This is a genomic window from Wolbachia endosymbiont (group A) of Aleiodes leptofemur, assembly GCF_964028465.1.
In the GTDB taxonomy this organism is placed as follows: Bacteria; Pseudomonadota; Alphaproteobacteria; order Rickettsiales; family Anaplasmataceae; genus Wolbachia; species Wolbachia pipientis.
On the sequence record NZ_OZ034782.1, the window covers coordinates 919,851 to 977,521 of the forward strand.

The 57,671-nt window shown below is 35.1% G+C and carries 52 protein-coding genes, 2 tRNA genes and 9 pseudogenes (2 of these 63 cut by a window edge); 39 read left to right on the top strand and 24 right to left on the bottom strand.

The window, feature by feature from the left end; genetic code table 11:
• The 10 genes from gltX to ABWU67_RS04990 form a co-directional block, all read left to right on the top strand.
• Positions 1-456: the final stretch of a glutamate--tRNA ligase gene (gene gltX / locus ABWU67_RS04945; RefSeq protein ID WP_015589198.1), read on the top strand. It extends 867 nt beyond the left edge of the window; only the last 456 of its 1,323 coding nucleotides appear in the window; its start codon lies off the left edge, out of view; the stop codon is at positions 454-456.
• Between the two features lie 20 nt (positions 457-476).
• On the top strand, positions 477-632 hold the full coding sequence (locus tag ABWU67_RS04950) for a hypothetical protein (protein ID WP_265014298.1): 156 nt from the start codon (positions 477-479) through the stop codon (positions 630-632).
• Between the two features lie 659 nt (positions 633-1,291).
• Complete coding sequence (dnaE, locus tag ABWU67_RS04955) at positions 1,292-4,621, top strand: DNA polymerase III subunit alpha (protein WP_353282235.1); 3,330 nt, start codon at positions 1,292-1,294, stop codon at positions 4,619-4,621.
• A 48-nt stretch (positions 4,622-4,669) separates the two neighbouring features.
• Positions 4,670-5,443, top strand: a complete 774-nt coding sequence (locus tag ABWU67_RS04960; protein ID WP_010082465.1) for a 30S ribosomal protein S6 — start codon at positions 4,670-4,672, stop codon at positions 5,441-5,443.
• Positions 5,443-5,718, top strand: coding sequence for a 30S ribosomal protein S18 (gene rpsR / locus ABWU67_RS04965; RefSeq protein WP_007548890.1), 276 nt, complete (start codon positions 5,443-5,445; stop codon positions 5,716-5,718). The genes ABWU67_RS04960 and rpsR overlap by 1 nt, the downstream gene beginning before the upstream one ends.
• A gap of 7 nt (positions 5,719-5,725) precedes the next feature.
• Positions 5,726-6,280: a 50S ribosomal protein L9 gene (gene rplI, locus ABWU67_RS04970; RefSeq protein WP_353281819.1), complete on the top strand. Its 555-nt coding sequence runs from the start codon at positions 5,726-5,728 to the stop codon at positions 6,278-6,280.
• A gap of 6 nt (positions 6,281-6,286) precedes the next feature.
• Positions 6,287-6,520: a hypothetical protein gene (locus ABWU67_RS04975; RefSeq protein ID WP_182282649.1), complete on the top strand. Its 234-nt coding sequence runs from the start codon at positions 6,287-6,289 to the stop codon at positions 6,518-6,520.
• Positions 6,517-6,750 carry a hypothetical protein gene (locus tag ABWU67_RS04980; RefSeq protein ID WP_138344574.1) on the top strand — a complete coding sequence of 78 codons (234 nt, stop codon included), beginning with the start codon at positions 6,517-6,519 and terminating at the stop codon, positions 6,748-6,750. The genes ABWU67_RS04975 and ABWU67_RS04980 overlap by 4 nt, the downstream gene beginning before the upstream one ends.
• On the top strand, positions 6,747-8,039 hold the full coding sequence (purB, locus tag ABWU67_RS04985) for an adenylosuccinate lyase (RefSeq protein WP_010962833.1): 1,293 nt from the start codon (positions 6,747-6,749) through the stop codon (positions 8,037-8,039). The genes ABWU67_RS04980 and purB overlap by 4 nt, the downstream gene beginning before the upstream one ends.
• Positions 8,039-8,111, top strand: a tRNA-Met gene (locus ABWU67_RS04990). The genes purB and ABWU67_RS04990 overlap by 1 nt, the downstream gene beginning before the upstream one ends.
• A 170-nt stretch (positions 8,112-8,281) precedes the next feature.
• Here ABWU67_RS04990 and ABWU67_RS04995 read toward each other — a convergent pair.
• Complete coding sequence (locus tag ABWU67_RS04995) at positions 8,282-9,538, bottom strand: iron-containing alcohol dehydrogenase (RefSeq protein WP_264329664.1); 1,257 nt, start codon at positions 9,536-9,538, stop codon at positions 8,282-8,284.
• 42 nt (positions 9,539-9,580) lie between these two features.
• On the opposite strand from ABWU67_RS04995, the gene dapE reads away from it, so the two are divergent.
• Positions 9,581-10,777, top strand: a complete 1,197-nt coding sequence (dapE, locus tag ABWU67_RS05000; RefSeq protein WP_010082500.1) for a succinyl-diaminopimelate desuccinylase — start codon at positions 9,581-9,583, stop codon at positions 10,775-10,777.
• A 117-nt stretch (positions 10,778-10,894) separates the two neighbouring features.
• On the opposite strand, the gene nth is transcribed toward dapE, so the two are convergent.
• Entirely contained in the window at positions 10,895-11,533 is a 639-nt protein-coding gene (gene nth, locus ABWU67_RS05005; protein WP_353281822.1) for an endonuclease III, read from the bottom strand.
• A 164-nt stretch (positions 11,534-11,697) separates the two neighbouring features.
• Between nth and ABWU67_RS05010 the strand changes: the two are divergent.
• Positions 11,698-12,556, top strand: a pseudogene (locus ABWU67_RS05010) (IS630 family transposase).
• A gap of 25 nt (positions 12,557-12,581) precedes the next feature.
• Here the strand turns inward: ABWU67_RS05010 and ABWU67_RS05015 are convergent.
• From ABWU67_RS05015 to icd, 3 genes are all read right to left on the bottom strand, one after another.
• Positions 12,582-13,337: a molecular chaperone DnaJ gene (locus ABWU67_RS05015; protein WP_353281824.1), complete on the bottom strand. Its 756-nt coding sequence runs from the start codon at positions 13,335-13,337 to the stop codon at positions 12,582-12,584.
• Between the two features lie 6 nt (positions 13,338-13,343).
• A complete protein-coding gene (locus ABWU67_RS05020) occupies positions 13,344-13,763 on the bottom strand; it encodes a hypothetical protein (RefSeq protein ID WP_353281826.1) in 420 nt (139 codons plus the stop codon).
• Positions 13,764-13,845: 82 nt separating this feature from the next.
• Positions 13,846-15,264: an isocitrate dehydrogenase gene (icd, locus tag ABWU67_RS05025; protein WP_353281828.1), complete on the bottom strand. Its 1,419-nt coding sequence runs from the start codon at positions 15,262-15,264 to the stop codon at positions 13,846-13,848.
• A gap of 145 nt (positions 15,265-15,409) precedes the next feature.
• Here icd and ABWU67_RS05030 point away from each other — a divergent pair, with 145 nt between their 5' ends.
• Together ABWU67_RS05030 and ABWU67_RS05035 are read left to right on the top strand one after the other, a co-directional pair.
• Entirely contained in the window at positions 15,410-15,952 is a 543-nt protein-coding gene (locus tag ABWU67_RS05030) for an RDD family protein (protein WP_353281830.1), read from the top strand.
• Positions 15,953-15,974: 22 nt separating this feature from the next.
• On the top strand, positions 15,975-16,451 hold the full coding sequence (locus ABWU67_RS05035; RefSeq protein ID WP_006279800.1) for an RDD family protein: 477 nt from the start codon (positions 15,975-15,977) through the stop codon (positions 16,449-16,451).
• A gap of 166 nt (positions 16,452-16,617) precedes the next feature.
• On the opposite strand, the gene rho is transcribed toward ABWU67_RS05035, so the two are convergent.
• A complete protein-coding gene (rho, locus tag ABWU67_RS05040) occupies positions 16,618-18,021 on the bottom strand; it encodes a transcription termination factor Rho (RefSeq protein ID WP_007549497.1) in 1,404 nt (467 codons plus the stop codon).
• Between the two features lie 199 nt (positions 18,022-18,220).
• Positions 18,221-18,823, bottom strand: coding sequence for a cell cycle transcriptional regulator TrcR (locus tag ABWU67_RS05045; RefSeq protein ID WP_353281832.1), 603 nt, complete (start codon positions 18,821-18,823; stop codon positions 18,221-18,223).
• 331 nt (positions 18,824-19,154) lie between these two features.
• Between ABWU67_RS05045 and ABWU67_RS05050 the strand changes: the two are divergent.
• From ABWU67_RS05050 to ABWU67_RS05075, 6 genes and pseudogenes are all read left to right on the top strand, one after another.
• Positions 19,155-19,631: pseudogene (locus ABWU67_RS05050) on the top strand (SurA N-terminal domain-containing protein); the annotation flags it as partial.
• A 267-nt stretch (positions 19,632-19,898) separates the two neighbouring features.
• Positions 19,899-21,245, top strand: a complete 1,347-nt coding sequence (locus tag ABWU67_RS05055) for an IS110 family transposase (protein ID WP_341821667.1) — start codon at positions 19,899-19,901, stop codon at positions 21,243-21,245.
• 15 nt (positions 21,246-21,260) lie between these two features.
• A complete protein-coding gene (locus ABWU67_RS05060; protein ID WP_341821748.1) occupies positions 21,261-21,581 on the top strand; it encodes a hypothetical protein in 321 nt (106 codons plus the stop codon).
• Positions 21,582-21,855: 274 nt separating this feature from the next.
• Positions 21,856-24,366 (top strand): DNA mismatch repair protein MutS, encoded by a 2,511-nt coding sequence (gene mutS / locus ABWU67_RS05065; protein ID WP_353282236.1) that lies wholly within the window; start codon positions 21,856-21,858, stop codon positions 24,364-24,366.
• Positions 24,367-24,449: 83 nt separating this feature from the next.
• A protein-coding gene (locus ABWU67_RS05070; RefSeq protein WP_353281801.1) for an IS5-like element ISWpi1 family transposase occupies positions 24,450-25,282 on the top strand; the annotation gives its coding sequence in 2 pieces (ribosomal slippage) (positions 24,450-24,819 and positions 24,819-25,282; 834 coding nt in all).
• A gap of 90 nt (positions 25,283-25,372) precedes the next feature.
• Positions 25,373-26,231: pseudogene (locus ABWU67_RS05075) on the top strand (IS630 family transposase).
• Here the strand turns inward: ABWU67_RS05075 and ABWU67_RS05080 are convergent.
• On the bottom strand, positions 26,226-26,429 hold the full coding sequence (locus ABWU67_RS05080) for a hypothetical protein (RefSeq protein WP_353281835.1): 204 nt from the start codon (positions 26,427-26,429) through the stop codon (positions 26,226-26,228). The pseudogene ABWU67_RS05075 and the gene ABWU67_RS05080 overlap by 6 nt on opposite strands.
• Position 26,430: 1 nt before the next feature.
• Positions 26,431-26,760 carry a transposase gene (locus tag ABWU67_RS05085; protein ID WP_353281837.1) on the bottom strand — a complete coding sequence of 110 codons (330 nt, stop codon included), beginning with the start codon at positions 26,758-26,760 and terminating at the stop codon, positions 26,431-26,433.
• A gap of 303 nt (positions 26,761-27,063) precedes the next feature.
• Between ABWU67_RS05085 and ABWU67_RS05090 the strand changes: the two genes are divergently transcribed.
• The 3 genes from ABWU67_RS05090 (at position 27,064) to ABWU67_RS05100 (ending at position 30,897) form a co-directional block, all read left to right on the top strand.
• Entirely contained in the window at positions 27,064-28,242 is a 1,179-nt protein-coding gene (locus ABWU67_RS05090; protein ID WP_341822188.1) for a ribonuclease D, read from the top strand.
• 312 nt (positions 28,243-28,554) lie between these two features.
• Positions 28,555-29,142 carry a dephospho-CoA kinase gene (coaE, locus tag ABWU67_RS05095; protein WP_006280338.1) on the top strand — a complete coding sequence of 196 codons (588 nt, stop codon included), beginning with the start codon at positions 28,555-28,557 and terminating at the stop codon, positions 29,140-29,142.
• A 351-nt stretch (positions 29,143-29,493) separates the two neighbouring features.
• Entirely contained in the window at positions 29,494-30,897 is a 1,404-nt protein-coding gene (locus ABWU67_RS05100; protein ID WP_353281839.1) for an NAD(P)H-dependent flavin oxidoreductase, read from the top strand.
• 91 nt (positions 30,898-30,988) lie between these two features.
• On the opposite strand, the gene ABWU67_RS05105 is transcribed toward ABWU67_RS05100, so the two are convergent.
• Positions 30,989-31,153, bottom strand: coding sequence for an IS3 family transposase (locus ABWU67_RS05105; protein WP_353281841.1), 165 nt, complete (start codon positions 31,151-31,153; stop codon positions 30,989-30,991).
• A gap of 282 nt (positions 31,154-31,435) precedes the next feature.
• Between ABWU67_RS05105 and ABWU67_RS05110 the strand changes: the two are divergent.
• Positions 31,436-32,778: pseudogene (locus tag ABWU67_RS05110) on the top strand (IS110 family transposase).
• On the opposite strand, the gene ABWU67_RS07270 reads toward ABWU67_RS05110, so the two are convergent.
• The 3 genes and pseudogenes from ABWU67_RS07270 to ABWU67_RS07275 all read right to left on the bottom strand — a co-directional run bounded on the left by ABWU67_RS07270 (position 32,711) and on the right by ABWU67_RS07275 (position 34,349).
• Entirely contained in the window at positions 32,711-32,935 is a 225-nt protein-coding gene (locus tag ABWU67_RS07270; protein ID WP_410541761.1) for a DDE-type integrase/transposase/recombinase, read from the bottom strand. The pseudogene ABWU67_RS05110 and the gene ABWU67_RS07270 sit on opposite strands and share 68 nt — an antisense overlap.
• A gap of 15 nt (positions 32,936-32,950) precedes the next feature.
• Positions 32,951-33,809, bottom strand: a pseudogene (locus ABWU67_RS05120) (IS630 family transposase).
• Between the two features lie 66 nt (positions 33,810-33,875).
• Positions 33,876-34,349 (bottom strand): IS3 family transposase, encoded by a 474-nt coding sequence (locus tag ABWU67_RS07275; RefSeq protein ID WP_410541762.1) that lies wholly within the window; start codon positions 34,347-34,349, stop codon positions 33,876-33,878.
• Here ABWU67_RS07275 and ABWU67_RS05135 point away from each other — a divergent pair.
• A protein-coding gene (locus ABWU67_RS05135; protein ID WP_353281801.1) for an IS5-like element ISWpi1 family transposase occupies positions 34,304-35,136 on the top strand; the annotation gives its coding sequence in 2 pieces (ribosomal slippage) (positions 34,304-34,673 and positions 34,673-35,136; 834 coding nt in all). The genes ABWU67_RS07275 and ABWU67_RS05135 overlap by 46 nt on opposite strands.
• 55 nt (positions 35,137-35,191) lie before the next feature.
• Here ABWU67_RS05135 and ABWU67_RS05140 read toward each other — a convergent pair.
• Positions 35,192-36,051, bottom strand: a protein-coding gene (locus ABWU67_RS05140; protein WP_353281683.1) for an IS630 family transposase whose coding sequence is annotated in 2 segments (ribosomal slippage) — positions 35,192-35,727 and positions 35,727-36,051 — 861 coding nt in all. Because the reading frame shifts where the segments join, the coding sequence is not laid out codon by codon here.
• A gap of 62 nt (positions 36,052-36,113) precedes the next feature.
• Here ABWU67_RS05140 and ABWU67_RS05145 point away from each other — a divergent pair.
• The 3 genes and pseudogenes from ABWU67_RS05145 to gatC all read left to right on the top strand — a co-directional run.
• Positions 36,114-36,695 (top strand): annotated as a pseudogene (locus tag ABWU67_RS05145) (ankyrin repeat domain-containing protein); the annotation flags it as partial.
• A gap of 303 nt (positions 36,696-36,998) precedes the next feature.
• Positions 36,999-37,925, top strand: coding sequence for a ribose-phosphate diphosphokinase (locus ABWU67_RS05150; RefSeq protein WP_209473167.1), 927 nt, complete (start codon positions 36,999-37,001; stop codon positions 37,923-37,925).
• The gene (gatC, locus tag ABWU67_RS05155) at positions 37,915-38,268 is read left to right on the top strand and encodes an Asp-tRNA(Asn)/Glu-tRNA(Gln) amidotransferase subunit GatC (protein WP_010962323.1); all 354 of its coding nucleotides are present in this window, start codon (positions 37,915-37,917) and stop codon (positions 38,266-38,268) included. Before ABWU67_RS05150 ends, gatC begins: the two co-directional genes overlap by 11 nt.
• A 41-nt stretch (positions 38,269-38,309) precedes the next feature.
• Here the strand turns inward: gatC and ABWU67_RS05160 are convergent, their stop codons facing one another.
• The 9 genes and pseudogenes from ABWU67_RS05160 to ispD all read right to left on the bottom strand — a co-directional run bounded on the left by ABWU67_RS05160 (position 38,310) and on the right by ispD (position 47,760).
• Complete coding sequence (locus ABWU67_RS05160) at positions 38,310-39,572, bottom strand: Tol-Pal system protein TolB (RefSeq protein ID WP_006279726.1); 1,263 nt, start codon at positions 39,570-39,572, stop codon at positions 38,310-38,312.
• Between the two features lie 5 nt (positions 39,573-39,577).
• On the bottom strand, positions 39,578-41,212 hold the full coding sequence (locus ABWU67_RS05165) for a ribonuclease J (protein WP_012673044.1): 1,635 nt from the start codon (positions 41,210-41,212) through the stop codon (positions 39,578-39,580).
• Positions 41,213-41,420: 208 nt separating this feature from the next.
• Positions 41,421-42,539, bottom strand: coding sequence for a molecular chaperone DnaJ (dnaJ, locus tag ABWU67_RS05170; protein ID WP_353281844.1), 1,119 nt, complete (start codon positions 42,537-42,539; stop codon positions 41,421-41,423).
• A gap of 82 nt (positions 42,540-42,621) precedes the next feature.
• Positions 42,622-42,699: transfer RNA gene (locus tag ABWU67_RS05175), tRNA-Arg, on the bottom strand.
• A gap of 66 nt (positions 42,700-42,765) precedes the next feature.
• The gene (locus ABWU67_RS05180) at positions 42,766-43,734 is read right to left on the bottom strand and encodes a hypothetical protein (protein WP_353281846.1); all 969 of its coding nucleotides are present in this window, start codon (positions 43,732-43,734) and stop codon (positions 42,766-42,768) included.
• Between the two features lie 214 nt (positions 43,735-43,948).
• Positions 43,949-44,221 (bottom strand): annotated as a pseudogene (locus ABWU67_RS05185) (hypothetical protein); the annotation flags it as partial.
• A gap of 199 nt (positions 44,222-44,420) precedes the next feature.
• A pseudogene (locus ABWU67_RS05190) lies at positions 44,421-44,531 on the bottom strand (IS110 family transposase); the annotation flags it as partial.
• Positions 44,532-44,741: 210 nt separating this feature from the next.
• The gene (locus tag ABWU67_RS05195) at positions 44,742-45,686 is read right to left on the bottom strand and encodes an IS110 family transposase (protein ID WP_265022222.1); all 945 of its coding nucleotides are present in this window, start codon (positions 45,684-45,686) and stop codon (positions 44,742-44,744) included.
• A gap of 880 nt (positions 45,687-46,566) precedes the next feature.
• Positions 46,567-47,760, bottom strand: coding sequence for a 2-C-methyl-D-erythritol 4-phosphate cytidylyltransferase (ispD, locus tag ABWU67_RS05200; RefSeq protein ID WP_341821922.1), 1,194 nt, complete (start codon positions 47,758-47,760; stop codon positions 46,567-46,569).
• A gap of 263 nt (positions 47,761-48,023) precedes the next feature.
• On the opposite strand from ispD, the gene ABWU67_RS05205 reads away from it, so the two are divergent.
• From ABWU67_RS05205 to ABWU67_RS05235, 7 genes are all read left to right on the top strand, one after another.
• Positions 48,024-49,088 (top strand): AI-2E family transporter, encoded by a 1,065-nt coding sequence (locus tag ABWU67_RS05205; protein ID WP_341821923.1) that lies wholly within the window; start codon positions 48,024-48,026, stop codon positions 49,086-49,088.
• Positions 49,089-49,217: 129 nt separating this feature from the next.
• Complete coding sequence (locus ABWU67_RS05210; RefSeq protein WP_213863258.1) at positions 49,218-49,853, top strand: DnaA ATPase domain-containing protein; 636 nt, start codon at positions 49,218-49,220, stop codon at positions 49,851-49,853.
• A gap of 373 nt (positions 49,854-50,226) precedes the next feature.
• Positions 50,227-51,213, top strand: coding sequence for a site-specific tyrosine recombinase (locus ABWU67_RS05215; RefSeq protein ID WP_341821924.1), 987 nt, complete (start codon positions 50,227-50,229; stop codon positions 51,211-51,213).
• Positions 51,214-51,406: 193 nt separating this feature from the next.
• A complete protein-coding gene (locus ABWU67_RS05220) occupies positions 51,407-51,994 on the top strand; it encodes a lysophospholipid acyltransferase family protein (RefSeq protein WP_010081980.1) in 588 nt (195 codons plus the stop codon).
• A 51-nt stretch (positions 51,995-52,045) separates the two neighbouring features.
• Positions 52,046-52,315, top strand: a complete 270-nt coding sequence (rpsT, locus tag ABWU67_RS05225; RefSeq protein WP_012673338.1) for a 30S ribosomal protein S20 — start codon at positions 52,046-52,048, stop codon at positions 52,313-52,315.
• Between the two features lie 80 nt (positions 52,316-52,395).
• On the top strand, positions 52,396-53,646 hold the full coding sequence (locus tag ABWU67_RS05230; RefSeq protein ID WP_353281849.1) for a citrate synthase: 1,251 nt from the start codon (positions 52,396-52,398) through the stop codon (positions 53,644-53,646).
• 497 nt (positions 53,647-54,143) lie between these two features.
• Entirely contained in the window at positions 54,144-54,293 is a 150-nt protein-coding gene (locus ABWU67_RS05235) for a hypothetical protein (protein WP_353281851.1), read from the top strand.
• Positions 54,294-54,362: 69 nt separating this feature from the next.
• Here ABWU67_RS05235 and ABWU67_RS05240 read toward each other — a convergent pair.
• Positions 54,363-55,324 (bottom strand): annotated as a pseudogene (locus ABWU67_RS05240) (transposase); the annotation flags it as partial.
• A 145-nt stretch (positions 55,325-55,469) separates the two neighbouring features.
• Here ABWU67_RS05240 and ABWU67_RS05245 point away from each other — a divergent pair.
• The 4 genes from ABWU67_RS05245 to ABWU67_RS05260 form a co-directional block, all read left to right on the top strand.
• Positions 55,470-55,613: a hypothetical protein gene (locus tag ABWU67_RS05245; RefSeq protein WP_007548727.1), complete on the top strand. Its 144-nt coding sequence runs from the start codon at positions 55,470-55,472 to the stop codon at positions 55,611-55,613.
• Between the two features lie 32 nt (positions 55,614-55,645).
• Positions 55,646-56,002: a hypothetical protein gene (locus tag ABWU67_RS05250; protein WP_223823154.1), complete on the top strand. Its 357-nt coding sequence runs from the start codon at positions 55,646-55,648 to the stop codon at positions 56,000-56,002.
• 24 nt (positions 56,003-56,026) lie between these two features.
• Complete coding sequence (locus ABWU67_RS05255) at positions 56,027-56,329, top strand: hypothetical protein (RefSeq protein WP_231115838.1); 303 nt, start codon at positions 56,027-56,029, stop codon at positions 56,327-56,329.
• A 107-nt stretch (positions 56,330-56,436) separates the two neighbouring features.
• Positions 56,437-57,671 carry the 5' portion of an acyl-CoA carboxylase subunit beta gene (locus ABWU67_RS05260; protein WP_353281854.1) on the top strand. The gene runs 292 nt beyond the window's last position, so 1,235 of the gene's 1,527 nt are visible here — the first part of the coding sequence; the start codon lies at positions 56,437-56,439; its stop codon lies beyond the right edge, outside the window.

Sequence of the window (57,671 nt, forward strand, 5' to 3'; positions counted from 1 at the left end):
AAAAAATTTAGCTCAGCATCTGTACAATTCAGCTTGAGTGAAATATATAAGCTAAATAGCAAAGTTCTGCAACAAATGCCATTTGAAATGGTGCAAGACCGTTTAAATCAAATTGGAGTGGACTCCTCAGAGTTTTGGTATTTTATAAGGAACAATATAGAAAGGTTTTCTGAGGTGGCCAAGTGGTGGAAAATATGCAAATCTGATATAGAGCCTGTGATTCTTGATAAGGAGCTTATAAAAATTGCGTTCAATGCATTGCCCCAAGGTGATTGTAATGAAAACACGTTGTCAGAATGGGTCAAAACTATTCGACAAACAGTGGATATAAAGGCAAAAAACCTATTTACGCAGTTGCGTTCAGCTTTAACAGGAACAGAAACAGGACCAGAGCTCGCTAAACTATTAATTTTTATCGGCAAAGAAAATATCATTGCAAGGTTAAAAGAAAAGTGAAAACTAAAGAATTATAGCTAATGCAATCCCTACGTCATACCGCGATTCATTCGCGGTATCCCTTAGCCGCTAACAAGCAGCGGGATGACGATTGTCAGGGTGTCATCCAAGTAGCCTCTTTCTTGTCATCCCAGTGCCCAGACACTGGGATGACAAAAAAAGGAGCACTGGAATGACAGCAATCTACGTCATACCGCGATTCATTCGCGGTATCTCAGCCGCTAACAAGAGATCCCGCTAACAAGCAGCGGGATGACGGTTGTCGTTTAGCCATAAACATTAAGAAATTTACCAAATAAAAAAAAGGCAAAAGAAGCCCCGTGGTTATTATCCGCTTTAAAATATTGGCGTTTTTTATGTTTTAAACGCTTGACAAGCGAGATTTAGCTGCTTTTAATTGCAACTAACCTATGCTGCAAATGTTTAAGAAATTTACTAAGCAGAAAAAAAGACAAAGAATCCCCGAGTTAGCTAGTCTTTTACTATCTCTGTCGAGTATTGGCATTTTTTGATGTCTTGTAACGCTTTATAAGCGCGTTCAGCTTATTTAGATAAAAATCTAGATGTAGATGAAGTTTTGTAAAGACATACAGTATCTATATACTGCAAAAAATTGAACATAAGACGCCGATACATTAATTAATCCTTACCTTTTAATCTGCAGATTGGCGAAAGCAAATACAATAGCTTCACTATCGTGATAAGGGAGCTGGCGGAGTTTGTCAAGTAAGTTTTTGTATTTTAATTTTAGAATTTTATAGGCTTTTGTTCTCATGAAAATTATGTTCTCATGAGTAAATTAATGTTATCCTTTTTTGTTGATCTAAAGTTTCTTATGTTCATACACTTACGTGTTCATAGTGTTTATTCGCTGCTTGAAAGCTCGGTTAAAATTGAGGAGCTGATCGGCCTTTGTTTGCGAAATAAAATGCCAGCGGTTGCAATTACTGATTCAGGTAACTTGTTTGGCTCACTTGAATTTGCAGAATATGCGGCAAGTAGGGGAATACAGCTAATAATAGGATGCAATATTATAGTTAAACATTCAGAACAAAATTTACCTATATTATTGCTTGCAAAAAATGAGCAAGGGTACACTAATTTAGTCACTTTGGTGAGTGAGTCTTTTAGAAAGCGCAAGAATAACAGCGATATTCCTTACGTTGATTTTGATGAGCTATTGAATTTAAGTACGGGTCTGATCGCTTTAACCGGTGGATGTTTGGCTCAACCATTGTTGGGGCAAGATAAAGAAACGGTTGAAAAACTGCTTTCAGCATTCAATGGTCATTTATATGTTGAATTGCAGCGTCATGGGCTGAATAAAGAGCTAGAGCTTGAAGAAGCTTTGATAGACTTTGCTTATCAGCGCAATATACCACTAGTTGCAACGAACGATGTGTTTTTTCCAAATAGGTCTGACTATGAGGCTTATGATATATTAACGTGTATATCGGAGGGGAGTTATGCCCTGGAGAATAACAGAAAGAAGTTAACTACCGAGCATTACTTCAAGTCTGTGGCAGAAATGGAGGAGCTGTTCAGCGACATTCCCGAAGCAATTCATAACACTTTAGTGATAGCTAAGCGGTGCTCTTACATGCCAAGAAGCAGGCAGCCTATTTTGCCTAAATTTCCTTGTCGAGAAAATAAAACTGAGAATGAAGAACTGAGGGAGCAGGCAGTTGCAGGATTAGAATTCCGTATTGCGAATGAGACAGACATAGACCTTAAACAATACTACGATCGGCTGAATTACGAACTGAGTGTGATAACTTCGATGAACTACGCTGGCTACTTTTTGATAGTTTCTGATTTCATTCGTTGGAGCAAAGCAAATGGCATTCCAGTTGGTCCAGGAAGAGGCTCTGGTGCTGGATCAATTGTTGCTTGGGGCTTGCAGATTACAGACCTTGATCCAATAAAGTTTGGCCTAATATTTGAAAGATTTTTGAATCCTGATCGTGTATCGATGCCTGACTTTGATATCGATTTCTGCCAAGAGAAAAGGGACCTGGTTATTGATTATGTTCAGAAAAAGTACGGTTATGTTGCTCAAATAATCACTTTTGGTAAATTGCAGGCAAGGGCAGTATTGCGTGATGTTGGTAGAGTATTGCAAATGCCTTACTCTCAAGTGGATAAAATATCTAAAATGGTTCCATTTAATCCAGTAAATCCTGTAACTTTATCACAAGCGATAGAGTTTGATCAAAACCTGCAGAAAGAGCGGGATAGTGATGAGGTAATTGCAAAGCTTCTTGATATATCTCTTAAGCTTGAAGGAATATATCGTCACGTTTCAACTCATGCTGCTGGAATTGTAATATGTGATCAAAAGTTGGAAAATTTTGTTCCTGTGTACTACGATCCAAATTCGGCTCTGCCAATCACTCAATACAGCATGAAATATGTGGAGAAAGCTGGGCTAATAAAATTTGATTTTCTTGGACTTGGTACGCTAACGCTAATAGATCATGTGTGTCGTTTAATTAATCGTGATGGAAAAAAGATTGATATTTCTTCAGTTCCTTTGAATGACCAAAAAACCTATGAGATACTCTCAAGCGGTGATTCAATTGGAGTGTTTCAGCTTGAAAGTTCGGGAATGAGAGAAGCTTTAATTAAACTAAAACCGGACTGTATTGAGGATATTATCGCTTTAATTTCCCTTTATCGTCCAGGACCTATGGATAACATTCCAACTTACGTTGCAAGAAAGCATGGACTTGAGAAGCCAGATTATATTCATCCGTTACTTGAAGGAGTGTTAAAAGAAACATTTGGGGTAATAATTTACCAAGAACAAGTGATGGAAATAGCCCGTATTCTTTCCGGGTATAGCTTAGCGGAAGCAGATCTGCTAAGACGTGCCATGGGTAAGAAAATTAAGGAAGAGATGGATAAACAACGTGAACTTTTCATCCAAGGGGCAACGAAGAATGGCGTTGATTATGACAGGGCAAGTTATATCTTTGACCTTGTTGCAAAATTTGCTGGTTATGGGTTCAATAAATCTCATGCTGCAGCATATGCGGTTATATCTTATCAAACGGCTTACCTTAAAGCTAATTATCCATTAGAATTTTTTACAGCACTAATGAATCTGAATATTGATGATAGAGATAAACTGAATTTATTTTATCATGCAGCAAAGTTTAGTGGCGTTACCGTTCTTTCACCTGATATAAACAAGTCTCAAGCTGAATTCTCAATAGAGGATGAACGCATACGTTATGGTATTGCTGCCTTGAGGAATGTTGGTTTTTCTATAGCGGAAGGAATAGTGAACGTACGTTCAAGCGCTTGTAAGGACATATGGGAATTCATTCAAAATTCAGGTCATATAATAAATAAGAGAGCGCTAGAAAGCCTGATTAAATCCGGAGCATTCGATAGCGTGCATAAGAACAGAAAGCAGCTATATGAGTCAATGGACACGCTGATTTACTTTGCAAATAAAAACAAACAGGATAGAGAATCAAGTCAAGCTGCTTTGTTTGGTAGTCTTGATGTCCTCAAACCGAAACTTGAGAATGTGGAAGATTTTGATGAAGAGGAAAAATTAGAACATGAGTTATTTTCACTAGGATTTTATTTAACTAATCATCCGCTTGAAAAATTTAGAACTCTTCTGGAAAAGTTAAATATTGGGTTTATCGGAGAAAATAGAACAGCAAAAACTGCTGGGGTAATATTAAATGCACGTATGAGAACTTCAGAGCGTGGAAGGTTTGTTATCCTCACACTTTCTGATCCCCATAACGTTTCTGAAATAGCATTCTATAATAATGAAATAATAGAAGAAAAAAGAGATTTATTTTCACCAGGAACATTTGTGATAATTGATCTTGAAGCTTCGGAAAATACAACAAGATTAGCAGGCAAGGATATATCTGAGTTTACAAAAAGAGTCACTTCTACAATAAAAGAATTAGTTCTCACCACTGAGTGCACGGATTCGCAAAAAGCCGCTATGGAATTAAACACAATATTGAAAGATGAAGGCAGAACCAAAATAATGCTAAAACTTCTTCTCGAAAAACATAAAGTGAGCATCTTATTACCAGGTGCATACTCAATTGCTCCTCAAGTAATTTATGAAATATCTAATTTAAGCTGGATTAAAAGCGTAGAAATTAATACAAATAACTTGCTTATATAAAAAAGCTTTATATAATGAAGTATTTAATCGGTATTAAAGGAAGATATAGTGAATCTTTATGAATTTACTTTTATAGCACAACAAGGATTGTTACAGCAAGAAGTAGAGGAGATGGTCCAAGAGCTAGCTGTTTCATTGAAAAATATTAAAGCAGATATTATGTTCCAGCAAATCAGGGATATTCTGAAAAAAGGAAATGACAAGCTTACAAAACAAGAGTTAGAAGTGCGTGCTGAGGACATTAAAGAAAGTCTAGTTGCTTACTCTGATTTCTTGGAAGATCTTACAAAAATTTTATGGGTTGAATTAGAAGAAGATCTTTCAAATTTGAAAGAAGTGAAGTCAAAAATCGATAAAGAGTTGAAAGATGACCTAAAAGATTTAGGAATAACGCAAGATTTTACAAAATTTCTAGGAGGCAGTACTAAAAGTGCGTTTATCCATAACGCAGTAAATGCTTTGAAGAGAAATATTTCAGAACATCTAATAAAGATTTTTCAAGATATTTTGAAAGATTTTAGAATAAACGGTCCAACTCAATCGAGCAAAGCGTTGGAAATGCTTTTGAAAAACATTGAAGCATCAGGATTAATCAAGTATGAACATTGGGGTCTTTTGGATTTTGCATATCACAAAAATAAAATGAAGAGCGGTCATTATTGTATAATGTGCATAAGTTCTACTGCAAGCATTCTGGATGAATTTATGCGTAGAATGAAACTTAATGAGAACGTTATTCGCCACTTTCCTGTGCAGGTTGATAAAATTTTTGAAGGTAAATCTCATATGATGAATAAACAAATTGAGGAGCAAAGCGCATAATGATGAAAAGACGAAATAGTTTTAATAATTCTTACGTATCTGTAAATAATAGGACTGGCTTTAGGCGTTCTAAAGTTTGCCCTCTTGCTGCGTCTAAAGATGAAGACATAGATTATAAGAATATAGATTTATTATCCAAGTTTACCTCTGACTATGGTAGGATATTACCTAGAAGATTAACAGGCGTATGTGCAAAAAAACAAAGGAAGTTACGCTTAGCGATCATAAGGGCACGTTTTTTAGCTCTTATTCCTTACTGTACTAAAAAAGTTTAGGTAATTTATGTTGATAATTTTAAAGGAAAATATAAGGACTTTAGGTAAGCTTGGTGAAGTTGTCAAAGTTAAACCAGGTTATGCACGTAATTTTCTTTTTCCACAAAGAAAAGCGGTGAAAGCTACCAAGGAAAATTTAACAAAGCTAGAGGAGCAACGTTTATTACTGGAAGAAGAGAATATAAAAAGATTAAATGTAGCAAAAGAGCTTGCGTTGTCACTACATGATAAGTTTGTGGTATTAATAAAGCAAGCTTCAGAGGATGGTAAAATTTTTGGTTCTGTAACAACACGTGAAATTGCGAAAATTTTACTACAAGAAGGACATGTGATAGATCACCGTAGTTTATCTTTTGGTGGAGTAAGCATCAAAAACTTGGGTGAATACCAAGTAAACGTAGAATTACATAGTGAAGTAGTAGTACCAATTACTATATACGTCGTGAAATCCGAAACAGATGCAAATGAGCTAAGGCAAGTAAAATTGCAAAATCAGAAGTCTGAGCAACAAGAGGCAGAGCAAGATGTGAATAAAGAAGCTACTGATGGTGATGATAGCTGATCAAAGATGATCCCTTGTTATAGTCGTAAAGAAATGTCTGCCATGGCTAAGCTGGTGTCATCCCAGTGCTTCCCTCATGTCATCCCAGTGCGTGACACTGGGATCCAGTTTATTTCATCATGGACATTATTTTATGCTTCTAGAATCCGTTGTCCATTGAATAATTTGCAAATACTTTTATACCTGGATTCCAGTGTCACGCACTGGAATGACACCATTATTGGAGTAAATCAAAAATGATCCCACGCTATAGCCGTAAAGAAATTTCTGCCATGGCTAAGCTGGTGTCATCCCAGTGCTTCCCTCATGTCATCCCAGTGCGTGACACTGGGATCCAGTTTATTTCATCATGGACATTATTTTATGCTTCTAGAATCCGTTGTCCATTGAATAATTTGCAAATACTTTTATATCTGGATTCCAGTGTCACGCACTGGAATGACACCATTATTGGAATAAATCAAAAATGATTCCCCGCTATAGCAGAAAAGAAATGTCTTCCATTTGGGAGGAAAATAATAAATTTAATATATGGCTTAAAATAGAAAAATTAGCGTGTGAAGCTCAAGCAAAGTTAGGAGTGATTCCGAATAATATTGCTGAGAACCTCTCTGGTGCTATTGAATTTGATGTTGAATGTATCAACGAAATTGAATCCATTGTAAAACATGATGTTATAGCTTTTCTGACATATATTGCTAAAAAAGCGGGAGTTGATGTTCGTTATCTTCATTATGGAATGACAAGTTCTGATGTTTTGGATACATGCCTTGCGGTGCAACTGAAAGAGTCCTGTGATATTTTGCTCGAGAATCTAAAAAATTTACTTGCAGCATTGAAAAAAAAAGCTGAGGACTATAAAGATATTGTTTGTGTTGGACGCAGTCACGGAATGCATGCAGAACCAACAACTCTTGGAATAAAATTTGCCAGATTTTATGCTGAATTTAAACGCAATTATCAGAGATTAATTAGCGCGCAAAAAGAGATCTCAATTTGTAAAATATCAGGTGCAGTAGGCAATTTTGCAAATGTTGATCCGTTTGTTGAAGAATATGTAGCGAAAGAAATGGGACTCATACCTGAAACCATATCATCTCAAATCATTCCTCGTGATAGACATGCCATGTTCTTTTCAGTTTTGGGAGTAATTGCAAGTTCAATAGAAAATGTTGCTGTTGAAATTCGTCATTTGCAAAGAACTGAAATCGGCGAAATTTCTGAGCATTTTTCCACTGGGCAGAAGGGAAGCTCTGCTATGCCACACAAATGTAATCCTATTTTAAGTGAAAATCTGACTGGACTCTCACGTTTAATACGCAGTTATGTTTTTCCTGCGTTAGAAAATGTTGCATTGTGGCACGAACGTGATATATCACACTCGTCTGTGGAAAGATGCATTGCTCCTGATGCTTGTATAACAATGGATTTTGCTTTAGTGCGATTAACAGATTTGATAGATAAATTGGTGATCAATAAGGAAAACATTGAAAAGAACTTAAATTCTTCAAAAGGTTTAGTTTTCTCACAGCGTGTATTGCTTGAGTTAGTAAATAGTGGTTTGGCGAGGGAAGAGGCGTATAAAATTGTTCAGAGCAATGCAATGAAAGTGAAACAAAACAACAGTGATTTTCTGGCCGAATTGAAACAAGATAAACCCTTACTTAAGGTTATTAACTCGGAAAAACTTGAATCTTTGTTTGATTTGAAGTATTATACGAAACATATAGATCGTGTGTATAATAAGGTTTTTAATTAGGCTGAGTAGCTCAGTTGGTAGAGCAGGAGGATCATAATCTCTTGGTCGGGGGTTCAAGTCCCTCCTCAGCCACTCGAACTAAACTATGTTTAGCAAAGCAGTGCTATTGGTGAAACCCAGTGTCAGTTACTTGGAATGAGTTGTATATCCACTCAGGTGAGGAGACAATGGATAAGAGATTGTGAAAAGGGTTTAGCTTTTGGCCTATGATCTCTTTAAATGACAGAATTTCACTACAAAACTTAACTTTCTTCTATGCAGTTAGCTAAGTCAAGAAAGGTGAATCTATCTCTTGTTGTAAACGCAAGATCGACCACTTTACAATATTGTTCTTTATTCCAACTGAGGTGCTCTGGTAAGTGTGGAATTGATAGATCTTCAAATATTTTTTGCAGGTGTTTTGCAGGTAGTAAATTTTGCTTAATTAAACTGGAAATATTATGCCATTCTTTACAAATAATCTCTTGGATTTTTTGCTGCATAATTTGCTTCTGTTCAAAAGTTCTTACAAATTCGATATTATCAAAGCACTGAGTTATATGTTTTACATCTAAAGTGGTCGGTTTGATAATCGGGTTTTGTATTGATAATATCTTTTCCTGCAAATTAGCCATGGTAATCGTCGTAACAGCAATTTTTTCGCCATGTAGTAAGGAATGATCTCTTGTTACCATTTCCATTGCGTGAGCTATCATATGCTCTCCTTGGCTTGCAGAATAGCTGCCTTTTGATATTACCATTCCAAGTCCTGAAATTAGTAGAACTTCCATAAGTAATAGGACCACTTTTCTACTTCTTTTAGTAAGCGCCGTATACTCTCTTAGCAAAATTTGCTCCAAATCGCGAACAAGTGTAAAAGGTAATTCATTGTATTCTGTGCTAAGCAACAAATGAGATAGTAGCCAGTCAGCCTGAACTGTTGAACGACAAATGAAATCTGCAAATCCGCTTAATGTGAGGCGCAGTGGCGCATTGGCAAGTATGTCTATATCTATATATATTGCTCTTGGAAGATGTGCTTTGAACGATTTTTTATATCCATTTACTAATATTGAAGCATTTGCGGATGTATATCCATTCATAGAAGCGGCTGTTGGAAAGGATATATAATCTTTTTTCTCGAGGTAGCTTGCATATTTGCAGATATCGTTAACGGTGCCGCTACCAAATGCAACTATTAAGTCACTGTCTTTTACTTTGTTTCTCACTAGATTTACGGTTTCAAGAGAGGCAGCTCTGCTTGGTGTCATTTCTCTACTTGATGTCATCCCAGCGCGTGACACTGGAATGGCAGGTGGGGTTGGAATAATTAAATGAGAAATTTTATTAAATACGTTTTTGTTTAAAAGTTTTGCTGTATTTTCATCTGCAACTAGAAAGATGTCATTTCCGTGTTGTGTGCATATTTCATAGATATCATCAGCAAGGTGGTAATCTGTTATTACTTCCCTTAGAAAAGTTTGTTCGGTTTGATGTAATATTTGTTTTAAATAGTGCATAGAGTGTTTACAATATAGCAGTATAAGTATTTTAAGATTGACATGAAAATTGACCCTGTAGAGCTAACTAGGAAATTGATCTCTTTTGAGAGTATAACACCAGAAGACAGCGGGGCAATAGAGTATATAGCAACAATCTTCAAGAAGAGCGGCTTTGATTGTGAGATTTTAGAATTTGGTGATAAAGTTAAAAATCTTTATGCGAAATATATAAATGGAGTACCAAATTTGTGCTTTGCTGGGCACGTTGATGTTGTACCACCGGGTCAGTTAAAAGATTGGGCATTTGGTCCATTTAAACCAGAAGTGAGGGATGGAATGCTATATGGAAGAGGGGCCGCTGATATGAAAAGCGGAGTAGCTGCATTTATTGCTGCTATGGTAAATTTGATTGCAGAGAAGTTTCAGTTCAATGGTTCAATAAGTGCATTGATTACCAGTGCTGAAGAAAGCATGGAAGAATATGGAACAAAGGCAGTTTTGGAATGGATGAAAAATAAGCAGAAAAAGATAGATTTTTGTGTGGTTGGCGAACCAACCAGTAGTGAGAAATTAGGTGATACCATAAAAATAGGCAGAAGAGGTTCTGTAACATTTGAATTAATTTGCCATGGAAAACAAGGGCACGTTGCCTACCCAGACCTAGCAGACAATCCAATATATAAGGTAATATCAATATTGAGTAAGGTAAAAAATACTACTTTTGATCATGGTAATAAATATTTTCAGCCTTCACATTGCGAAGTTACTACTATCGATGTTGGAAATAATACTAGCAATCTAATACCTGGCTCAGCAACTACACGTTTTAACATTCGATATAACAATGAACAAACACCGGGTGGCTTATATAAGCTGATTGATGAAATATGCTCCAGTGTAACTAACGATTATAAACTTTCTATGCATAGCAGCAGGGACGTTTTCCTCTCTACTCCCGATAGAAATACTGATATTATGCTTGATGCAATAAGTAAGGTTACCAACATTGATGCTATACTTAGCACAAGTGGTGGCACATCTGACGCTGCGTTTATCAAAGATGTTTGTCCAGTGATTGAATTTGGTATAATCAACAAAACTGCACATCAGATAAACGAATGCGTATCAGTAAACGATATACACAAGTTAACAGCTATATATAAGGAATTTATAGAAAATTATTTCAATCCCACTAATAAAATATTGAATCAGGTCAACGTAGTTAGTAATATATCTAGTGGTCCATTGTTAGCTTAGATGTAATCAGATCTCTTGCATAACTGTTGTTTGAATAATAACTTGTATCATTCCAGCAAAATGTGTCAAGTAAGTTTTTTCGTTTCTATAGCTACTTGGATGACAAAAAAAGAAATACTAGACTTTATACCTTTTGCACTCAAATTCACATAAATCATGAATTATGCACGTTTCACACGAAGGTTTCTGTGCTTTGCAAACATATCTACCATGCAAAACTAGCCAATGATGAGCATAAAGCAGGTATTTTTTGGGAACCACATTTAAAAGAGATTGTTCTGTTTTAAACACATCTTTTTCTTTCACAAGCCCGATTCTATTGCTCACTCTAAAAACGTGAGTATCAACTGCCAATGTTAGAATGCCAAGCCCCGAATTTAAGAACACATTAGCGCTCTTTCTTCCCACTCCCGGCAAAGACACCAAATCATCGAAATCAGTAGGCACTTTGCTATTGTACCTCTCAATCAATATTTTGCTGAGCCCGATTATGTTTTTTGCTTTGGAATTATATAAACCAATACTGCTTATGCATTTTCTTAGCTCACTCTGCCCAAAACTCAGCATTTTTTCTGGCGTATCAGTGATACTAAATAGCTCCTTTGTAATTTTATTAACGCTTATATCAGTTGTTCGTGCTGATAGAACTATCGCAACTAATAACGTAAAATCATTGGTATAATTCAGCTCTATTTTTGGTGCAGGATTTGATTGCTTGAATTTTTCAAATATCAGTTCTACTTTTTTTGAGTCCATGCATAGAGCTAAAAGCTTATACTACACTGGTTGCTGTGCAAATTCAATTCCTTTAGGCTTAGATAGTCCTTCAGCATTAACATCAGACATATCAGTTTTTATAGCTCTTTCCACAGAAGTCCGGATATGATAAGATTAAGGATAGATGGCGATAAGGAGGTTGGATGCCGGCAGCATATAGTTATGATTTAAGAAAAAAAGCAATGGAAGCACTAGACGAAGGGGAAAGCAGAGAAGCAGTGGCAGCAAGATTTAAAATTGGACGAACTACTTTGTGGGAGTGGAAGCAAAGAAAAAAAGAAACAGGCGACTTTCAGTCAAAAAACTCGGTAATGGAGGTTACAATCAGAAAATTATCGACTGGAATAAGTTTATCGAATTTGCTAAAAAACACGGTAGAAAAACTCTGTCGGAAATGGCTAAACTTTGGGGCAACGTTAGTATCGAAACGATCCACCGAGCTCTCAGAAAAATTGGATTTACGCGCAAAAAAAGACATATGGATACAAGGAAAGGAACGAAGAAAAACGTGCTGAATTCTTAAAAATTATAGCAACAAAAGAACCAGAAAACTTAGTGTATATAGATGAGTCTGGGATTGATAACACGGAGGACTATCCATATGGGTATTGCCAGAAAGGACAGCGATTTTATGCCCTAAAATCTGGAAAAAAAACTCAACGAATCAGCATGGTTGCAGCCTTAAGTAGAAGAAAGATAGTTGCTCCATTAACATTTGAAGGCCACTGTAATATGGATATTTTTAATGGATGGTTTGAGCAATTTTTGGCACCGATCTTAGAACCTGGACAAACTGTCATTCTTGATAATGCTACTTTTCATAAGTCTGATAAGCTTATCAAGCTCGCTAAAGGAGTCGGTGCAGAAATTTTGTATCTGCCGCCTTATTCTCCAGATTTTAACAAAATTGAGCATCATTGGTTTGCTATAAAAAACAGAGCCAGGAAAAACATTCCTCTATTCGAATCCTTTCGTCGTGCTGTTGATTCTGCCTTCCTATGACCTATTCGGACTATTATGAGAAATGCTATACCTCATCAAAATTCCTCTCAGCAAATTCGCTTGCCACTTCCGCAAAACACTTTTTAATAAGAGGCATAACAATTGGCATTAACAGTTTTCGTGGATCATACCATCCTAACAGGTCAGTTTCCTTTTGTACCCTATCTCTTGGATCCTCTTCTAGTAAATCTTTTGTGTGCTTTTCAGCATATATTTCACAGCCTTTTGAGAAAACAGGAGCTAACATTTCAATTAATACTGCCGATAACAATAGTGAACCAAGTATGGTTCCACCAACAGTTAATCTATTAGCAATGAAATTTGTTGTAAGTAGATAAACAGAAAAAGCAGCTAAAGGATAGTTGATAAGAAGCTTACTGCCTAGCGCGATATAGTTCATTTTACTTATGAATTCATCAGTGGAAATTTCTGAATTTTTATACTTTTCCATATAATAATTCACTAATAAACCAAAGGCTCTACTAATAGCGATGTTAAATGCTATGATCCACCATGAAAAATAGCAACCTATAGTAACTGTAGTTAACAGGCCTAAGGGTAGAACACTAAGAGTCCGAATAAATAGTAAGGCATTTTTACGTTCTATAAATCTTAACGCTAATTCTTTTTTATCCTCATCTACTAGGTTCTTTTTTTCCTTTAGAGGAGAAATATAAAGAAATAGCCGTATACTAGGTTTTGATAAGCGTTTATTAAGCTCGCCAGGGTCTGACGGCCTAAAAAAACTGCCATAAATATCTCCTGAAAAACAGTATTCCACATCCTCTTAAAACGCACTATCATTCTTTTTTAATATAGAAGTCAATTCATCAAAATCTTTACCTATAGCTTCTTCACCAATCCCTAGTGTATCGAACAGCTTCTTTCTATAATGAAATTCACGTGCTGTTAAACGTCCATTACTTTCAGCACCAACACTGACTTTAACACAAGGATTTCCTGACTCTAAAGGTTCAATGTACTTTTTTAGCTCTTGATAAGCTTTATAAATCTGATCAAATCTATTTTTGTCTCCACCTTTGTCAGGATGGTTTACAAGTATCAATTTATTATATTGTTTTTTCAGAAACTTGCTAAGAGCTTGATAATCCTTACCTACAATTTGTTCAGCTTTTATCTCTAGTACGTTAAACAGATCATTATTATCATAAAACTCCTGACCAGTTAACTTAAAATGTTGACTCATTACTACACCTCACATAAATACACGATACTATTGGTATAATATATTTAATGTTTCACACAAGCATAAAAATATCAAGCAACCACTAAGAGAAGAAACCCTCTTTCCCATCATACAAATACAACTTATCCATTCTCACCACATCAAAATTATGTTCCTCAAATTTGATTAGCAAGTTATTCACATCACTATTTGTAATTTCATTATTTGCAATGAACCTGCAGGTTATTTGGTCACTTGAAGACTTTGAACTTCCTGGCCAAATCGCAAGGCCTTTTGAATATATTGCTATAATCTGCGGATTACTTGTTTCAAACAACTTCACTATTTGGTCAAAGTCAGCCGGCTTACTCCAGGCAAGCGTTATATCGCTACCCACTAGTTTTTTAATCTTATAATCCTGTTCATAATTACCCTGTATTTTATCCACTTTACTATTTGGATCACTGCCAATTATAAGCTCAGATAATGTTTTCGGTTTTTTTCCTAGATTGTCTATAACAGCTTCTGCAAATTCTTTTGTACCAACTTTCTGTTTACTTCTTTTCTCCTTATATAAATCGGCAGTGTGTATTCCATCCTCCAAAGTCTTGAGCCATGCATCGTAGATTAGTTTTGCAGTACCCACTTGACCTATGTAAATTAGCATATGCACTGCAGCATTTAAAAGACCAGAAGGATTGGCTATGTTTTTTCCTGCAATATCAGGGGCAGAACCGTGCACTGCTTCAAACATTGCGTATTCATTCCCGATGTTGCTACTTCCGGCAAGCCCCACAGATCCAGAGGTTTGTGCGACTATATCTGATAATATGTCGCCATATAAGTTCTCGGTTACTATAACATCAAAATTCTCCGGTTCTGTTGCAACACGCGCCATTCCAATATCAACTATATAATGTTCTGCCTTTATATCTGGGTATTCCTTTGCAATGCGATCAAACGCGGCATGGAAAGTTCCGTCAGTCATTTTCATGATGTTATCTTTAGTCAGGCAAGTTACTTTTTTTCTGTTGTGTTTTTTTGCATATTCAAAAGCGTACCTGCATATCTTCTCTGAGCCAGATCTAGTAATAATTTTAGTGCATTGGTAAGAGTCACCAGTGAGCCTATGCTCTATTCCGGTGTAAACGTCCTCTTCATTTTCACGTATCACTACGATATCAAACTTATCGAATTTATTTTCTATAACAGGATGATATGAAATGCATGGTCTGATATTTGCATACAACCCTAGATTTTTTCTGAGTGCAACGTTTAAGCTTTTGTGCCCTTTACCTTGAGGAGTTGTTGTCGGAGATTTTAATAATATTTTTGTCCTTTCAATTGATTCCCAACCACTTGGAGAAATTCCGTGAGACCATTCTTTACTGTAAACACGCTCCCCTATTTCAATAATATCTATTGAGATTTCCGCTTCTGCTTCGCGCAATATCGACAGCACCGCTTCCATGATTTCTGGTCCGATACCGTCGCCATATGCAACTGTGATTAGTGTTGACATAACTTCCCTAGTTATAAATGATTTAATATTAATTTAAATAATAGAGTGGCACAAGTAGCTAATATTACCCAAGTTAGTATATTTACGGTTATTTAATAACGTATTTTTATATCATATGATGATATTATGAAATATAGGTGGGGTTATGAATACTGAAATAAATGTTAAAGTAAATTATGTAGGATTTACAAGGCGTATTGTAGCAGAAATACTTGACCTCATCATATTTTCCCCTCATTTTATCTTCGGTTTTATCTATGGTGTATTCATCGTATCATTACAAGATCAAGATAAAGATAAAGACTCTTTTCAGGAACTTGCACAACTAGCAACAGAAATACCATTTATAGTTTCTACAGTGGTCGCAACATTAGTACTAACAATATCCAAAATATTAATGGTAACAAAACTTGGTGGTACCCCAGGAAAACTATTGTGTGGTATGCATATTAAAGATGCTAATACATTTACAAATGTTACCCTTATGCAAGCAACAATAAGATGTATTTCTAAGGGAAGCATCTGGATTATTTTTCGCTTTTTGCTTCATCTGCATTATCATGGTTATACTTTTCTATATCTTTTAATTGTGCTAATTTTATTTTTGTTTGCAGTATTTGATCAACGCAAACAGACTTTTTACGATAAAATTGCAAAAACAGTAGTGATAGACTATCAATCTAGTTGATATTTTTCTTTATAGGTAGTACATGGATAAAAAAGTAAACTACTCAACGATGACAAGACGTACTCTAGCATTTATAGTTGATTGTATTTTATTTATCGCAATACCATTTGGTTTAATGGCGGTGGGTTTCTCACTTACACACGCAATACAAGGGATCATGGGTGCAATAATTGTAATCACCACGATTGTATTTTCTTTATTTTTAATGATACCATGTATATTTCATATATTCATGCTAGTAAAATTTGGCGGCACTCCAGGACACTTGTTATTTAGCATGCGTGTAAAAGACAAAGATACATTTGAGTCAATCACTACAATGCAAGCAATGAAAAGGACTATAGCTCTTTTTATAATTTATTGCATATCACTTTGTAATCCCATTTTATTCTTAGCTATACTAATCTTAGTTTTAGTATGTGCAGTAGGTGATGAACATAAACAAGCTTTTCACGACAAAATTGCAAACACGGTAGTGATAGATTATAAACCTAGTTGATATTTTCCTTTAGCTGTCTGCCACCAAGGGTGTCATTCCAGTGTCACGCGCTAACTTAAGGTAAATTGCCAACTTAACTATAAATATATTTTGGTAAATCCAAATTATTTTAGCTATAAGAGCGTTTTACTTTTTGCTCAGCATATCCATCATAACTGGCTTACTTTTAGTGATTCATGGAGTTAAAAAAGTCAGCATTGCTCTTTGTTAAAAGTAGTTTGTCACGTAAAAATTCCATTGCTTCAACGGGTCCCATAGGATTGAGTATCCTACGCACCACCCATATTTTATTTAGTATAGCCTTATCAACTAATAGCTCTTCCTTCCTTGTTCCGGATTTTGTAATATCAATAGCTGGAAATATACGTTTATCAGAAAGTTTTCTATCAAGTATGATCTCAGCATTTCCTGTACCTTTAAACTCTTCAAAAATAACTTCATCCATTTTTGAACCAGTCTCTATAAGAGCTGTGGCGATTATAGTTAAAGAACCCCCATTCTCAATATTACGAGCTGCTCCAAAAAAGCGTTTTGGTCTCTGCAGTGCGTTTGAATCTACACCACCAGTTAGAACTTTCCCAGACGAAGGAATAACCGCATTATAAGCACGTGCAAGTCTAGTAATATTGTCAAGTAGAATTACCACATCTTTTTTATGCTCAACCATTCTTTTAGCTTTTTCTATTACTATTTCAGCAAGCTGTACGTGACGGTAAGCAGGCTCATCGAATGTAGAACTTACTACCTCACCTTTTACAGAACGTATCATATCTGTTACTTCTTCAGGTCTTTCATCTATAAGTAACACTATTAATTCTACTTCAGGGTGATTTATAGCTATAGAGTTAGCCATTTGCTGAAGCAATACAGTTTTTCCTGTGCGAGGTGGAGCAACTACTAACGCTCTTTGCCCTTTTCCAAGAGGAGCTACTATATCTATAGCACGCATGCTTAAGCCTTTTTTATCATCACCATTATTACACTCAAGTACTATGCTTTCCTCAGGATAAAGAGGAAGCAAATTATCAAAATGGACGTACTTTCTTAATTCACTTACTTCAGTAGAGTTTATACTTTGAACCTTAGTTAAAGTAAAATATCTCTCTTTATCACCAGGTGGCCTTATTTCTCCATATGCCATATCTCCTGTACGTAAATTAAACTTCTTTATTTGCCCGTTAGAAATATAAACATCATCGGTACTTGGGGCATAATTTGCACTTGCTGAACGTAAGAAACCAAAACCATCAGGCAATATTTCCACTATTCCACTCCCTGTGGTTATGCCTCCTTCTTCACTCATTTTTTTCATTAAGCTGAATATTATTTCCTGCTTTAGCATTCTACCATTGCTTTTACCGTTAGTTGAAATTTTTCTTTCTTCAGCTAACTCTAACAATTCTTCTGCTGTTTTCTCTTTTAATTCGCTCAGATCTAATGTTTTTCTGTTTTTCTCAGTACCTTCATTGACCATCTGTTTTACTGTATCGTTATTGTAAATTTGCTCACTTTTTTCAGGTTGAGCTGTAACCTTTCCTTTTGCCAAAACATCTTCATTGATTGTTGTCATAATCCTCCAAAAATTTTAATTGATGCTTACTAACCTAAAATGTGACTATAAGATAATAAATTAGGCTGAGTTAGTTTCAGTGCGTATTAAGCTTAATTATCATTAAACCCCGTACTTTACTTACATTATACTAATAAACACTAGCAAGTCAAGTTAATTTAATGTTAACAAAACACAAAAATTTGAGGATTTTCAATAGCTATTCTTTATATTTTTTTAACCTTTCTTGCTTCTCCTCTTCTACTTTTGCTTTTTCCACTTCTGCTTCTAAATTTTCTTGACTACATAAGCCGAGTAGTACAGGATCTTGGGGTTTTATATTTTGCATGTTATGATGAGATCCATCTCTTACCTGCTCAACTGTGTAATTTGTTGTACTAATTAATTTAGCTATAACGTTATTGTCCAAGATAGGAAATTTTTTTACTAAATAATAAATCGCATCAGGTTTATCTCTACGTCTTGCCGTAGAGGCAAAGCCAAGAATGCTACCAATCGCTTTACTCCTTTTTTTTATATTTTTTATAATCAAATTTGGTACACGATTTGGATTTTTTTTGCAATCATCGATTTCTTTTTCAGTAATTATTCCAGAAATAATAGGGTTATATTTTTCTACTTCTATTTCCTCATCAGCTATGTCTTGTACTTCTTCAAGGGCCAATCTGCAACATTGTGCTATTTGATTAAAAGTTAAACCAGTGTTGTCTACTAACCAAGCAGCTATTTGCACTAGAAACAGTTTATTTCTATCGTTATTGCCCTTAGAAGATTCCATTGACATCAAAAAAGCATCTCCCATTTAAAGTATCCCTTACTGTTATACAGAGCTAAAATATAAACTATTAAAACTAAAAAAGCATTAATTTTGTCATTCAATAACTTTTTGTTTGTCACTTCCCACCTCTTAAGTTAATTAAATGCGCTTACCTTTAAGCATATTTCAAACAAAATATTTCCCCTTCCTAAGGTATAGTATAACTCAGTTAAACATATGTTCCTATTTAAGATTAGAGAGTTAAATTTTAAGTTAATATATTGTAATATTATATATATTAGCTAATAAAGCAACAGGTTTACAAGCATTAAATTATCACTATTCTATAATTAATCATTAATTAACTGGGTTTAAAATGAATGTTAAAAATTTTTTCACTAAAGTAACCGTTGTCCTTTTAGCTTGCTTGTTAATCTTCATGGGAATTGGCAACCTTTTATCAGGTGATGATGAAAAAGAAGAGGTAGCTAGGGTTGGAAAAGAAGTTATAACGTCAGATGAGTATAAGTCGCTATATCAAAATTATGGAAAACAAATTTCTGGATCTGATGCGAGTAGAGAACAAGTAAAAAAGCTGAAATATGATTTGCTTAACGCACTTATAGAGCAAAAACTATTGTTTAACCTAACTAGTGAGCTGGGGTTGACAGTTGGAGAAGAATCTATAAAAAACCATATTAAAAACACCAAATACTTTCAAAATGATAAAGGTGAATTTGACAAAAATAAATTCTATGAAACGCTAAATGACCTGCATATGACAGAGAAAGAGTATATAGCAAAGCTAGAGAAAGTCCTGCCTGCAATGATGTTCATGACTTCATTATTTAAAGCCCAGAACAGATAAAATCTGTAAAACCAAAAAGAAACTCCCTCTTTACTTTATGTTCTTTGGGTATAGTGTTATGAAGAAGCGCTTCTGCAGCTATAACCGAAACAATCAATGGTGCTATAAATGCCCGTTTGAAAGCATGGTTTTGGGGGAAATGGTAAAACCATTGATGGAGTTCTTTTTGGGCTACCTCGTTTAGAAGATTGTATAACCTAACCGTCCCAAGCTGAAGTGCTTCTTATCATAATAATATAGGAGGGATTTTATATGGCAGAAGCAAAAAGTAAATTAAAAACAATAAACCTTGATGCAGCAGGGATTGATATTGGCTCGACTGTACATTATGTATGTGTACCTGAAGGAAGAGATGAACAACGTATCCAAAAATTTGGGTGCTTTACAGTAGATCTACACAACTTAGCAAAGTGGTTAAAAAAGTGTCAGGTTAGAACTGTAGCCATGGAGTCAACTGGAGTATATTGGATTCCCTTATTTCAAATATTAGAATCACATAAATTTGAAGTAAAATTAGTAAATGCGCGACATGTCAAAAATGTGCCTGGTAGAAAGTCTGATGTTCAAGATTGTCAATGGCTGCAACAATTGCACAGCTATGGACTGCTTCAAGGATCATTTAGACCGGATAATCAAATGTGTGTACTGCGTAGTTACGTTAGACAACGTGCTAATCTAATTGAAAATGCAGCTAAACATACTCAACGTATGCAAAAAGCGCTAATTCAAATGAATATTCAATTACACAAGGTTATTAGTCATATTACTGGGATAACTGGTATGAAAATCATTGAAGCTATAATTGAAGGCGAAAGAGATCCTGAGAAATTGGCTAAATTCAGGGATGCACGAATAAAAAATGATCAGTCTACTATAGCAAAAGCGTTAGCTGGTGATTATAGAGAGGAACACTTGTTTGTGCTAAAACAAGAATATGCAGCATATACTTTTTTTCAAGAGCAAATAACGGGATGTGATAAAAGTATAGAAAATTACTATAAAACATTTGAAACAAAGTCGAATGAGAACAGGGCATTGAATAAGACACGAAAGAGAAAACAGAAGAATAGTCCAGATTTTGCCGTAGATGAAGATTTATATCGAATAACGGGGATGGATTTTACTAGAGTTCCAGGACTTGATGTATTAAGTATACAGGCTGTCATTTCAGAAACAGGTATAAATCACAATAAATGGAGGACAGAAAAGCATTTTTCTTCCTGGCTCGGATTAAGTCCTGCTAATAAAATTACAGGAGGGAAAATTATTGGAACAAGAACTCGTAAAGTTGTTAATCGTGCTGCAACTGCCTTGCGACTTGCTGCTCATTGTGTATCAAGAAGCAACACTGCACTTGGTGCATACTGCAGGAGGTTAAAGAAGCGACTAGGGATACCAAAAGCGATCACTGCTACAGCAAGGAAATTAGCATGTATTTTTTATAATATGCTAAAATATGGACAAGAATATGTAGAAAAAGGAATGAACTATTATGAAACACTCTACAAAGAGAGAGTAGTCAAAAATTTGACTAAAAAAGCAAAGGAATTTGGTTATATACTAATGAAAGAGGAGCCGATAGATGAAGAAGGTTCTTAGGAGTTTCTTAGAAGTATGAAAAAACAAGCTAATACGAAAAAAGAAAGCGCTATGGTAGGCAGTTTGGTGCCTGGCGTAATAATTGGTGGTTTTCTTGGTGTTGTACTTGGAGCTGATGTGTGTGTTGCAGTAAGTCTTTCTGGTGGTATGATACTAGGTGTAATGATAGCATCTTCTCTTGTTGCTAGTATAGCTATTGGACTGGCCATGTATTTTTTGAGTCAAGACTATGAACAGGCTAAAGCGATAGAAAAAACTATTAGCACTGTTAGCTCTGAAATATCTGTTGATGATACAACTGTCGCAAATGGTAAAAAGGGGCCACAACTTACATAGAAAAAGCTATAGTATTTTTCAAACTAAATAATAAACCTTGTAATTAGGATATTCTGGATTCCAGCGTCACGCGCTGGAATGACAACTGTGTTTTTGCTTTTTTGTCATCAAATACTCCTACTCTTTATGTCATCCAAGTGTCCTGACTACTTGGATCCAAGAAATTTAATTGTTTTAAATTTTCCCCTCTATACACCTATTTAAAATTTATGTTATTCACATGTGCAATATAATCTATAATAACGTTTATCAATACAATATATTAAAAAATATTATGAGCTTCGTAAAAGAAAAAAACACCCCTGTGATGGAGCAGTATTTGAACCTGAAAGCTCAATACAAGGATCATCTGCTATTTTATAGGCTAGGAGATTTTTATGAGTTGTTTTTCGATGATGCTATTAAAGCTGCGAAATTGCTGAATATAGTGCTCACTAAGAGAGGTAATTCGTGTGGGCAAGAAATACCAATGTGTGGAGTGCCAGCACACAGTAGTGAGTCTTACCTGCACAAGCTAATAGATTTAGGATTCAAAGTAGCAATCTGTGATCAATTAGAAACTGCTGATGAAGCAAAAAAGAGGGGCTATAAATCCATAGTAAAACGTGATGTAGTGCGAGTTGTAACTCCAGGTACAATTATAGAAGATTCACTACTGGAGGATAAAAGCAATAATTATCTCGCGTCCATAGTTGAACAAAATGACGAATATGCTATTAGTTGGCTTGAATTATCGACGGGAAAATTTTTTCACACTTTAACGAGTTTGAAAGCTCTAGATAGTGATTTGTTGCGTATATCACCAAGAGAATTATTAATTTCTGAAAAATTCACTGAGGACGAAAAAATTAGATCGATTTTAAAAAATTATAAAATATCAATTACGCAACAAGCACAGAGCTTTTTTGAGTATAGTAAATCTCACAGAACGTTATGCGAGTTTTATAAAATCAGGGAACTTGGGAGTATAGGAAATTTCAGCAAAGTAGAAATCATGGCGTGTGGTGCACTGCTTGAATATGTCAGAGTAACACAAAGGGGCTCTATTCCAAGGCTTGAATTCCCAAAAACCTATAAGCAACAAAATTTCATGCTTATTGATGCTTCAGCAAGGAGAAATCTTGAGTTATTTTCAACTCAATTTGGTGAAAAGAAAGGTTCACTAATTTCAGTTATTGATCATACAGTTACAGCTTCTGGTGGACGCCTGTTAAAACAAATGCTCGCTTCACCCCTTGCTTGCTCCAAAGCAATCAATTTGAGGATCAGTACCGCTCAATTTTTTGTAAATAATCATGATTCACGCAAAAAAATACGAGAGATATTATCTAACATTCCAGATATTGAGAGGTCTTTATCGCGCTTAATACTAGGGCGTGGTTCACCAAAGGATATGAACCTATTAAAAATAGGCCTAGGAAAAACTTTAGAGTTGTCTGAGTTTCTGTCTACCTTGCATAATTATTGTTTAAGTGAAAAATCAGAAATTAACTCTCAGATGTCATTCCAGTGCTTGACCAGAGAAAAGGAACCAGTGTCTACTACTCAGGTGATAAGTAGTGACGAAAGTGAACTAAGCACAATACATAAAAGCCTTGGCAATCATAAAGACCTATTCGAACTGTTAAATAGTGCTATACTTGATAATAACCTCAGTTCCGTGAAAGAAGGAGGATTTATTCACTCAAAATACAACTCAGAATTATCTGAGTTATCCTACATATTAAATAATAGTAATAAACTAATAACCAAACTCCGTGAATCTTATCGCGACCTAACTGGTATTGCCGCACTTAAAATATTACATAACAACATACTCGGTTATTACGTTGAAGTGTCGGCAAATCACAAAATAACTTCGGATATATTTATTCATAGACAAAGCTTAGCAAATAGCATGCGCTACACTACTAATGAATTGAAAGAACTAGAAAATAAAATTCTTACGGCACGTGATGCTGCAATCGGCTTAGAAATGAAAATTTTTAGTGAACTGTGTAGTGAAGTTGCTAAAGAGTCTGAAAAAATCGCTCTTGCTGCAAATGCTTTGGCAAAACTTGATATTAGAACCGCATTTGCAGAGCTTGCAGTGCAAAATAATTACGTAAAACCCATTATTGATGACAGCAAAGAGTTCAATATCTGTAGCGGAAGACACCCAGTGGTTGAAGTTAACGATAAATTCATTGCAAATAGCATCAATTTAGCTGGTATACATCTAATTACTGGTCCTAATATGGCTGGAAAAAGCACTTTCTTGAGGCAAAACGCTCTCATTGCAATTTTAGCTCACATGGGGTCATTTGTGCCAGCAGAGAGTGCACATATTGGAGTGATTGACAAGATATTCAGCAGGGTTGGCGCAACGGATAATATAACAGCTGGTTATTCTACCTTCATGGTAGAGATGATCGAAACAGCAACGATAGTAAATCAGGCAACGGACCGTTCCTTGGTGATACTTGATGAAATTGGTAGGGGCACAGGGGTGTATGATGGATTATCTATTGCACAGGCGGTGATTGAACATATTCACAATGTAAATAAGTGCCGCGCCATTTTTGCAACTCATTATCATGAATTAACTAAAGTAAGCAAATACTTGAAGAACGTGAAATGTTTTTGTGTAAAAATAAGAGAGTGGAACGGAGAGGTTATCTTTCTACATGAAGTAATTGAAGGCATTGCAGATGAGTCATATGGAATACATGTAGCAAAACTTGCTGGTTTTCCTGATTCTGTTTTAAATAGAGCAAGTGAAGTGTTTGAGGAGCTGAAGGCTTAAATCATTATTATAAGTGAAGAATTAGAGGTTGTCCGGAAACAAGTAAAAGGCTATAATATCTGAAATTTTAGTACGGGGTAAAGATGAGAAAAAAGTATCCAACAGATCTAAGCGAAAGGGAATGGGCAAGAATAGAAAAACACTTCAGAGTATCATACAAGAAAGGAGGAAGGCCGCCAAAGTATAGCAAAAAAGAAATATTAGAAGCAATTTTCTATGTATTGCGTACAGGGTGTCAATGGCGGTATTTACCAAATGATTTTCCGCTATGGAAGACTGTGTATGAGCAGTTCAGGCAATGGAAGAAGCAGGGAATTTTTGAGAAAATGAATTATGAAATTACAAAATATAGTAGAAGAAAAATAGGAATGAATGAGCAGCCGAGTGCCTGTATAGTAGATAGTCAATCTGTAAAGACTACAGAAAAGGGGGGATCAAAGGCTATGATGGAAGTAAAAAAGTAAAGGGTAGAAAAAGGCATATAATTACAGACACTCAGGGTTTTATACTAGGTTGTTACGTAGGCGCTGCTAACGAAAATGATAGAGATGGTATTAAAATAGCATTAAACAATATGAGAACAAAATATACTAAAGTTAAAAAAATGTGGGCTGAAATGGGATACCAAGGAAGAAATTTAAAGAATCACATAAAGGAAGAATATGACATAGATATTGAAATTGTTAAAAGGCCTCCATGTAGATTTTGGGTGCACAAAGATACTCCACCTGAGCTACTACCAACAAGAGAACAAGGGTTTAAAGTACAGCCAAGAAGATGGGTTGTAGAAAGGACTTTTGCTTGGGTTAATAGGAATAGAAGGCTATCGAAGGAGTATGATTTACTCACAACATCCACTGAGAATTTCATATACCTAGCTATGAGTAGGGTTATGTTAAAGAGGGAATATGCTTGAATTTACTAGTTTCCGGACAACCTCTTATAGCCCTTTCCACAGAAGTCCGGATATGATAAGATTAAGGATAGATGGCGATAAGGAGGTTGGATGCCGGCAGCATATAGTTATGATTTAAGAAAAAAAGCAATGGAAGCACTAGACGAAGGGGAAAGCAGAGAAGCAGTGGCAGCAAGATTTAAAATTGGACGAACTACTTTGTGGGAGTGGAAGCAAAGAAAAAAAGAAACAGGCGACTTTCAGTCAAAAAACTCGGTAATGGAGGTTACAATCAGAAAATTATCGACTGGAATAAGTTTATCGAATTTGCTAAAAAACACGGTAGAAAAACTCTGTCGGAAATGGCTAAACTTTGGGGCAACGTTAGTATCGAAACGATCCACCGAGCTCTCAGAAAAATTGGATTTACGCGCAAAAAAAGACATATGGATACAAGGAAAGGAACGAAGAAAAACGTGCTGAATTCTTAAAAATTATAGCAACAAAAGAACCAGAAAACTTAGTGTATATAGATGAGTCTGGGATTGATAACACGGAGGACTATCCATATGGGTATTGCCAGAAAGGACAGCGATTTTATGCCCTAAAATCTGGAAAAAAAACTCAACGAATCAGCATGGTTGCAGCCTTAAGTAGAAGAAAGATAGTTGCTCCATTAACATTTGAAGGCCACTGTAATATGGATATTTTTAATGGATGGTTTGAGCAATTTTTGGCACCGATCTTAGAACCTGGACAAACTGTCATTCTTGATAATGCTACTTTTCATAAGTCTGATAAGCTTATCAAGCTCGCTAAAGGAGTCGGTGCAGAAATTTTGTATCTGCCGCCTTATTCTCCAGATTTTAACAAAATTGAGCATCATTGGTTTGCTATAAAAAACAGAGCCAGGAAAAACATTCCTCTATTCGAATCCTTTCGTCGTGCTGTTGATTCTGCCTTCCTATGACCTATTCGGACTATTATGAGAAATGCTATATTTTACAGCTATGGCTTTTTTGCTGTTTGTATTCAACATTACATGCAATTTTCTTGTCTGTTCATAGCTGCGATACTTTCTATCTTCGCTATTTTCTTTGCTATGACCAGGAGTGTTGTTGTATATACTAATTCCTGTACTGTCTATAGCAATTTCGATATCTTCCATATTATTTTCTGCAATCATTGATCTTAATATTGAGTTTCTTAAACCTTCTTGATGATTGTAAATAGCTGATAACTTGCAAATTTTTCCCAATTTGCTCAAGGTATCCTGCTATAAACCCAACTGTTTGCCTCAGGCCTATTCTAAATAAACAAGTTATTATGTGCACCAAAATTACAATTTTATCGCTATAAATATTGTTGCCACCTGGTATTTTTGGACCATTCTCGTACCACTTTTCTATGGCTTCGTTGATATAATGAAAAATATTTCCTCTTTTTTCTAGAAATTTGTTATATTCGCTATGGTTACTGACCCTCATTTTTTGTGGCATATTTTTTCTTTCAAGGTTAAATGGCTATTTTATAATGAATTTTGTCAGTAGCCACCAGATTTTTTCAGTTGCTATGCAACAAAGCCCACTGGAATCCAGCCTTTATTATGCAGCCACTTGGTTGAAATTAAGTCTTCTAGATCCCAGTGTCAGCTACTTGGATGACAGGAGAAGGAAGCACTGGGATTGGGATGGAAAAGGCTATTTGTGTGATGCCAATGAGTGATAGAAAGTTCTGCAAGAAGTCATTAATTGCAAAAATTTAATATAAGTGGTAAAGTAGAACCACTGAATAAAAAACATATGTTAATTAATACAACGTCGGAGCTGGAGGACATATGTGAGGGGTTGATAGCAAAAAAGCCAAAATTTATAGCAGTTGACACGGAGTTCATTAGAAATAATTTAATCTACTACCCAAAATTATCGTTAATTCAAATTTCTTACGGAGAGAAGAGTTTTATTGTAGACGCATTAGTGCCAGAAATTGATTTATCATTCATTAAGAAAATAATGCTAAATCAGGGGATAACCAAAGTGTTTCATAGCTGCCGGCAGGATATAGAATCCTTACTCACTGTGTTTAAATGTATTCCCACTCCCATTTTTGATACCCAAGTTGCTGCTATGTTTTGTCATTATTATCATGACTTTATTGGTTACTCAAAAGTAGTGGAGCAATATCAAGGAATAGCACTGGATAAAATTAAAGCTAAAAATTCAGATTGGTTAAGGCGTCCGTTGTCCGAGGATCAGTTAGACTATGCAATAAACGACGTGATACACCTATATGACCTACACCAAATATTGTGCAATAAACTTGAAGAAAATAATAGGATGGGTTGGTTTCAAGAAGAGATGGAATCAATAGTTAATATAAATAAGTATTTACATAATCCAAAAGATGCATGGAAGAGGATGAAATTTAATTATGAAGTAAATCCAAGATTGATACTAACTGTTAAAGCAGTTAGTGAGTGGCAAGAAACCTTAGCACAGCGCTATAATATGAACCGTAATAAAATAATCAATAATGCTGTAATAGCTGGTTTTATTGAAAAAAATATAGAGCATGTTGATGAGATTTTAGATGATCTCAAGAGGAATGCAAAAAATATAAAAGATGCAGATTTACTAGAGTTTGTGAATATTTTTAATGAAAATGAGGGAAATTGGATGCAGCAAAACAATACCTTATCGAGTAATTATGACAAATCTGTACTTGATATACTCTCAATTATTTTAGATAGTAAATGTAAAGAAAGTAACATATCAAGGAAATTAGTTTCTTCAAAAGATGAGTTAACCGGGTCAATATCTAGACAGACAGATAAATTATTCAAGGGGTGGAGATATGATTTTTTTGGCAGGTCAGTTGAATCATTTTTGAACACAAGCTCAAAATTTGAGATTTCAGCAGTGAAATCCGCAAATAATATAACCAAAATTCAGAGTAATTTGGTAGAGAATAACTGTTGCTAAAGTAACTTAGATTTATCGACAATCGTCATCCCGCTACGTGTTAGCGGCTAAGAGATACCGCGGCGGTATGACGGTTAAGTAGGGTGTCATCCAAGTAGCCCAGACTACTTCGATCCAGGAAAATTGATTGTAAACGAGCAAACATTTTCGATAAAATTACCAAAAAGCTAGATCCCAGACTGGGATGACACCACCTACAAATTGCAATGTTCGTATAGTTATGTGCTTGACACTGGGATCTAGAAAATCTAGTTAATATATATAGAGAAACCTTAGCTATAGTTTCAAAAGAAGTCGAATGTATTTTGTTATATGATTATAAGTCTAACAGGCGGAATTGGGGTAGGAAAGAGCTTTGTAGCTAATTGCTTTCAAGAGTTTGGTGCTGTTGTATTTGATGCTGATTCTGTTGTACACCAACTTTATAAAGTGGATAAAAGCATAATAAGTTATGCAGAGAAAAATTTTCCTGGAGTGGTAGTAAATGGTGAAATAGATAGAACAGTACTGTCTAAATATTTCTTAGCCTACGATGAAAATTGGAAACAATTTCAATCTTTGGTTCACTCTGCTGTGCTGCGTGAATTAGAATTTTTTATTGCCAAGGAAAAAAAGATCGATAGAAAACTTTTAGTTTTAGATGTGCCACTTCTATTAGAAACAAAATTTTATTTATATTGCGACCTTATTGTTTTTGTTCATGCAGATAGCGTTGTGCAAGCTCAAAGACTTAACGAACGCAACATAGATAAAGAAAAGCTTAATCTAATCTCCGATGTTCAGTTATCTATTGAGGAGAAAAGGAAGATGAGTGACTTTATTATCGATACCAGTGTAAGCAAAGAGTATGTTTTTTCTCAAGTAAAAGATATAGTGGATTCATTAAACCTAAACACGTAGCTCTACGTCATACCGCCGCGGTATCTCTAGATCCCGCTAACAAGCAGCGGGATGACGGTTGTCAGGATCCCAGCAGCCTCCCTCCCCTGTCATCCAAGTAGCCCCCTATGGTGTCATCCAAGTAGCCCAGACTACTTGGATCCAGGAAAATTGATTGTGCACTATAGCAACATTTTTGATCAAAAACTGGATTCCAGTGTCAAGCACTGGAATGACACCCTTCCGATGGGAACTGCTCTCAAACTACAACAGCATGAGTAGCTATAGAAGCTTTAATGATACAAGAAAAAATAAACAGCTATCATTTTTTTAGTAATTAAGTAAAATAGAGTGAAAGATTGCGAGGAAGTTTTGAAAAATAAGATAAAAAAGATAGTAATTTCAGGAAAGGAAGTGTGGCCAATCATCGAAGGTGGTAAAGGCATTGCAGTTAGTGATGAGAGATCAAGCGGAGCATTTGCTGCAGCAGATGCTGTGGGTACATTTTCTGGTGCAAATGCTAAGCTTATTGATGATAATGGCGAGTTAGTGCCACTAATTTATAAAGGCAAAACAAGAAATGAAAAGCATAGTGAATTGATTGAGTATAGTATTGAAGCTGGAATTAGTCAGGCAAGAATAGCAAATGAAATATCAAAAGGTCATGGAAGAATACACATGAATGTACTTTGGGAGATGGGAGCAGCAGAACGCGTACTTCATGGCATATTAGAAGGAGCGAAAGGTTTGATTCATGGTATTACCTGCGGTGCTGGTATGCCTTATAGGCTTGGAGAAATTGCAGCTAAGTATCAGGTTTATTATTACCCTATTATCTCATCGGTGCGTGCTTTTAAAGCATTATGGAAGCGTACTTACCAAAGAATATCTTCCTATTTGCTTGGTGGAGTAGTGTATGAAGATCCATGGCTTGCTGGAGGGCACAATGGACTCAGTAACAGTGAAGACCCAGAGCTACCACAGGCTCCATTTGAAAGAGTTGCAGAGCTTAGATCTTTCATGAACGAGGTCGGTCTCTCAGAAACACCAATTGTTATGGCAGGAGGAGTGTGGCATTTGAAAGATTGGGAACATTGGTTTGACAATCTGCAAATTGGACCAATAGCTTTTCAGTTTGGCACTCGTCCACTTTTGACGAAAGAAAGCCCAATTTCTGCAGAGTGGAAAAAGAAGCTACTCACTTTAGAAGAAGGTGATGTATTTTTAAATAAATTCAGTCCAACAGGGTTTTACTCATCTGCAGTAAAAAATAACTTCATACGTGAGTTGCATGAACGGAATTCACGTCAAATAAAGTTTTCAGAAAATGCTAGCGAAGAATTTAATAATGAATTTGCAATGGGTAGCAGAGGTAGAAAGATCTACCTTACTGCAAAAGACAAAGAACTGGCAAATACATGGACTAAAGCAGGGTATACAGAAGCAATGAAAACTCCAGATACAACTGTTATTTTTGTGACGCCAGGCAGGTTTGCAGAGATAAGACAAGATCAAATCAATTGTATGGGATGCTTAAGTCATTGTTTGTTTAGCAATTGGAAAGATCATGGTGACCATTCAACAGGACGAAAGCCAGATCCGCGTAGTTTTTGCATACAAAAAACACTGCAAAACGTTATACACGATGGTGATATTGAGAACGAACTCATGTTTTCCGGGCACAATGTGTACAAATTTAAGCAAGATCCATTTTATGAGAATGGCTACGTACCGGCAGTAAAAGAACTGGTGGAAAGGATATTGACTGGGTATTGAGTCAGTGACCTTACCCAGAAAAAGTGGAGAGAAAGTGTGGAATGTTTTTTACAAAAAGAATGATGCATCAAATTGTTCTGGAATGCAATAGTTAATAGTGACGTTGTTTGTTATAAAAAATTTCTATGTATTCAAATATTGCAGTTCTAGTTTGTTTAGCAGAGTGTTGTGAAGTATCAATAAGTATTTCTCTTTTCAATGAGCTAAAGAAGCTTTCTGCAACAGAATTGTCGTAACAACAGCCTTTATTACTCATCTATATTCTTTACAGCGCCGAACGGATGAAGTCTGTTAAACCAGACAAAAAACTCCCTATCTAGATTTTCAGTAATAGTTAGGTATAATTTACAAGAAGCGCTCCTGCAGTTATAACCGAACTATGCAATGGTGCCTTAAGTGCCCGTTTTGCAGCGTGGTTTTGGAGGAAACGGTTAAACCATTGATGGAGTCCTTAGACTACCTCGGTTAGAAGAGTGTATTATTTAACCATTCCAAGCTGAAGCGCTTCACTATTGTAAATTATAAAGAGAAGGTTACCATGAAAAAAGCAAAAAGTAAATTAAAGATAGTCAATCCTGATACAGCGGGGATTGATATTGGTTCAGCTGTACATTACGCATGTGTACCAGAAGGAAGAGATGAACAACGTGTTCAAAAATTTGGCTGTTTTACTGAAGATCTTCATAATTTAGCACGGTGGTTAAAAAAGTGTAAAGTTACGACTGTAGCTATGGAATCTACTGGAGTATACTGGATCCCTTTGTTTCAAATACTTGAATCATCTGGGTTCGAAGTAAAATTGGTAAATGCAAAACATGTAAAGAACGTACCTGGAAGGAAGTCAAATGTTCAAGACTGTCAATGGCTTCAACAACTGCACAGTTACGGATTACTTCAGGGGTCATTTAGACCAGACAATCAAATATGTATACTGCGTAGTTATGTTAGGCAACGTAAGACTCTCACTGAAAGTGCATCTACGCATGTTCTACGTATGCAGAAGGCATTAATTCAAATGAATATTCAGTTACATAAAGTTATAAGTGATATTACTGGTGTTATTGGAATGCACATCATTAAAGCAATTGTAGAAGGTGAAAGGAACCCTGACAAACTGGCTGAGTTCAGGAGTCCAAATATTAAAAACAATAAATCCACTATTGCAAAAGCGTTATCTGGTGACTATAGGGAGGAGCACCTATTCACGCTAAGGCAAGAATTTGAACTATATAATATTTACCAAGAAAAAATAGCAGAGTGTGATAGAAATATTGAGGCCTATTATAAAACGTTTGAAACAAAGTCTTACGAAAGTAAACAGCTGAGTAAGGAAAAGAATAAGTATAGCAAAAGTAAGCCGGGTTTTGCTTTGCAGAACTGCACCGAGTAACTGGTATGGATTTTACTAAAGTTCCAGGACTTGATGTGCTAAGTATACAGACCATAATTTCAGAAACTGGTATAAACCATAATAAATGGTCAACAGAAAAGCACTTTTCATCGTGGTTAGGACTCAGCCCTGCCAATAAAATTACAGGAGAAAAAGTGTTTAGCACAAGAACGCGTAAAGTCATTAATCGTGCTGCGAATGCATTTCGAATGGCTGCTAATTCTGTAGGAAATAGTAAAAGTTCATTGGGTGCATACTACAGGAGATTAAAAAAACGATTAGGAGCGCCAAAAGCAATAACAGCTACTGCAAGAAAAATAGCATGCATATTTTATAGTATGCTCAAATACGGGCAGGAATATGTGGAAAAAGGAATGGAATACTATGAAACACGCTATAAAGATAGAACTGTGAAAAATTTGATCAAAAGAGCAAAGGAATTTGGCTATATCTTGGTAAAACAAGATAAACTAATAGAGGGAGTTTCTTAGAAGCTAAGAGATATTGATACCCTTGCGCAGTATATTGTGAACCTTGGTCACTGTGCAGCAGTAGATTTTTAACAGGTTTACGCCTATTAATGGCCATTAATAAAGAGTTCATAACCAATTGTTTATTTATTGCACTACTCATTATAGCATTTCTCATAATAGTCCGAATAGGTCATAGGAAGGCAGAATCAACAGCACGACGAAAGGATTCGAATAGAGGAATGTTTTTCCTGGCTCTGTTTTTTATAGCAAACCAATGATGCTCAATTTTGTTAAAATCTGGAGAATAAGGCGGCAGATACAAAATTTCTGCACCGACTCCTTTAGCGAGCTTGATAAGCTTATCAGACTTATGAAAAGTAGCATTATCAAGAATGACAGTTTGTCCAGGTTCTAAGATCGGTGCCAAAAATTGCTCAAACCATCCATTAAAAATATCCATATTACAGTGGCCTTCAAATGTTAATGGAGCAACTATCTTTCTTCTACTTAAGGCTGCAACCATGCTGATTCGTTGAGTTTTTTTTCCAGATTTTAGGGCATAAAATCGCTGTCCTTTCTGGCAATACCCATATGGATAGTCCTCCGTGTTATCAATCCCAGACTCATCTATATACACTAAGTTTTCTGGTTCTTTTGTTGCTATAATTTTTAAGAATTCAGCACGTTTTTCTTCGTTCCTTTCCTTGTATCCATATGTCTTTTTTTGCGCGTAAATCCAATTTTTCTGAGAGCTCGGTGGATCGTTTCGATACTAACGTTGCCCCAAAGTTTAGCCATTTCCGACAGAGTTTTTCTACCGTGTTTTTTAGCAAATTCGATAAACTTATTCCAGTCGATAATTTTCTGATTGTAACCTCCATTACCGAGTTTTTTGACTGAAAGTCGCCTGTTTCTTTTTTTCTTTGCTTCCACTCCCACAAAGTAGTTCGTCCAATTTTAAATCTTGCTGCCACTGCTTCTCTGCTTTCCCCTTCGTCTAGTGCTTCCATTGCTTTTTTTCTTAAATCATAACTATATGCTGCCGGCATCCAACCTCCTTATCGCCATCTATCCTTAATCTTATCATATCCGGACTTCTGTGGAAAGAGCTATAACTACCATACGTGAGAATTATTGCTGCCAAATATAGCCATCCCTCCTTGGTTTTGATGTAAGTAATCCCATACTTTATTTGGTTGATCAACAATAAAGTTTTGATCTAGTATATTGGGAGCTACAGCTCTATTATCTGTTTGTTGTTTTTTAATTTTAAACTTTCTTCTCAGTATAGCCCTGATGTCATTTTTCTGCATAATACTTTGCACCGTTTTCAAATTGCAACTTTTACCCAAAGCCTTCAATTCAGCATGAATTTTAGGAGCTCCATATCTACATTTAGAAACTTGATATATTTTTTGAATAGCTTCGAGTAGCTCTTTATTTGCTGATTCTCTACTGCTTATTTTTCTTGTGGTCCACTTATAGAGGTTGTCCGGAAACAAGTAAAAGGCTATAATATCTGAAATTTTAGTACGGGGTAAAGATGAGAAAAAAGTATCCAACAGATCTAAGCGAAAGGGAATGGGCAAGAATAGAAAAACACTTCAGAGTATCATACAAGAAAGGAGGAAGGCCGCCAAAGTATAGCAAAAAAGAAATATTAGAAGCAATTTTCTATGTATTGCGTACAGGGTGTCAATGGCGGTATTTACCAAATGATTTTCCGCTATGGAAGACTGTGTATGAGCAGTTCAGGCAATGGAAGAAGCAGGGAATTTTTGAGAAAATGAATTATGAAATTACAAAATATAGTAGAAGAAAAATAGGAATGAATGAGCAGCCGAGTGCCTGTATAGTAGATAGTCAATCTGTAAAGACTACAGAAAAGGGGGGATCAAAGGCTATGATGGAAGTAAAAAAGTAAAGGGTAGAAAAAGGCATATAATTACAGACACTCAGGGTTTTATACTAGGTTGTTACGTAGGCGCTGCTAACGAAAATGATAGAGATGGTATTAAAATAGCATTAAACAATATGAGAACAAAATATACTAAAGTTAAAAAAATGTGGGCTGAAATGGGATACCAAGGAAGAAATTTAAAGAATCACATAAAGGAAGAATATGACATAGATATTGAAATTGTTAAAAGGCCTCCATGTAGATTTTGGGTGCACAAAGATACTCCACCTGAGCTACTACCAACAAGAGAACAAGGGTTTAAAGTACAGCCAAGAAGATGGGTTGTAGAAAGGACTTTTGCTTGGGTTAATAGGAATAGAAGGCTATCGAAGGAGTATGATTTACTCACAACATCCACTGAGAATTTCATATACCTAGCTATGAGTAGGGTTATGTTAAAGAGGGAATATGCTTGAATTTACTAGTTTCCGGACAACCTCTTATAGCATTTCTCATAATAGTCCGAATAGGTCATAGGAAGGCAGAATCAACAGCACGACGAAAGGATTCGAATAGAGGAATGTTTTTCCTGGCTCTGTTTTTTATAGCAAACCAATGATGCTCAATTTTGTTAAAATCTGGAGAATAAGGCGGCAGATACAAAATTTCTGCACCGACTCCTTTAGCGAGCTTGATAAGCTTATCAGACTTATGAAAAGTAGCATTATCAAGAATGACAGTTTGTCCAGGTTCTAAGATCGGTGCCAAAAATTGCTCAAACCATCCATTAAAAATATCCATATTACAGTGGCCTTCAAATGTTAATGGAGCAACTATCTTTCTTCTACTTAAGGCTGCAACCATGCTGATTCGTTGAGTTTTTTTTCCAGATTTTAGGGCATAAAATCGCTGTCCTTTCTGGCAATACCCATATGGATAGTCCTCCGTGTTATCAATCCCAGACTCATCTATATACACTAAGTTTTCTGGTTCTTTTGTTGCTATAATTTTTAAGAATTCAGCACGTTTTTCTTCGTTCCTTTCCTTGTATCCATATGTCTTTTTTTGCGCGTAAATCCAATTTTTCTGAGAGCTCGGTGGATCGTTTCGATACTAACGTTGCCCCAAAGTTTAGCCATTTCCGACAGAGTTTTTCTACCGTGTTTTTTAGCAAATTCGATAAACTTATTCCAGTCGATAATTTTCTGATTGTAACCTCCATTACCGAGTTTTTTTGACTGAAAGTCGCCTGTTTCTTTTTTTCTTTGCTGCCACTCCCACAAAGTAGTTCGTCCAATTTTAAATCTTGCTGCCACTGCTTCTCTGCTTTCCCCTTCGTCTAGTGCTTCCATTGCTTTTTTTCTTAAATCATAACTATATGCTGCCGGCATCCAACCTCCTTATCGCCATCTATCCTTAATCTTATCATATCCGGACTTCTGTGGAAAGAGCTATACTAGCTAGCCATGGTGCATTGATTAATGAAAGAGAAAGTACCGAAGGGCATACTCCTCTTCACTTTGCTGCTTTATATGGGAACAAAAATATAATACAAGCCTTAATTGATAAGGGACAAGATATTGAAGATGTGGACAATAATGGGCGAACAGCTCTGTTTTTAGCTGCTAGGCAGTGCACTGAAGCAGAAGATGATAGCAGAATAGAAATTATCAAGTATTTGATAGACAAGCTCAAAGCAGATGTAACAAAGAAAGACAATAATAACAATGCAGTACTCTTTCCTGCCGCTAATAATTGCCCTGGAAAAGTGGTAGAATTCATCATTGAGCAATATATAAAAATCTTTGAGTTAGAGAATTTTATCAACCACAAAAATAATGATGGAATGGATGCTTTGGATATTGCGCTGAATAGTGGAAACGAGAAAGCTATTGAAGTATTAAGATCATATGGAGCAGATATCAAGAATAAGGTAGATGGTAGCATTCAAAAAATTACTGCAGAAAAACCAAGTAGTACCCTAGACAGAGCAGAAAGTGCAGAGGTAGCGCCTCCAATTAAGCAAAGAGTATAAAGCTTTTTATAAAGCGATTATAAATTTCAGTAAGTTGCAGAGGCTCTACAATGGGAAGTGTAGTATGTTAGCAGATACAAATGACTAGATAAATTATATTTCATTAAAGTCATTTATCTTGAAACATAAGCAGGATTTTGTATAGTTGTTTCAATTTGGGTCTGTATATTGAAACAACGCGTGAAAATGACAGGTCATTGTACAAGAGGTACCTAATTCACCGACAAGAATGCTAGATAAAGACACTTACATTTCAATTATTTCACAATTTCTGTATAATCTTAAAAACTCAATTAGTGCGTTATGAAGATAATAATAGGTAATGCTAGTAAGGAATTAGGGGAATCAGTAGTTAACCGGCTAGATGTTCAACCATCCTCTGCTTGGATATCAAAGTTTACCGATGGCGAGGTAAATGTAGAAGTAGCAAATGATCTATATAATCAAGAAGTATATATAATACAATCTCTTTCTCCCCCTGTGAATGATAACCTTATGGAGCTTCTGCTCATAATTGATGCAGTAAATAGATTAGGAGCCAAAAGGATAGTAGTAATTATTCCTTATTATGGATATAGCAGGCAAGATAGAATTATCAAGAACAATAATGTGCAGTCTGCTTTAAGTGCCAAATTAGTTGCAAATCTTATTCAAACTGCAGGTGCAAGTAGCGTTGCAGTTATTGATTTGCACTCAAGTCAAATTGAAGGATTCTTTGATGTACCGATAACTAATTTGAACTGCTTTGAAGCATTTGTTGACTCTATACACACGGAAAATTTGGCAATTGTTGCACCTGATGTTGGAGCAATTGGTAGAGCACGTGCTTTTGCAAAGACTTTAGAGGAAAAGTACAAGATAGGGTTAAGTGATAAGATTATTGTAGTAGATAAATATAGGGAGAAAGCAGGCACATCTCAAGTAATGAACATAATAGGAGAAGTTGCAAATAAAAATTGTGTCATTGTTGATGATATAGTTGACTCTGGTGGAACATTGTGTAATGCAGCTCTTGCTTTAAAAGGCCACGGAGCAAAGTCCGTAATTTCATGCATCACACATGGCGTGCTTTCAGGAAGTGCAGTTGAGAAAATCTCTTCCTCTTCTTTAGATAAATTAGTGATTACGGATACCATACTTCACAAATTTGAAAAAACTGGTAAAATAGAAGTTGTTTCGGTCGTAGATATTTTAACTCACTTTATCCAAGGAGGTAAAGATGCCAGCTAAGTCAACAGAAGACGTTATTACTTCACTAATAGAATTTGCAAATAAGAGAAAAATAACAATTACCAAAGAAGAAATGCTTAAAATTGCACAGCTTGTAAGGATTAAGTTATCAAATGACGAGATTGATCACTACTCCAAAGAACTGACAATGCTGGATTGGATACATGATACTTTATTGCAAGTTAATACTGAAGGTGTTTCTCCTATGCGTTATGGCAGCATAGACAAGGACATTCATGTACGCGATGATGTTATAAATTCTCAAAACATTAAAAAAGAGATATTGTCCAATACAAAACCTGAGCATGGGTATTTCGTAGTGCCAAAGGTTATAAGCAATTAAAGTAAAATAAGGCTCATATCAAATCTATAATAGATCTACTTTCAAAAATAAGACCAATCCGGTAAAGAAGCATTTGTGGGAGTGGAAACCATTTTTTGATTTTTCTTTACTAAGTCTACTAAATATAGTTTAGAGTTGCTTGGTGATTCTGTTCTTGTAAAAATGATTTCTCTACCATTTGGTAACCATGCCGGGGATTCAATTTTATGCCCCTCTGAAAGCAGACGTTCTTCTTTGCCATCTGGCTTCATAACTCCTATGTAAAATTTTCCTGACTGAATCTTTGTAAAAGCTATCAGATCTCCTTTTGGCGACCAAACAGGCGTAGCATATCTTCCACTTCCAAAACTAATTCTTTTAGGTTTTTTACTTTTGTTAGTAAAATCGATAACGTACAGTTGCTGACTTCCACTTATATCAGAACTAAAAGCCATATACTTTTGATCTGGAGAAAAAGAGGGAGAAGTGCTTATAGCTGAACCTTTAGTAATTTTTTTTGTTCGTTTACTACTTAAATCCAAAGATAATATATTCGTTTCACCACCCAATGAGTGGGAAATTAAAAGAGATTTACCATCGGGAGAAAATCTTGGTGCAGAAACAACTCCTTCAAATGCGCTGATTATTGATTCAGTGTTATCTTTTAAATTTTTTAATATTATATAACTTTTACCATTTGCGTACGAGATATAAACAATGCCCTTTCCATTTGGTGAGAATCTCGGTGTTGACACAAATCTATCGCCATTTGTTAAGTATTTTATATTACTTCCATCTTGATTCATCACAGCAATTTTACGCACAGATTTGTAGTTGCTATCTTTTTCTTCAGCGATATACGTGATTTTTGTGTTGAAGTGCCCTTTCTCACCAATTAATCTATCATGTATCACATCCGAAACGAGGTGACCAATTTTTCTCCAGTCTTTTGCTGGAAAAACAACTGACTGAGTAAGTAATTCTCTTTTTGTAAAAGCGTCAAATAAACGAAATGATAGCTCTAATGCACTACCAGATATTTCGCTTAAACTTACTGTGACTACAGTATCGCTTTTCCAAGATTTAGATTCAGCTTCCGCGCCACGTTTTACATTAAATAAGCCACAATTAGATAAATTTGTTCCTATTACCTTTGCAATATTTTCGCTTAATTCGCTTTCCAACGCTGTTTTACATGTACATTTAGATACAACAAGACCAATGTTACCAACACTGCTTTTTTTTATATCAACATATAAAGCAGCTTTTGTAAAATAAGGAATAAATAACGAAATAAATAACACCAGATGAACGAATAGCTTCATTCATTTCATACCTGTTCTATCTGAACCTCAATTATAGGCCTTTTTAGTAAATATTCCTTTAAGATACTCAATATTGAACTTTCAATCTTATTTTTAATTTTTTTTGTTGGCTGCAAACTAAACAACGACTCAACTTTCTTGACAATTTTCTGTATGGTAGCTGCATCTTCTAGCACTTCAAAAACACCAGGTACAAATACTTTTGGTTTAGCAAGCAATTTATTTTTCTTGTTTACAACTGCTGTTACCACAATAACTCCGGCATCTCTCATTCTTTTACGCATTTTTATAACACTGCTCTCCGGATGACGTAGCAACATACCATCAATACCAAAGTAGTCAACATCAATTGAATCAACCTTTTCTCCGTTCTCCAAATTAACAATATCACCTGGTGCAATCATTATTGCTTTTGCCACACCGCACTCTTTAGCAAATTTTACATGTGCATGCGTGTGAATATATTCGCCGTGAACTGGAATAGACATCTTCGGTTTTATTAAAGAATACATTTCCTTTAGCTCTTCTCTTGTTGGATGCCCAGAAGCATGAACATGCTCTGTTTTTTCAGTAATAACTTCTACCCCCATCTCAATAAAGGCATTGAGCATGTTGTGCGCACGAGTTTCATTTCCAGGAATGATTTTTGACGAAAAGATCATGGTATCACCTTGCTGCATTTTAAATGCTTGATGACTCTTAGCAGCAAGTCTTGCGGTAGCTGCCAGTGGCTCACCTTGACAACCTGTGCAAAGTAGCACCAGTTCTTCCCTTGGAAAATTTACTGCTTCCTTTGCTTCAAGAAACTGAGGAGAATCAGTTAAATAACCACTATCTTGCGCAACTTTCACTATTCTCCATAAAGATCTACCAAGTAAAACTACTTTTCTATTTAGTGCTTTTGCAGCTTGGCTTATCGTTTCAATTCGTGCCACATTTGAAGCGAATAGCGAAACAGCAACTAATTTTTTAGACCGCTTTATTATGTTATAAATATTATTATAAATTTCACCTTCTGACTCAGGGTGATGCTTGCTTAATATATTGGTTGAATCGCAAATTGCTGCAAGCAGGTCACCTTTATCGCCAATTTCTTTTAGACGCTCCATATTAGAAGTTAATCCAACAACAGGTTTTGGATCAAATTTCCAGTCTCCGGTATGGAGTGCACTACCCATTTCAGTGCTAATTAATATTGAATTTGCCTCAGGAATTGAATGAGTTACATTTATAAACTCGACGGTAAAAGGACCCAAATTTATGCTGCCATTTATGTCTACCTCTTTCACAGGCACTATACCTTCCAATCGAAATTCTTTTAGTTTCTCTTTAAGAAAATTAACCGTAAACTTTGTTGTATATATGGAGCACTGCAACTCTTCCCACAAGTGGGGCACTGCACCGCAGTGGTCCTCATGTGCATGTGTAATTATTATTCCAAGTAAATCTTTTTTTCTTTGAGCAATAAAATCTATATCAGCAATGAGCAGCTCAACACCTGGCATAGTTTCATCTGCAAAACCAACACCAAGGTCGATCATAATCCACTTACCTTGGTAATGATATAGGCTAACATTCATCCCGATTCTTCCTACTCCCCCAAGCGGAAGAAATAAAAACTCATTTTTGTTTATATTCATTAAATTTAAATTATTAAAACCTGAGAATAGCAAAACTTCGACCTTAAATAAAGAAATTTATTGCTTTTACATAGTTTTAAGGAACTAAGAAGTTTCTGTTGGCTAATAATAACACTATTGTTAAGTTTTCCATTAATAAGGTCAAAGAATTGCAGGATTAAATGAAAACCCGTAAACAGTTACCCCTTTATGTCATTTAGCAGATTTCTTATTTTTTTTTTACTTTACTAAAAAACCCTTCAGATTGCTGTTGTACACTTGCATTTTCCTCTTCTTCAAGCGCTTTTAATAGTTCAATTTGCTTTTTAGTTAAATTTTTTGGATTTAAAGTCTCAACTATTACCTGTACGTATAAATCACCACGAGCATGTGAGTTCATATATGGCATACCCTTTTCCCTACAACGTAGTTTGGTACCAGTTTGAGTGCCTTCAGGGACCTTTACTTTTATTTTAGCTCCATCAATTGATTGAATATCGATTTCACCACCAAGCACTGCTAGTGTAATTCTTATAGGCACTTTACAGTGTAAATCTGCTTTATTTCTAGCAAAGATTTTATGGAAAATTATTTTCACGTATACGTATAAATCTCCACTTTTTCCACCTTTTGTTCCAGCTTCTCCTTTACCACTTATCCTTACCTTAGCTCCTTCTTCTATGCCTTTTGGAATTGAAACGGATATATTTACTTCATCTCTTCTACGTCCACTTCCACCACATTTCTTACATTTGTTTTGTATTATTTCTCCTTCCCCATAGCATGTAGTACATGTTCTTTCGATGGTAAAAAAGCCTTGTTGAGTTCTAATCCTACCGCTTCCCTGGCATGTGTGGCACTGAACTGGTTTAATTGCTCCTTCGCCACCTGTGCCTTGGCATGTATCACATTTTACATTTGTCACATAATGTATAGGCGCTTGTATTCCTTTAAATGCATCTTCTAAGGTAATTTCAAGATCATAACGTAGGTCTGCTCCAGATACTCCTGTTGTACTTCTTTTTGCTCTCGATCTACTTGCACCACCACCGAATCCTCCACCAAAGAAGTCATTGAATATGTCGCTAAAATCTCCTGCAGAGCTAAAGCCTTGAAATCCACCAGAAGCACCTTCGTGGCAATAACGGTCATAGCCTGCCCTTTTCTCAGAGTCAGACAGAACTTCATATGCAGCTGTTACTTCTTTAAATTTTTCCTCTGCTTCTTGATTGCCAGGATTTCTATCAGGATGATATTTTAATGCTAATTTTTTATACGCTTTTTTTATCTCATCAATACTGGCATTTCTGCCTACTTCCAGCAGATCATAGTAGTCTTTTTTGCTCATATATAATAGTTTAGTGCTTAACCTTTAAAGATAGGTATTACATATATTAATTTCAAGTGTGACTTCTGTTTCCTATAAAATGTGGTGCACCCTGAGCGACTTGAACGCCCGACCTTTTGATCCGTAGTCAAATGCTCTAATCCAACTGAGCTAAGGGTGCTTTCACAAAGTTAACTTTAGCAGGTTTTGTAGCTTGATTCAATTAATTTGGCTAAAAATAAAACTGTTAATTTTTACCACGCATGAACCACTCACAATTCCCAGACTGCTGTTCCACATTAGGATTATTAAATTCACTATAAGAAGGAGAAGCGCTTTGAGGAAAGTAAGGAGGAGCGCTTGGAGTAGTATTAGGATATTGAGGAGAGTAAGGAGGTGGTGCATCACGAGAAGAATCTCCATAACCATGCACTTGTTTAAGATAGCTATCTACCGCTCTTTCAGCTTTCTCGATATTTTCTGATTCTTCCTCATGCTTCATATGAAAAGCTAAACCACCAGCAAAACATACGAGAGAATTAACGCCAAGGATAGCTAAACCCCACACTGGTAAGACTGGGTAAACAGCACAAGCTACCAAAGCTGCCAAAGAAACAACGCCAACCGCAAATTCTATATTTCTGAACGTTTTAAATTTACTATCCAGGTAATCTATTTTTTCTTCTTTTCTAGCCACTTTTCTGCTGCTGTTATACCAAAAACACATACCAGCATGGAAAGCAACACACACAACTGCAGCTACTATACCCAAAGCTAATAGCTTTCTACTGTCTTCTGATTCTTTTTTATTCTCTTTTCTCCCTTGATGAGTGGTATTACCATTGTTAATATTCGTTATATTATTAACCGTAGTGTGACCACGTCCACCGAATAAAGAATCCATCCAGCATTGTAATAGCAAATAATCCCAAAAGTCTAAACCTCTATTGTGTACATGTATATGTGTAATCTGAGGGCCTGTAGGTTGTGCGTTATTCCCTGCGTTATATTGATCATTTCTGCTTCCTGTATCGTGCCTATTGCTTGAATTTGGATGTGTAAATTCTTCATACACATTTTTAAAATTCTCCTTGCTCCAAGTTAAATTCGGTGTATTATTACGATACTGTAGAAACCCTTCAATATTATTATTATTACCTAATTTCTTTATATAGGCTAACGCATACCTTTTTAAAACACTATCACTTGCTACCATAAATACCCTCTTAAGTTAAGATTAAATTAATAAATATTTACTATAACAAGATAACATCTACTTGTCAACTTGAGCCTGATTCAAGTATCCGTTCAGAGTGTGGCAGAAGAACTTATTCAAATAAAGTAGGTGGTAAAATATAAACATTTTATAAAGTGAAAAATGGACTTTTCAGACCACTGCCGAGCTAAAAAAGCCCTGAAAAACGTGATACTTAGGCCACTTCTTGCTTAAGCTGTACAATTTCAGCTTGAGAAAGGCCAGTGGATTCAGCTATTAAATTAACAGATACACCAGCTTTAAGTAAATTTTTTGCAACTTCGATTTTTCCTTTCTCTATACCTTCCTCAAGTTTGTATTCAAGAATGGCTTCTTCTTTCCGCAGATCCATTATTCTTTCTTCATATGCTACTAAATCTTTTTCATTCCAGCTAAACCTGTCTAATTCATCGTAGGCTAACTTTATTATTGGTGCTTTTTCTGCTATCAACTATGTTTTTTAAAAATTTTTTTATTTGTGTAATTTTGCAAATTATATGGGCAATAAAAACCCGTTTGTCATAGAAATAGAATTTTATATCAAACAGCTACCACAGCAATTTCTGCTTAAGCTAATGAATATGTGCTTTAAGTCTGTGTGGACGCACATATTCATTAGCCAATTTCAGTTACCGTTGTGAAGATTTTTAAGTATGCAAATTAATTGCTTCTTTAAGTCTTGTATTAGCAATTACTATAATTTTACGCATTAGGGCTGTTATAGCCACCATCTTCTTCTTACCATCAACTATGTTTTTTAAAATTTTTTGAATTTAGTCTCATTTGTTGATAATTTTGTATTTTTATTCAATTGAAAAATGTATTTTGGTAACAAAGATCCTAGTTTATACAGAAAGAAATTTATATCAAACAGCAACCACTGCTTAGATTTTATGGTTAACGAATATGTGCTTTAAATGTGTGTAGACGCACATATCCGTTAACCTATTTTCTATGCAGATTTTTTTTTATTTCATATTAATTGCTTCTTTAAGTCTTGCATTGGCAATTACTATGATTTTTCGCATTAGAGCTGTTATAGCTACCATCTTCTTTTTACCTCTACCAATAAGATCAGAATAAAAAGCACCAAGTGCAGATTTAGATCTTGCAGCAGCCATAGCAGCTGTGAAAAGCTTTGCACGAACATTGCTTCTACCACCTGTTATCCTTCGGTAACCAATAGTTTTACCGCTTTCTTTTGGATGTGGAGCAACTCCAGCAAGACTTGCAACTTCTTTTTTGTTTAGGTGGCCAAGTTCTGGCATTAGACACACAAAAACTTGTGATAACTTGAGACCTATTCCTGGCACTGTTCTCAAGATTTTTTGACGCTTTTGTAACTCTGGATTTTTATCAATAATTCTTTGTATGGCATCGTTGAACTCATTTATCTGACTGGTAAAAAAGTCTATTGTTTTTTGGCAACTTTCCTTTATATAGTCGTTTTCAGGTGCTGCAAGCCTACATTTCTCTTGAGTTCTCATTTGCGTAATGTCATCACGACGTTGACAGAGTGCAACTAAGGCGGTTTGTTCTTTTGACATAGGCACAAATAGAGATAGAGCACTATAGCGTTCAAAACCATATTGAGCAAGGGCTCTTGCATCTGATTGATCTGTCTTTGCTAAAGTTCCATGTGATATGATAAAACTTTTTACTTTACGAGTATTAGCTCGATGTACAGCAACATTCTTATCAACAAGAAAATGTGCTAAGCCAAGCTCATATTTTCCAGTGTTTTCTAAAGTTACTAGAGAATTAGGTAGGATATCTGAAAATTTTTGAAACAACTGTTGCCAACCAGTAGCATCATTGTCAAACTTGATAGCGCTCCTTTGGTTATAAGCTGCAGCAACATTTTTAAATTTTCCGATATCAATGCCAATGAAATTTTGATAAGATGTAATCATAATAAATAACCTCGATAGTTTAATTAATTTAAGATTGTAAACGGGTGCATACATATGTCCCATGCAACTATTCAAACGTATCGAGAGATGGGGCTAGTTTACCTTGATGGCTACGGTTGTAATACCAACTTTCATTCGGTCGCACACGCCCGTGATAGCCCTATTCCTATAGTGAGTAGGGTTATCTTTCCCTCTTATCTCTTTTATATCACATTTTTAACTTACAACTTTCTATGCTAGTTTGCTTGCTTACAAGCAAACTTTTCTGGATCCCAGTGTCTGGGCACTGGGATGACACCCCCTTGGATGGAAACCAGCGTCAGCTACTTGAATGACAGCAGTCCTACGTCATGCCGCCGCGGTATCTCTAGATCCCGCTAACACGTAGCGGGATGACGGTTGTCGTTTAGCCATAAATGTTTAAGAAGTTTACCAAACGAAAAAAAAGGCAAAAGAAGCCCCGTGGTTGGCTAATTATTTACATTATACTTTCAAGTATGGCGTTTTTTTATTCTAAACGCTTAATAACCGCGATTTAGTTGCTTTTAAGCCGCAACTAATCTAAATTATAAACATTAAGAAATTTACTAAACAGAAAAAAAGGCAAAAGAAACCCTAGGGTAGCTAGTTATTCACTATCCATTTTTTAAATCGGCGTTTTTTGATGTTTTAAATGCTTTATAAGCGCATTTCAGCTTATATTAGGTAAAAACCTAGAAATTTTATAAAGACATAAGGTGCACATAGTGCAAAAAATTAAACATGGGACGCCAGATACGTGAGTTTTTTTGTCATTTAATCTGTACAGAGAAGATAAATAAATAGCTTCAGTTTCATGATAAGGGGGCTGGCGAAGGATGTCAAGTAAGTTTTTTCGTTTCTATTTCCAATAAAAGTTTGTATGCAATAACACAGAAGCATGCACTGCTATTCCTTCATTTCTTCCAATATAACCTAATTTCTCTGCAGTGGTTGCTTTGATATTTACAAATTCATCATCAATTTCTAATGCTTTTGATATGAATTTCTTCATTTCTACTTTGTAAGGCGATATTTGAGGCTCTTCACAAACTATAGTAATATCTAAATTAGACACGCTGTACCCTTTTTCTTTTGCTTTTTTAGCAGCAAAGTCAAGAAAGTGAGATGAATTGCAATCTTTCCATTCAGAGGAACTAGGAGGAAAGTGCTCTCCTATGTCGCCACATCCCAGTGCTCCGAGTATTGCATCAACGATTGCATGTATTGCAACATCACCATCAGAGTGCGCTTCTATTGCCATGTTGTGTTCAATTTTCACACCGCAAATTTTTATAAAGCTTTCAGCACCATTTTGAACTTTAATGAACTTATGTATATCATAACCGGCTCCGACACGAAATTTTGGCTCTTCAAAAAGAAGCTTTGCCATATTGATATCCTCTTTTGTGGTTAACTTAAAATTGCTTTTCTCACCTTTAATAATCGCAACATGTTTTTTGTGCTCTACCATTAGTGATGAATCGTCAGTAAATTCTTTGACTGATTGATGGCATGATAATAATTCTTTGAAATTAAAAATTTGAGGGGTTTGTATGGCTCTGAGCTTTCCTCTTGAAATCGTAGATTCAATAAAACTATTACTCACCAATGACATAGTGTCTTCAACTTCTATTGCTGGAACTACTCCTGTATATTGATCATTAATCATAGATTCAACCAAGTTATCTATCAGAACATCTGACACAAAAGGCCTACAAGCATCGTGTATAACTACAAAATCTGGGTTAATTTTTTGTAAGCTTTCAAGCCCTAGTTTAACTGAACTTTGCCTGTTTTCTCCTCCGTATACAGGGCTTAGTAATTTAGTGTCTGTAATTAGTGATATAGCTTTCTCATAGAAACTTTCATGGTCTCTATTAATTGCTATTCTTATGTAATCTATATATTGGTTAGCCAGAAATCTTTTAATTGTATGAAATAAAACAGATTTACCTGCCAGTTTTATATATTGCTTAGGAATCGTAGAATTGCATCTACTGCCTACTCCCGCTGCAACTATTAATGCTGCTATTTTGTATTTCTTAGCGCACATATTTCTTTTTGTAGAAGCTTTCCTCTCTATCCAAGATTCTTTCCGAAAAATAAAATTTCTGACATCATATAAAAGTTACTTCCCCTATTAACTAGCATAATTATAATAGCAAAAGAGATATTTAGAGAGCTCAAAATCTATCTTTGCCTGCGGATTAAACAACTAAATTTTAGTAAAAAATGATAGTATTACAAATCGTAAAATACTTTCAACATAGGAAAAATAAATTGCATATTTTTCAGTAAATTAGCTATGCTAAACACATGCAAAAACGTCATATAACTATTTGTTTCATACTGCTTTTTATAATAGGGATGTTATTCCTGATGCGTCCTATGATTTTTCCATGTTTAATATCTATTATTATTGCATATTTGTTTAATCCGCTAGTAGTCAAGTTTGAAAAGTATAGAATACCACGTTCATGTTCTGTAATTTTTATAATACTTATTTTATTAATAGCTTTTATACTAGTCATAACATTTGTTTTACCTATTATATATGTTCAAATTACTTCAATATTAAATTTCTTAGTGAGTAAAGTGCCTTCATTAAAGTTTAAAGTAATCCCCTCTGTATTAGAATTTCTTAATATGAAAATCGAGGATAGCTTATTTGATCATTTATCTAAAAATCTAGCAGAAAATTACAGCAACTATGTATCTTATTTCATGAATGCTCTTGATATTGCTAGTAACTTTATAATCCAAGTGTTAAGTTCAAGCTTTAACACGGTATCATTAATGGTGATTACTCCTGTAGTGTTTTTCTATATATTACGTGATTGGCCTTTAATTATAGAAAAAGCTAATAAATTAATCCCTATTCCTTACAGAGGAAAAATTGCAGATTATTTTTCCAAAGTGGATTTCATTATATCTAATTATCTAAAGGGGCAGGTAAATGTATGTATTGTCATGATGGTCTTTTACTCTGTGAGCCTGAGCATAATCGGATTGGAACACTCTATTGTTATTGGAATTTTATCAGGAATGTTAACGTTCATACCTTACGTAGGGCCATTATTATATACCATTATTGGGTTTTTGAGCGCTATCACTCAATTTAGTGGATGGTTTGAAAGTGCTGCCGTTTTGCTATTATTTGGTGTTGGACAATTAATAGATTCAAACATATTAGTTCCTTTATTAATAGGAAAAAAAGTTCATATACATCCAACTGTAATTATTCTGGGAATTACTATATGCGCTTCATATTTTGGATTTACAGGTATATTACTTTTTATTCCAATAATAGCAATGTTCAATGTATCAGTAGAATATGCAATCAATAAATATTTTAAAAGTGAGCTTTATAAAAACGGCTAACAGACCTTTTGCATAATCAATTTATGGTAAGAGGAGAAATGAGCCCAGAATACCTGACACATTTGAGGAGCGTAAGTAAATTTTTGCGCAAAAATTACTACCAGAAAGAGGTTACGTAAGAGGCTTAACGTGCAATTAAATTTATTTGACAATAATCGAGCTGATTATAGTCGGCAAAATTACATCATCTTAGATGAAAATAAGCACGTATATAATTCGGTAGTTAATGATTTATCTTGGAAATGTCTGATTCTTTTTGGACCTAAAAGCTCCGGTAAAACTCATCTTGCTCATATTTGGCAATCAATAAACGATGCAATCTTTATCAATGTGAATAACTTCGTAAGCGAGATTAGGTATAGCGATGCTTTTATTTTAGAAGACGTACAAAACATTAAAGATGAAGCAATGTTATTACATTGTTACAATTACATGAAAGAAAACGACAAGAGGCTGCTAATCACTTCTTCAATTTCACCAAAAAAGCTTAACTTCAAATTAAGAGATTTAAGTTCTCGAATATTATCAACTATCAGCGTAAAAATTTTGCCTGCAAGCGAGGAATTATTAAGAATTATGCTAATAAAACGATTTTCAGATAAACAGTTAAAAATTGATTTAAAAGTGATTAATTATATTTTAGCAAGAATAGAACGTTCTTTCTATAGCATTGATAAAATTATAGAAAAGATAGATAATGAATCTATAGGGTCAAATGTGACCGTTCCTTTTATTAGCACTTTATTAAAAAAAGATGCCATTTGATTTCTTCTTTTGTAAAATACTCATTGTGTATATTAAAAATTTATTAACACCCATAACACTTACGTAATTGAAATCTCCACCTGTCTATGTTAGAATTATAATAAATGTTATGTTATAATAAATATAGATAGATACAGCTAAGAAGTATTCTATATTTATAGTAGAGCTCACTTTATAAGGTGTTTTTTATAGATTTAACGTTATAATTTAACTATGATAAGAGTAAGATTAAATTTAAGAAAAAGGTTAAAGCAAAAGTTTGTGATGTTCACTCTATTGATAAATGCTTTATTTGTCTCATATTTTCTCATAAGAAACACAGGGAACACTTCTAATCACATTATAGCCAAAGAAATAAATATAGGAACTGATAATGAAAAATAAACAGTCGCAAAATAAAAAAGAAAATCTTTACATAACATATTACATAGATGCTTTAGCTTCAGAGAGGTCCGCTGCACAAAATACTCTGGAAAGTTATCGTTCGGATTTACACCAGTTTGAAGAATTTTTATTGGAAAGCGGCACTACCTTGGTTGGTGTAAACAAAACCAATATTAAAGATTATGTGAAATCTTTATGTACACAAAAAAAATATAAAAGTAGCTCTACATCAAGAAAAATATCCGCTATGAAAAATTTTTACAAGTGTCTATTTAATGACGGAATAATAGATTTTAATCCAGCGCCGGCTAATGATGCTGAATTAAAGAATCCAAAAGTTTCTCGTCCTTTGCCTAAGTATTTAAGTGTCGAAGAAATATTTTTGCTAATGGACACAGTGAGAAAATCAGCAAGCGAATCGAATAAAGAGATAAGCAGTAAAAGGCTATGTGCGATTTTAGATATCCTTTACTCTTCTGGAATGCGTGTTTCTGAACTAATTAGTATGAAATTATGTGAAGTGTCACATTTAATAAACAGTAATAACAAAGAATGCTATATAATAATAAAAGGAAAAAGTGGTAGAGAGAGGCAAATTCTTTTTAATGAACAAGCATTGCAGAGCCTTAGAAATTATTTATCAGTTCGTGATAATCTGATCTCTAAAGAAAAGGAATCCGATTGGCTATTCCCAGGTGATAAACCTAATAAACCAATTACAAGGCAGAGGGTCGGTCAATTAATGAAGGAGTTGGCAAGAAAATGCAATATTGATGAAAATAAGATCTTTCCACACGTGATTAGGCATTCTTTTGCTACCCATCTACTAAATAGCGGAGCAAATATTGTGTTGATACAGAAAGTTCTTGGCCATACTAACCTTTCTACAACACAAATATATACTCATATTGCTAACGAAAAGTTAAAGGACAAATTAGCTGATTCGCATCCTATTACTCAGATGATCAATAATTAAATTTATTGTTTTTAATTTGTAATAAAGTTAAATTTAAATAAATTTATGTGAGTTTGTGATTTCAAGTTTATTGTTTAATTTCTTTCTTATATTATGGGAGGTATTCTATACTTTCATTACTCTCCCTGTAATTTTCTTTTCTGAGTGTGTAATAACCATTTTCCTCGTCTGTTCGGTGAGAGTTGTATTATTCATGCTGCGTTTATTATGTGGCATTAAATATGAAGTGAGGGGAATGGAAAACATCCCTAAGCAACCTTTTATCATTGCATCTAAACACCAATCTCCATTTGAAACATTTATTTTTATACTACTATTTAGAAAAGCGGTTTTTATTTTAAAACGTGAATTGAAATGGATTCCATTCATTGGTTTGCATCTTATAGCGCTGAAAATGATTTTTATTAACCGTTCAGATGGTATCAGTTCTATACGCCATATAATCAAACTAGCAAAAATGCGTATAAAAGAAAATAGAAGCATAATAATATTTCCTGAAGGTACAAGAACAACTATAAACCAAAATATAAAATATCAACCAGGTATTGCTGCTTTATATAGCGTATTATCTGTTCCTGTGTTACCGGTTGCTTTAAATACTGGTTTGTTTTGGCCAAAAAGCATACTTTCTCTGAGAAAGAATCCCGGAAAGGCAGTAATAGAAATATTGCCCCCAATATATCCTGGGTTAAACAAAAATGAATTCTTGCAAAGTTTAGAAAAAATTATTGAAGAGAGAAGCAGTAGATTAACCATAGGAAAAACTGATATTGCAAATTAACAAAAAAACTTTATAATTAAAAGAAAAGTACAGTATTTTAGGTATTAATACATGGCAAATCATAAGAGTGCTAAAAAAATGATAAAGGTAATAGCAAAGCGCACTTTAATAAATAAGATGCGGAAAAGTAAAACTCGCACCTCTATTAGAAAATTGGTTGATATAATCAAGTCTGGCGACAAAGAAAATGTTGTTCTGGCATTTCGGAATGCTGAATCTAATTTACACAAGTGTGTGAATAAAGGTGTTATTCATAGGAATACTGCTGCGCGTAAAATAAGTCGCTTAAATGCAAAAGTAAAAGCATTGATGACCGCTTAATACGGTTAATGTAAAGTTAACTGTATTAATATATACTCCTCAGTTTGTATATTCTGTATAAAATTTAAGTAGCTTAAGTGATGGATAAAAAAGTGCTATTAGAACTAAGTAATGGATTAAAAATCGAGCTACCTGTATTAAGCGGAACAACAGGTCCTGATGTGTTAAATATCAATGATTTATATAAGATGACAGGATTATTCACTTACGATCCAGGGTTTGTTTCTACAGCTTCATGCTCTTCTACAATTACATTCATTGATGGAGATGAAGGAGTTCTTAAATATAGGGGACATAATATAGCTGATTTGGCAGAGAATAATAATTTTACTGCTGTGATTTATTTATTGCTCTATGGTGAATTACCCAGTTCAGAGCAACACAAAAAATTTCTTCTCAAAATACAAGAATCATCCAAAGTATCAGAGCAAGTTACAAATGTAATTAAAGCATTTCCAAAAACTGCTCACCCTATGTCAATCTTAGTTGCATGTTTTGCAAGTTTGTCAGCATCTTATCATGAAAAGCATGGCAACAATGTCAATGGTGAAGACCTAGATTTTGGAATTTCTGCAATAGCGCAAGTTTCCACAATTATTGCAATGATTTATAGGCATATCAACAATCAGGAATTCATAAATGCTAACAATGAATTAAGTTACAGTGAAAATTTCTTAAAGATGATATTTGGCGATGCTGTTGATAATGATAAAAGCGCCCTTTTTGCAAAAGCTCTGGATAAAATATTTACTCTCCATGCTGATCATGAACAGAATGCTTCTACGGCGGCTGTCAGATTGGTGGGATCGGCTGGTTCTAATCTGTTTGCAAGCCTCTCTGCAGGAGTTGCTACACTTTGGGGACCAGCACATGGTGGAGCTAATGAGGCAGTTATAAATATGCTAAAAGAGATAGAGCAAAGTGGAGATATAGATAAATTCATCGAAAAAGCTAAAGATGATAAAGATCCATTTAAATTGATGGGATTTGGACATCGTGTTTATAAAAATTATGATCCGCGCGCGCGTATATTGGAAGGCGCTTGCCATGAGGTTCTAAGTAAACTAGAACAAAATAATGAACTGCTTAAAATTGCAAAAAAACTTGAAGAAATAGCTTTAAAGGATGAATATTTTATCGTGCGTAAGTTATATCCAAATGTTGATTTTTACTCAGGTATAATAATGAATGCTATTGATATCCCCTCAAATATGTTCACGCCTATTTTTGCACTTGCAAGAACCACTGGTTGGGTTACTCAGTGGTATGAAATGATAAATGATAAAGAAACTAAGATCTGTAGACCAAGGCAACTCTATTTTGGTAAATAAATTTATTTTCACTTCATTAGACTTCTTGCATAACCCAAACTAAGTAGAAAAAAGGTGTCATCCGAGTAGCTGACACTGGTTCCTTTACGACGGAAGTGTCCAGAGGTGTCATTCCAGTCTGGAATCCAGAAAAAAGGATGGTGTCATTCCGTATCCGTTCAGCCAATGGCGTCAACTTAAGAACTTTCATTAGCAAACTCTCCTAAAGACATGATGGCGTTTAGGCTTATCTACTTTATTGCGGCTGTCCCGGTCGGATTTTAACTTTAGCGCGTATACTTAAAAAGGGCTTGAAAGTTTTTTGGCGCAATAAGTATAGCCTTTCTTATAATAGTCCGAATGCGATAAGATATGTGTTTATGGCTATAGCAGGCCAGTAGCATATTACGGTCTGTTCGGATTATTGTAAAAAGAGCTATACCTGATAGAGTTTCTGCCTCATTACACCAAATAAAACTGAAAAATTTAAACGATACTCATACCAATTCTCATTATTAGTGAATCAAATAAGCGATATTGTAGAGTTATTTATAGCTCTTTTTACAATAATCCGAACAGACCGTAATATGCTACTGGCCTGCTATAGCCATAAACACATATCTTATCGCATTCGGACTATTATAAGAAAGGCTATAATTGTGGAGTGAGAAAGAAAGGCAATAGTATGGCTTTTTTTCCATTGTTATCTATCCGTTTATTGTGCAGTGGGAATTGGTATCAGTAATTTGATCTGGGTTCCAAGGCCCTTGTGCATCACACATATGAAGCGATAATATATTGCACATGACCAAGTTTGCCCAAAATTCTTGTAATACAGCCTCTCCAGAAAAATTCTCTAACTCTGCTCCTACTTTGAGTCGTTTATAGCACTCCTCTATGTGCCACCTTAACACATAAGCTTTGCTCCAAAGTCTCGGTCAAAAACTCTGTTTCTCAGTTGGCTAATGTCAGCACTATAACTCTTACTTTCTGTCCTTTCATTTTATTTTTTAGCTTTTCATTTTCTAATATAAAATCAAAATCTAATTCGCCAGCGTTCCCATAGCTTACTATAATTTCTTTTTTGCAAGCGAAAAATAAAATCTACTTCCAAATTATAATGCTGCTGAATGAATTTTACTGAAGACGATCATAGATAAATAATAATTTCTCTTGATTTAATAAACGCATTTGAGTGATAACTTCGGGTAATTGCTCTGCCGCCAACGTTTGTTCACCTATATTCCAAGCTGCAAGACGAGCACTGCAAATCAATGAAGTACACAAATCAACAAACAAATTGCCAATGGTGCCTGTTGTTCCATTTGGTTCAAACTCGGATACAATTTCCCCAGAGCTGGGTAATCTCATACCAGAACCATCTGCTGCAATAAGTCTATAGCCTCTCCAACTCAGGTTCATCCTGATAGGCTGTTTGGATGCTTAAATTCTTGAAAGCCTGTATGGCAAATCTTATATCTTGCTTTAGAAAAAGCTTGCTTTGAGGGTACATGTCAATGGCTCCATAAGTTCACATTCTATTCCCAAACTTTTTTTAACTAACTTTAAAATCATAGAAAATACTGTCGAAAAAGGAAGTTTTCTTGTTCGTGTAAAACTCAACACAATGGATTTTCTGAAAAGTTTTCGAGTATATTGCATTTTTAATTTGTAAGATAAGATCTTTTCCTTTTTGCATGCCTCACCTAAAAAAGACACATTTTAAACTTTTTTGTTGCAATAAAATAGAAACAAAAGTGCTGTCCCTTGCACTCTTTGGATAATTTAATGATAAAAAATTTAGAGAGAAATTTTATACACTATCGCTGATATTTTTCCTTAAGTTGATGCCATTGCCTGAACACTTACCTAATGATGAAGCTATCGAAAACATAGCAAAGAGACTTCAAAAATCTATAGACGATGCAAAAAAGCACAAGGTCATGTTTAGTGTTGATGTATTCCAAGGAGAAAAAAGTCATCAATAATAGATTATTCGATACTGATCTTATACCACCTCATGGAGCAAGATAAAAATGTTACTGAGACTGGAAAAGAAAAACTACGGCCTCTTATGTTAGAAATGTTTAATCTAGTTTCAACAGGCACTGATGTGAGCCAAGAAGTTCGGAGATTATTGCCAGAAGATATACTGAAAGAACGCGGCGAATATTTGTCACGTCTAAAACAAATTGTAAGTGATAGTATTGAAAATGACAAAAAAAAAGGAATTGTAGTAGAAAGAGATAATAAATTTTATTATGTACAGTGTCCAGAAAAAAGTGTGATCACTCCTGCAAAATTTATGAACTCCCCGGAATTTAAGGACTTAGAATATGGTGCATTGCGAATAGGAGAAGGAGATAATCTAATCTGAATAAAAAGCTGGCAATATCATGATATGCAAGGCAAAGTAAAAATGACCTTTAGGGTAGGCGATGAAAAGATCGAAATGATTTTATCTTCTGAAAAAGCTGAAAGTTTTGGTAAAATAATGGTACATATGGATGACAAAAGTTGTGAAATCTTCTCAAAGTACCTAAAAGAGCTAGAAAAAGAACCTCGTATAAGCAAGGTTGTTGAAGCTGCTAAAAGTTTTGCACAAACGAAAAGCAGTGCAGTTAGTCCACCTCTTTCTAATATGAAAAGTGTTGACACATCGCAACATTTTCAAAGTAGTGACCATGAATCACCAGAGCATTAACAATTATCATACATACATTGTTGCATATAGCAATAGTGTATGTGTATAGTTAGTAGGGTTTGTAAACTTAATAAAGTCTACAACTAATTTGAAAACTACTTTATTGTATGCAAGACTTTAAAATACTAGAAAATCTAAAAACCAAAGCACTAGAAGCTGAAAAAGGAGGCGGTTCTGACAGGATTACCAAACAACATGAAAAAGGGAAATTAACTGCTAGAGAAAGGCTCAGTATATTGCTCGATGAAAGTTCTTTTGCAGAATACGATAAATTCGTAAAACATCATGCAAATGATTTTGGCATGCAAAATGCTAATTTTTTAGGTGATGGGGTAGTGATTGGTCATGGTACTATTTATGGCAGAAAAGTTTTTGTTTATTCTCAGGATTTTACTGTCTTTGGTGGTTCACTTGGTGCGTCACATGCAAAAAAAATATGCAAAATTATGGATATGGCAATTAATGCCAGAGTTCCAATTATCGGACTAAATGATTCTGGTGGAGCCAGAATTCAGGAAGGAGTAAATTCTCTTGCTGGTTATGGAGAAATTTTTCAAAGAAACGTAAGTGCATCGGGTGTTATACCACAAATTTCTTTAATTATGGGCCCATGTGCAGGAGGTGCAGTTTATTCCCCAGCATTAACTGACTTTACTTTCATGGTGAAAAACAGTTCATATATGTTTATAACCGGGCCAGATGTAGTAAAAAAGGTTACCTACGAAGATGTAAGTTTCGAAGACCTCGGTGGAGCAAAAATTCATACAAGCAAAACAGGAGTAGCGGATTTTGCATTCAATAATGATGTTGAAATGCTGCTAAAAATGCGTGAATTCTTTACTTTCTTACCAGCAAATAATCAAGAATCACCAAAATCTGCACCAATCTGTAATGATGTTGACGACATTGATGAATCCTTAAACACTCTAATTCCTACCAATCCTAATACTCCTTATGATATGTATGAACTCATTGAAAAAGTTTGTGATGAAAGGAATTTCTTTGAACTGAAACCTGATTTTGCTCGTAATATCATAACTGGTTTTGGTAGAATTGGAGGAAATACTGTCGGTATTGTTGCAAATCAACCTATGCACCTTGCAGGATGTTTGGATATTGATTCTTCAAGAAAAGCTGCGAGGTTTGTAAGGTTTTGTGACGCATTTAACATTCCGATCATCACACTTATTGATGTTCCAGGATTTTTGCCGGGTACAAATCAAGAATACAATAATATAATACAACACGGAGCGAAACTGCTTTACGCTTACGCTGAAGCGACCGTGCCGAAAATTAGCCTTATCACTAGAAAAGCGTATGGTGGTGCATACATTGTTATGAA

Bases quoted from the DNA above. Each gene is read 5' to 3' on its own strand.
- ABWU67_RS04950 (WP_265014298.1), top strand. From the start codon at position 477: ATGCAATCCCTACGTCATACCGCGATTCATTCGCGGTATCCCTTAGCC.
- dnaE (WP_353282235.1), top strand. From the start codon at position 1,292: ATGTTCATACACTTACGTGTTCATAGTGTTTATTCGCTGCTTGAAAGC.
- rpsR (WP_007548890.1), top strand. From the start codon at position 5,443: ATGATGAAAAGACGAAATAGTTTTAATAATTCTTACGTATCTGTAAAT.
- rplI (WP_353281819.1), top strand. From the start codon at position 5,726: ATGTTGATAATTTTAAAGGAAAATATAAGGACTTTAGGTAAGCTTGGT.
- ABWU67_RS04975 (WP_182282649.1), top strand. From the start codon at position 6,287: ATGATCCCTTGTTATAGTCGTAAAGAAATGTCTGCCATGGCTAAGCTG.
- ABWU67_RS04980 (WP_138344574.1), top strand. From the start codon at position 6,517: ATGATCCCACGCTATAGCCGTAAAGAAATTTCTGCCATGGCTAAGCTG.
- purB (WP_010962833.1), top strand. From the start codon at position 6,747: ATGATTCCCCGCTATAGCAGAAAAGAAATGTCTTCCATTTGGGAGGAA.
- ABWU67_RS04995 (WP_264329664.1), bottom strand. From the start codon at position 9,538: ATGCACTATTTAAAACAAATATTACATCAAACCGAACAAACTTTTCTA.
- dapE (WP_010082500.1), top strand. From the start codon at position 9,581: ATGAAAATTGACCCTGTAGAGCTAACTAGGAAATTGATCTCTTTTGAG.
- nth (WP_353281822.1), bottom strand. From the start codon at position 11,533: ATGGACTCAAAAAAAGTAGAACTGATATTTGAAAAATTCAAGCAATCA.
- ABWU67_RS05020 (WP_353281826.1), bottom strand. From the start codon at position 13,763: ATGAGTCAACATTTTAAGTTAACTGGTCAGGAGTTTTATGATAATAAT.
- icd (WP_353281828.1), bottom strand. From the start codon at position 15,264: ATGTCAACACTAATCACAGTTGCATATGGCGACGGTATCGGACCAGAA.
- ABWU67_RS05030 (WP_353281830.1), top strand. From the start codon at position 15,410: ATGAATACTGAAATAAATGTTAAAGTAAATTATGTAGGATTTACAAGG.
- ABWU67_RS05035 (WP_006279800.1), top strand. From the start codon at position 15,975: ATGGATAAAAAAGTAAACTACTCAACGATGACAAGACGTACTCTAGCA.
- rho (WP_007549497.1), bottom strand. From the start codon at position 18,021: ATGACAACAATCAATGAAGATGTTTTGGCAAAAGGAAAGGTTACAGCT.
- ABWU67_RS05045 (WP_353281832.1), bottom strand. From the start codon at position 18,823: ATGGGAGATGCTTTTTTGATGTCAATGGAATCTTCTAAGGGCAATAAC.
- ABWU67_RS05055 (WP_341821667.1), top strand. From the start codon at position 19,899: ATGGCAGAAGCAAAAAGTAAATTAAAAACAATAAACCTTGATGCAGCA.
- ABWU67_RS05060 (WP_341821748.1), top strand. From the start codon at position 21,261: ATGAAAAAACAAGCTAATACGAAAAAAGAAAGCGCTATGGTAGGCAGT.
- mutS (WP_353282236.1), top strand. From the start codon at position 21,856: ATGAGCTTCGTAAAAGAAAAAAACACCCCTGTGATGGAGCAGTATTTG.
- ABWU67_RS05080 (WP_353281835.1), bottom strand. From the start codon at position 26,429: ATGGAAGATATCGAAATTGCTATAGACAGTACAGGAATTAGTATATAC.
- ABWU67_RS05085 (WP_353281837.1), bottom strand. From the start codon at position 26,760: ATGCCACAAAAAATGAGGGTCAGTAACCATAGCGAATATAACAAATTT.
- ABWU67_RS05090 (WP_341822188.1), top strand. From the start codon at position 27,064: ATGTTAATTAATACAACGTCGGAGCTGGAGGACATATGTGAGGGGTTG.
- coaE (WP_006280338.1), top strand. From the start codon at position 28,555: ATGATTATAAGTCTAACAGGCGGAATTGGGGTAGGAAAGAGCTTTGTA.
- ABWU67_RS05105 (WP_353281841.1), bottom strand. From the start codon at position 31,153: ATGAGTAATAAAGGCTGTTGTTACGACAATTCTGTTGCAGAAAGCTTC.
- ABWU67_RS07270 (WP_410541761.1), bottom strand. From the start codon at position 32,935: ATGAGAAATGCTATAATGAGTAGTGCAATAAATAAACAATTGGTTATG.
- ABWU67_RS05150 (WP_209473167.1), top strand. From the start codon at position 36,999: ATGAAGATAATAATAGGTAATGCTAGTAAGGAATTAGGGGAATCAGTA.
- gatC (WP_010962323.1), top strand. From the start codon at position 37,915: ATGCCAGCTAAGTCAACAGAAGACGTTATTACTTCACTAATAGAATTT.
- ABWU67_RS05160 (WP_006279726.1), bottom strand. From the start codon at position 39,572: ATGAAGCTATTCGTTCATCTGGTGTTATTTATTTCGTTATTTATTCCT.
- ABWU67_RS05165 (WP_012673044.1), bottom strand. From the start codon at position 41,212: ATGAATATAAACAAAAATGAGTTTTTATTTCTTCCGCTTGGGGGAGTA.
- dnaJ (WP_353281844.1), bottom strand. From the start codon at position 42,539: ATGAGCAAAAAAGACTACTATGATCTGCTGGAAGTAGGCAGAAATGCC.
- ABWU67_RS05180 (WP_353281846.1), bottom strand. From the start codon at position 43,734: ATGGTAGCAAGTGATAGTGTTTTAAAAAGGTATGCGTTAGCCTATATA.
- ABWU67_RS05195 (WP_265022222.1), bottom strand. From the start codon at position 45,686: ATGATTACATCTTATCAAAATTTCATTGGCATTGATATCGGAAAATTT.
- ispD (WP_341821922.1), bottom strand. From the start codon at position 47,760: ATGTGCGCTAAGAAATACAAAATAGCAGCATTAATAGTTGCAGCGGGA.
- ABWU67_RS05205 (WP_341821923.1), top strand. From the start codon at position 48,024: ATGCAAAAACGTCATATAACTATTTGTTTCATACTGCTTTTTATAATA.
- ABWU67_RS05215 (WP_341821924.1), top strand. From the start codon at position 50,227: ATGAAAAATAAACAGTCGCAAAATAAAAAAGAAAATCTTTACATAACA.
- ABWU67_RS05220 (WP_010081980.1), top strand. From the start codon at position 51,407: ATGCTGCGTTTATTATGTGGCATTAAATATGAAGTGAGGGGAATGGAA.
- rpsT (WP_012673338.1), top strand. From the start codon at position 52,046: ATGGCAAATCATAAGAGTGCTAAAAAAATGATAAAGGTAATAGCAAAG.
- ABWU67_RS05230 (WP_353281849.1), top strand. From the start codon at position 52,396: ATGGATAAAAAAGTGCTATTAGAACTAAGTAATGGATTAAAAATCGAG.
- ABWU67_RS05250 (WP_223823154.1), top strand. From the start codon at position 55,646: ATGGAGCAAGATAAAAATGTTACTGAGACTGGAAAAGAAAAACTACGG.
- ABWU67_RS05255 (WP_231115838.1), top strand. From the start codon at position 56,027: ATGCAAGGCAAAGTAAAAATGACCTTTAGGGTAGGCGATGAAAAGATC.